The sequence below is a fragment of the Chlamydia felis Fe/C-56 genome, assembly GCF_000009945.1.
Lineage (GTDB): Bacteria > Chlamydiota > Chlamydiia > Chlamydiales > Chlamydiaceae > Chlamydia > Chlamydia felis.
In genome coordinates, this window is sequence record NC_007899.1 from 922,466 (window position 1) to 980,136 (window position 57,671).

Below are 57,671 nucleotides of genomic sequence, written 5' to 3' on the forward strand. Positions count from 1 at the left end.
AGCTGACGTGCTTGCGCAAGCTCTTTCGACACCTTAGTATCAAAAAGATGAATCTTAAACTGCTCTAAAATGTGCTTTGAAAAATCTAAGTCTTCTTCGAAAACAAAATGAAATTTATTATTACGCAACCACTCAATAATACGTATACGAGAACGCTCTACGTAAAACTGCTGCCACTTTTCTAATTCAGATTCATGATCATAGATAAATTCTAAAAATTGCTCCCGAGCATTTTTAGACTGTAGAATCTCAAGAAACTTTTCCTTGGTGTCAATGTCATAAATTTTTTCATTGATAAACGTTTCCATGATTTTTTTAACTTCATAGAACGTTAACTTAGGAATTAGACAATAGCGTTCTGCATTCACCTCTAATTCTTCATAAATCTTATCTAAGTCTTCTTGATCCTTATCTAAATCAATATAGAGGATAAATCCTTCAACACGGTCTAAATAAAAATCTCTCTCGTCATCAGACTTAGAGAAAGCATCCATAAGGCGCAGAGCGCGTAATAAAAGAGGATTCTGTGGTACAGGATACGTAGTCATAAATCAAGATTATAAAAGAATCAGAGTTAGAGGGCAAGAGATCTATCCTTAAGGAATAAATTCACAACATAGTATTCCGGATAGATATTTCTTTATTCAACTATTTTTGATTCCAAGCCCATTCGGATTCAATAGAAAAAATTAAAAACTTTCATCAAGGATATCTTGAGCTACTGGTCCCTCAAGATACACGCGATCACTATCTAAAGAGATTTTAATCAAAATACGATTCCATGTCCAAATATGTATTTTGGTATTGGATAAACCATAACGTTTAGCTAAAACAAGAGCTGCTGCTGTAGCTCCGGTACCACAAGCTAACGACTCTCTTTCTAATCCACGTTCGTAAGTGCGCATGTGAATTTCTCTGAAGTCCTGAGCCTGAACAAAATTCACATTCGTTCCTTGAGGCGCAAAATCCTCATGATAACGTAGAAAACTTCCCCACAGATTCACAGGTACAGAGGATAAATCCTCCACAAAAACAATCACATGAGGGACTCCTGTATCAATGCTGAACACTTCTTTAGGAAGATCAGAAAGAGTATGCGTAAGTTGATGAGAACGGTACTTCCAATTAGGAAGAGTCATATCTACAACAACACGATCCCAGGAATAAAACTTCCCAGAATATACCCCCGAATCAGTTTCTACAGAAATTTCCTCTTTTTCTAATACCGAAGATAAATAAGCTATCACACAACGAAGACCATTCCCACACATATTTGGTCGGGAGCCGTCGTCATTAAAGATAATCAGCTTGGCATCAGCTATGGATGAGGGAAGGACATGAAGAAATCCGTCTACCTGATGTTCCCTACACAGATTAGGGATCATTGTAATATCGGGGCAGGCCTCGCTAAGAATAAAGCGATTCCCTGCTCCCGAAAAGAAATAACGCTTACAGATCGTTGAACGAGAAAAGGATGCCATCGAGCAAACCAAAGTCTTTAGCTTCATCTGCAGTCATCCACATATCTCGATCGATAGCTTTTTCAATAACTTCTCTAGGTTGTCCTGTGGCTTCTACATAAACATCAACTATGCGTTTTTTTGTTTTTAAGATTTCACGAGCGTGAATGTCTAAATCTGTAGCTTGTCCTGTGATGGGACCGCCTATAGATGGCTGGTGAATCATAATACGCGAATGGGGAGTTGCAAAACGACGCCCAGGAGCTGCACACAAGCTTAATACTGATCCCATGGAAGCTGCTAATCCTGTAACTACAGTAGTCACCGGAGACGTCATCATTTTTATTTGATCCCAGACTGCAAAGCCTGCATCTACAGATCCTCCGGGACTATTAATCACGAATACTATAGGCTGACCTGGATTGGTAAGTTCTAAATACCAAAGCTTCTTAATAGCATCCGCTGCGCTCTTATCTGTTACAGGCTCAGAAAAAAATACCCGACGGGTATCTAGAATTTTTCTATCTATAACATCTTGTAACTTATTCTCTACTTCCCCATCAGGCATAGAACAATACATCTCCTAACTAAACTAAAGTTTCCAGATCGATTTCAGGATAAAGCGGGAACCGCGCCAATAAATCTGCGACTCGAGCCTTTGCTTCTTGAGCAATGTTTTCCGGAAGCTCTCCTTCACTTTTACTAAAATTATCATCAGCATTACGTCTCAAAGTAATATTTCGCAATACTTTCACAATAATATTCGCAACTTCTTCCATTTCATCGCTGCCCATACCCAAAGACGTTAAAGCAGGTGTCCCCAAACGTATTCCTGAGGTTCTCCACACGCCCTCAGAATCAGATGGTATAGTATTGCGATTCACAGCAATACCTACAGAACTTAAGATATCTTCAGCCACATTTCCAGGAATGCCTAAGGATGTCAAATCAATAATCAACATGTGGTTATCCGTTCCACCAGTCAGCAGGCGTAAACCGTGCTTCTGAAAATGTTCTGCTAACGTCCTAGCATTATCTACAACCTGATGAGCATACTTTTTGAAATCCACAGTTAAGGCTTCTTTCAACGCTATAGCTTTTGCTGCAATAACATGAGGTAGAGGTCCTCCCATCATTAAAGGACAAGCTCTATTAATCATACCTTCATATTCTTTAGTAGATAACATTAAACCTCCACGAGGTCCTCGCAGTGTTTTATGAGTTGTCGTAGTCACAATATCGGCAAAAGGAATCGGGTTTTCTTCTTCTACAAATACGCCACCAGCAACAAGGCCTGCAAAATGCGCCATATCCACCCACAAAACCGCGCCACAATCATCAGCAATTTGTTTTAGGATGGAAAAATTTAATCTTCGAGAATAAGAAGAATATCCAGCAATTAATACTGTAGGCTTATGTGTTCGTACTAAACGAGCTATCTCAGCATAATCAAAAAGCTCTGTCTTTTTACTCACTTCATAAGGCAAACAGCGCATTAATTTAGACATGACGTTTAAGCGTACATTTCCGTGTGTTAAATGCCCCCCAGAATTCAACGAAGGCCCTAGACACACATGAGAGCCTATCTCCGCTTTTAATTCTGCATATTCCTTATCCGTAAGATCATTAATCGTTTTATATCCCAAACGTTTAACTGCGGGGCCTTGGATTTTCTGAGTGATAATTGCCATGATTGCCAATAAATTAGCATCCGCACCTGAATGTGGTTGTACAAAAGCACTCTCTGCACCAAAGAGTTCTTTAGCGGTTTCTGCACATTCCCATTCGATAGCGTCCACATTCTCACAGCAAGAATAAAACCGCTTAAAAGGACTGCCTTCGCAATATTTATCCGTAAGCAAATTCCCCATGGCAAGCTGAACAGAAATAGAGGAATAATTTTCAGAAGCTATCATCTTTAAACGTGAACGCTGACTTTTTAGCTCATCAATGACGCTCTTCCCGATAGAAGGAAAGGAATGCAAAAGATGATCTAATGCAGCTAAATATGCGGTAGAAGCTAAATCCTGCCCCTTCTTCCCCGAAGCATTTTCTAAAAATTTATGCAACAATGACGCCATTGCCGAACCTCTATTAACAACTATCTACAAATGAAAAACTATAATATACAGCGAAGCTCTTCGCACCTAACCCAAGCAAGACTAAGAACTAGGGTATTTTTCCCTCAGAGAAAAAGCTAAGATCTAGAGAGACATCCTAGCTTTCGCATCGAAAAATGTCAATCGGCTCATCATGCGACCCGAACACCACTAAAAATAAGTAGACGCATGATGCTATCTCCGGATTTTTACTAAGACACATACAGGGAAACTCACTATTTTCTAGGTGCGAAACAATCTTCCACTCTTTACATTAGGCTCTTTGGATTCATTCTAGACTAAGATGATTCAATGACTGTATATCTAGGATTAAATCAACAAACGGCTAGGAAATACCGCGCTCTTTTTGCTCCGATTCTTGAAATTGTTCCCTTTGCAAGAAGTTCCCCCCAACTACGCCATGCTTATCTCTACTTAGAGAAGACTTCGCATATTTTACTTACTAGCCCCTCTTCAACCTCCCTGTTCTTCTCCAGAATGAAGAAAAAATTCTCTAGAAAAACTTTGAGAAACAAACACTATCTATGTTTAGGGAAAATCACAGCTCATCGTCTCGCACGTTGCCTGCCTAAAGCCCCCTACTCTCTAGCCGCTACTGAAACAGGAGAGGGTGTTCTCCCCATGATTTCCTCTCTACCCAAAGAAGCGCGCATCCTTTATCCGCATTCCGCTTTATCGCGCCCCATAATTAAAAATTTTTTAACACAAGAAAACCGATATTTTTTTGCTTATCCACACTACAGTATTCGAGAGCGCCGGTTAAGTCCGCAAATATTCGATCACTGTACTCGAGTAATTTTAACCAGCCCTTCAGGAGTCAGAGCTTACGCAAAACTCTTCCCTGTACTCCCGGACAGACAACATTTCTGCCAAGGCCCCATCACCCTTAAAGAATTTCAAAAAATTTATAATCATTCTGGAGATCTGCTTCCATAAGAAGAACTTCCGGAAAAGCTGATGACAAAAACAGTTTTTACGATTAAAATTCTTCTGCTCTTAAGCTTTTATTCGACAGTACTCTGTATGTCAGTTTCGGCAACAATCGCACAAAATCAAGAATATAAAGAACCTCTAAATCTTTTCCCTAAAGGGAGTGAGACTAGAAAGAGGCTTATTCACTTTATTGTACACTGCGTAATTCAAACTTTAATACTAGCGGCTCTTTTCACAGGAATCATCGCCTCGGGCTGTTGTTTACACCCCGTGTTCTTTGTATTCTTTCTTACCCTAATCCCTGTGTACCTATCCCTTAGGTATCTAGCCTCTGAAAGACTCCGGAATTTATACAGAGCTTTCGATGTTTATCCTTCTGAGGACGAAATCCATAGTATTATTTTTTCTAAGATAAAGGAATCGTAAAGAATAAAACCTTTGGTTAAAACAGTTTGGTTTTTATAAAATTAATTAATAAAACTAAACGTTATTATACTTTTTATATGCCAAGTATTAACTCAGGTAGTTCCCAAAACCAAGTCGGAAGACAAAATGTTCCAGACTTTACACCCGCACTCTCACCAAGAGAGATCTCCACTCAAAGAACGAACAAGGTATTGAAGATTACTTCTTTATCTATTCTCGGCGCATTAGCCGTGGGAACTGCTGTAGCCGGTATTACCCTAGCTATTGTATTGGGATCCCCAGCGCTCGCTGCTCTAGCTGTAGCCTCCGTACTATTTGCTGGAATAGCGGTTCTTGTTCACAAACACCTAACACAAAAAGCTGACGGAAACTGGTCTCAAGCCTTGGACATTAACTTCAGAGAGCTGCCTCCTCAATTCATAAACGCAAATTTCGTCGTTACTCCCGGAGCTACTTTCTCCTTCTATCAAAATAAGAAAAATCCCCAAGTTAAACTAGGCATACAAGAAGACTCTCTCTCTGGATTTTCTTTAAAATTCCTTGCTCTTCCCAGATCAAACACAGCAAGAACGGTGACAGGCCAAAAAGGAATCGCGTTCAACATTCTACTTCCTAGCCCACAGACTTCGATTTCACTAAATACGAATCAAGCTCACGCCTTTTTCTCTACTCTTACAAAGCATAATCAGCACCATCTATGGTCGGCCTCTCAATATCAAGGACAAACATCCATTAGACAGCCGTTTGCCCCAACAGAAGTCCGTTCCACAAAGTTAGATATAAAAAATAAAACCTCTATACCGCTTTCTGAAAAAGAAACCTACCCCGCATTCATAGGACACGCACGCGGACTTAAACTCGAAGAGTTCTCCGGAGAGAATGAACAGGTCATGAATAATTACTATAACCGTGCGCTTTTTACCTATGAGAACTGTTTAAAGGAAGCCATTGAAAAAGGCTGCTCTGTAGTCTCTGTTCCCCTATTCTCTTCTGTCTGCGAACTACATTTAAAAGACAAGCGCCCTAAACAAAATCATAATTACGAATGGCTTTTGGGATGCAACCATCTATGTAAAAAAGCTTTAATTGAAGCTGTGAATAATATAGCGCTTTCCAACCCCAACTCTTTAAAACTCCTTGTCCTCCTACAAGATCCGTTTGCTTCTCAACCCTAATTGCGTACTCAAGGAGAGCATTTGATAAAAATGCCCTCCTCGCGTTTTCAAATAAAAAATTCTCTAAAAAGAACCTTTTATTTTTTTCCTCACGCCATTACCCTATTTTTAGGTTTATAGGAGAAAAGCAATCCTATGAATTGCGTATTTAGGAAAGAACATTGAGGGAAAGCTTAAGAAGTTTCTTTAGGTTTGGCGGGCTGCCTTGCGGTCACATTGGGGAGCAAATTCTAATTATCTTTTAAACTCGTTCTCGAGTTGAATTTGGCAAAAATTAATTCGCTCACGAGTTAGGGTGATTAAACTTTTTGCTTTTCTTAAGTCGTTGTCTTTTAGGAATTTCTTTTGTTGAAAAAAACGTTCTTTACTTCTTGCTAAAAAAGCAGTAAACTTGCTTTCTTCTTCAGATGTATTCATTCCTAAATTTCATGATTTCGCATCCGTATTTAGGAACCACTAAGCCAAGCAAGGAATAGTTTTCATGCATGAAGCCCTCCAGAGCATTTTAGCCATTCAAGAGCTCGATATTAAAATGATTCGCTTGATGCGCGTCAAGAAAGAGCATCAGAAAGAGCTCGCTAAGGTCCAATCTCTTAAATCTGACATTCGTCGCAAAGTTCAGGAGAAAGAGTTGGAGATGGAAAACCTAAAGAATCAGATTAAAGAAGGCGAGAATCGGATTCAAGAGATTTCTGATCAAATTAACAAATTAGAAGGTCAACAAGCGGCTGTGAAAAAAATGGATGAGTTTAACGCTCTCACCCAAGAAATGACAGCTGCGAATAAAGAGCGCCGCGCGTTAGAACACCAACTGAGTGATCTCATGGACAAGCAGGCGGGAAGTGAAGATCTGATTGTTTCTTTAAAAGAAAGCCTCACGTCTACAGAAAATAGTAGTTTCGCTATTGAAAAAGAAATCTGCGAAAGCATTAAGAAGATTAATGAAGAAGGCAGGGCCCTACTACAACAACGTAGCGAACTCAAAGAGACCACAGATCCGGAAATGTTTCTTATTTATGAACGTCTATTAAACAACAAAAAAGATCGTGTTGTTGTGCCTATAGAGAACCGTGTTTGTAGTGGCTGCCATATAGTTTTAACCCCCCAGCATGAAAATCTTGTCCGTAAGAAAGACCGCCTGATTTTCTGCGAGCATTGTTCGAGAATTTTGTATTGGCGAGAACCCGACGCTCTTGCATCAGACAGTTCTGCTGCAAAACGTCGTCGAAGACGCTCTGCTGTATAATAAGTTTTGTCGGAAGAGAAAGGCAACCGCTTCCTGTATCTCTAGTAGATATGGTAAGAGGAAAGTCTGGACTTCATAAGAAGAGATACTGGAGAAACTCCAGGGGCCGTAAGGCTACGGAAAGTGCAACAGAAAACACTCCGCTATAATATAGACAGGCTGAAAATTCCTACTTTAAGAGTAGGAGCTATTAAGGTGACTTAATAGACGTGCAAACCCTATCTGAAGCAAGAGAAAAAGTTTTTGTTTCTGCATAATGAGGAGCTCTGTTCCTCATAAACTTTTTCACAATCGCTTGAGGGATATAGTAATATATCCCCTAGATGAATGGTTGCCCTCAAGATGGTCTTTGCCATCTTGTAGACAGAATCCGGCTTACTCTCTCTTCCGATATTTTTTACTTTTAGATAAGCCCTGCTTTTGCCAGGGTATGCATCTGAAGCAATCCCACAACATACCTTTGATCCTTAGCATCTACAACAGGTAAAATAGTAATAGGACTTCCTGTTTCCATCATTTGCAAGCCGAGAATCACATCAGCATCCTCTCGAATTACTCTAGGATTTGGCGTCATTACATTTTTAAGCTGCTGAGAAAGGATCTCCCCTCCATGACGAGATAACGCCCTACGCAAATCTCCATCTGTGAATACCCCAAGAATTTCGAATTTCTCATTCACTACGCAAACACATCCGCAGCCATAAGAAGAAAAAACATCTAGAGAATCTGCTATCGTATTTTCTGGAGAACAGAAAGGGACTTCTGTTTTGGGGAACATATAGTCTCGAATTTTCCCAATAACCTTTAACCCTATTTGTCCTCCAGGATGATTCTTTCCATAATCCGCTAGGGATATTCCTCGACTACGTAATAATGTAATGGAAAGAAGATCTCCGAAAAGCAACTGGCATGTTGTTGATGTTGTAGGGACAAGATTAAAAGGATCGAGCTCTTCAATCATAGGTAAAATCACCACATGATCACAAAGAATTGCTAAACTAGAATAAGCCGCAGAGGTAATCCCAACAATAAACACTCCACGTTCTTTTAGATAGGGAATCCATTCTAAAATCTCGCGAGTTTCCCCACTTTTAGAGAAAAGACAAACAATATCTCCGTGCTGAACAAGACCGAGATCCCCATGGAGGAGATCTCCAGAAGGAAGAAAAAGAGCACGCTCACCAAAGGATTGTAAAGTAGCGACTACTTTCCTTGCGATACAACCGCTTTTGCCCACGCCGGAAAAAAATACAGAACCCTGGTGATGCAATATTTTCTCAGCTAATAGCCAAGTACCCTCGCATCGAAAAGTTTCAAAAAAGCGTTCTAAAGATTCCTTTTGCTTAGCGACAATATCTTGGCATAAATCAACAGCTGTTGCGGGAGAGCTCATCCCTTCTAATCCTTGGAAAAAATCGTAGTATGTTAGCTCATCGTAACAGACTCTAATCGATTTTTCAATGAGGTTAAAAATTCACTACCGTAAATGCCGTCAAGAACTCTATGGTCAAACGTTAGGGTGACGTAGACCATTTTTCGGATAACCAAAGAGTCGTCATCACGAACAATAACACGTTTTTGTATTGTTCCTATTCCTAAAATAGCCACTTCAGGATAACGAATTATTGGCATGCCTATTAAAGCTCCAGTCATACCGAAATTGGTAACTGTGACACTACCATCTTGAGTTTCTGAGGGGTCCAGCTTATTTGCTCTCGCTCTTACAGATAAATCTGCAAGACTTTTTGCAATGCTGACCAAACCGCGATCCTGACAATTACGAATAACAGGAACAACAACGCCCTCTTTATTCAAATTAACAGCAACCCCCACATTGATGGATTTCTTCACAACGATAGTATCCCCGTCTAAAGATCCATTTAATAACGGGAACTGTTCCAAGGCTTTCGCCAAACATTGGATAATGAAACTCGTTATTGTCAGTTTCACACCGTGTGTTGCAAAAAATCTATCCTTCTCTTCGGAAATTAAATTCATTAAATCTGTGACATCAATATCCACAATAAGAGAAGCGTGAGGAACCTCATCTGAAGATTTAGACAAGGAAGAGGCTATCGCTCTACGCAGTGGAGACATAGGAATGCGATTTTCATTAGCATTCGAAATATTTGGACACGCGGGCTGACGTAATTCAGAAATGTAATTTTCTAAGTCTTTACGGGTTACACGCCCTTCACTTCCTGTTCCAGAAATTTGTTGTAGCTGCTGAATACTGACACCCTCTCGATGTGCCAAGCTAAGAACCGCTGGAGAAAACCACGTTGAATGATTTCCAGAGTCGTGAGAACAAGAAGATTCGGAAGAGGATTCCTGTGCAACCACCTCTTCCTGAGCTCCTGATCCGGTATCAATTATGGCTAAAACCTCTCCTGAGGCAACCTCATCACCTTCATTTACAAGACAACGCATTAATTTCCCAGCTTTAGGAGATGCTAACTCGGTAGCAATTTTATCCGTAGACACTTCAATTATTGGTTCGTCTTTTGCAACATACTCATCTACCTGCTTGAGCCAACGAACTACAAATCCTCCTGAAGCTGTCTCTCCTATTTTCGGAAATCGAAATTCAAACATGCGTTAATCTCCCTTATCCTGTTTCAACACTCTCATCTTTTAAAGCTACTATGGTCTCTTCTGGTGTGGATATCTCACCCTCTCCAGTAGCTACATAAACAGCGACTACAGCATCTCCAAGGATATTCATAGGGGTTCCAATAATGTCTCGTAACCTATCGATTCCCGCCAACACAGCAATTCCTTGAATCGGCAAACCAACAGAGGCTAGAACAGATCCTAGGGTGATCATTCCCCCGCCAGGAACTCCGGCGCTTCCTACTGCAGAAAAAGTTGCTGCCACAACGATTAACAACAAACTACTGAAAGACAAAGAACAATTATAGGCCTGTGCAATAAACACAGCCGCCATTCCTTGAAATATCGCCGTACCATTCATATTGACAGTAGCACCTAAAGGCAAAACAAAACCAGAAACTTCCGAAGAAACCCCAAGATTTTTAGACACACAACGCATGGTTACTGGCAACGTTGCTGAACTGCTTGAGGTGGATATCGCACAAGATATTGCATCCATCATAGCAGAAAGAAATTTCGAGAAGGACATCTTACATCCTGCGCGGATAATACCGCCGAAAACAATAACAGCATGAAATAGGCACGCAAGATAGTATGCAAGAACGAATTTCCCTAATTGCCAAAGAATAACCAAGCCGTGACTTCCGGAAATCCATGCCATACTTGCCCCCACACCATAGGGAGCAAAAGCCATGATCATATTGATCATGCGTAGCATGATCTCAGAAAAGCCTTCAATAAACTTAGCCACAGGGCGTCCCTGTTCTCCAGAAAGACGCATAGCTATTCCTAAGAAAATAGCAAAAACTATGATTTGTAAAATGTTTCCTTCAACAAATGAACGCACGGGGTTTGAGGGAAAAATTTGAGAAATCAAAGACAAGAAATAACCGCTATTTTTTTCAGGAGCGATGCTATGCGTTTCAACTACGCTTTGTGATAAATCACACCCTTCTCCAGGGCTAAAAAACTGAGCAAAGCATAGGCCAATAACAATGGCGACACACGTCGTTCCTAAATATAGGGCAACACTTTTCATGCCTATACGCCCTAATTTTCTCATATCACTAATAGAAGCGATGCCCAGAACCATGGAACAAAATACCAAGGGGTAAACAACCATGCTCAATAGGTTTAAAAAAATATCTCCTATCGGTTTAAAAAAGATTGCTTTATCTCCTAAAATTAAACCTAGGGTAACCCCAACAAATAATCCTATAAAGATTTTCATCCATAGTTTCATTAGTTACCTCTTACCATTATGTATTTGATCTATTCTATCCAGCAAAGAAGCGGTAGAACCTTCAAGATCTATAAAATCAAAATGCATTTGCACCATACCAATCGGTAGCATCCCCGGCTCATGAATCAAGTTGCCGAGATTCATGCTATCCTTTTCTGTGCACAATATCCCCTGCCCCTGACGCATAGCTATCTTTGAACAGAAGTAGTGCAGCTCTTTTTTCGTTATTCCCGCGTGATCAGGTAACAAATATGTTCCTAATATTTTCACTCCGGCACGTTTTAACATATCAAGAAATCCCTGTGGAAATCCCAGACCACAGAAAACTCCGGCGGCTAACCCTGAAAGGCTATCCAGAGAAAGTTGCTCCCCACTCGGTGCCCAAAGTATTTGAGAAATGCGAGGCTCAACAAAAATTTTTGGCGATGTACACCAAGTATTTAAACGTTTCTGGTTCTCAACACTACAAGAACCGTTAACTATTACCGCATCGGCCTCCCCCAATCTCTGAGGAAAATCCCGAAGACGCCCGCGAGGGAAGAAAGCTTCTCCTCCCAAAGGGTCCTGACCATTAACTACGACAATTTCCATGTCTTTGTGTAGTTTTTGATTTTGGAAACCGTCATCCAAAATCAAAATGTCAAAATTTCTAGAAGCTTCCTTAGCAGCAACCCTACGATCCTTATGCACAAAAACAGATCCCTTGGAGAGCTTCTTTGCCATAAGCAAAGGTTCATCTCCAACATAAGCTGCGTCATGCGTCTCTGGGTTCACTATAGTGAGCTTTCCCTGACGGCTGCATTTTCCCTTATAGCCACGAGAAAGAACAGCACAGGAATATCCTCGTGCCTTTAGAGCTTCAGCCAACCACAATACTGTGGGTGTTTTCCCCGCTCCCCCAAGAACAATATTTCCCACACTGATTACAGTAGAAGAGGAACGGTAGGGTGCTGAAAAAAGTAGCTTTCGTCGAAAGCTTGCGGTACGGGCAAATATCCAAGAAAGGACGCGACCCAAATACCCCCAACCTAGGATTTTCCCAAAACTAATAGCTACGGTTAGGCGGCGATACAAAATAAAAAAAGGCGAAGGAAGGCGTGTTTTCATCAATTTTCGTTGTAACTCACTGATCATCCATTCAGAAAATTGTGATTTTTTTAAAAATCACGATCTTAACCGCACCCTGGAAACGCCAAGCATCTCATAAAAAACATTAAAAATCAAGTTTACACAAGAAAGTCAAAAAAAGCTTATATAATAACTATTATAGTCTTTTTTTAATTAACTCCTTTTTGCGAGATAAATAATGTAAATTATTTTTAGATATTCTAAAAACACGCGGTCCACATTTGACGCCAAACTAGGAAACCCAACGCTGTCGAATTACTTCGTAAGCAACTGCGGATACGGCTGTAGATAAGTTTAAGGAATCTGCTTGACCCAGCATGGGTAAAGATATTTTAGAAAAATCCCCATTCAGCCAAGATGAGGTTAGCCCATCTTTTTCAGAGCCAAATACTAAGGCGAGTGGCTGATTATAATTTTCACAAAAATATAGAGAACTCGCTCTAGGAGTCGTTACAAAAACTTGCCATTTTTCCTCAGAAAGAGTTTGCAACACCTCTTCTAAGGTTGCAGACCAGATAGGAAGAGTGAATACCGTCCCTAACGAAGATCGAATTACATTGGGATTATACAAATCAACAATAGGATCGCATAAAACCACCCCATCGGCTCCCACGCCATCAGCAATTCTAAGTAAAGCGCCGACATTCCCAGGTTTTTCCACCTGCTCTATGATTAAATAAAATGGTAAGGGATTCTTTTTCTGGTTTAAAAATTCCTTTCGGGACCACCAACGTTTTTTCATCACCGCAATGAAATTATCATGATGCTCTTTATAAGAAAGTCTGGAAAGAGTTTCTTCTGAACAATATACTTTTTCCAGAGGCATTTTTTGAATGCGATTAAAAAAAGATCGTTCCTTTTCTGTAACATTAGTTCCATAAAAAATTCTTTCACATTCATATCCTGAAGATAGAGCTTTTTGAATTTCTCGAAATCCTTCCAAGAGGAACAATGGGCCTTTGCGAGAACGGTTAAGCTTTAAAGCCACCGCTTCTTTTACCTTGGGGTTATTTTTTCCTATAAACTCCATTTAGCAAATACTCCTGAAGGTAAAGCTTGATCTCCGGAACCGCAAAAACTTTCTCCAGAACTCCAAAACCGTTTATCTAAAGGTAAAGCTCTCATAGCTAAACTCTGTAAAAAGGCTGGTGTGTGTCCTGGGGTATGCGATGTGATCAGAATATACGAAGAAGAATCTGATAGTAGTTTAGAACACAAGTGAAGTAGCGAGAAGAAATCCTTATCTATTTTAAAAACCTCCCCATTAGGCCCACGACCATAGGTTGGAGGATCAAGGAGAATTACCTCGTATTTTTTCCCTCTCCGGATTTCTTTTTGCAAAAAAGAAAAGACATCTTCAATAACCCAGAAAATCTTTTTTTCAGACAAGACGTTGTTCTCAACATTCTTTTGTGCCCATTTCACTGCAGATTTTGAAGCATCGACGTGGCATACCTTTGCCCCACATTGTGCTGCAAAAATAGATGTAGAACCCGTATAAGCAAACAAATTTAAGACCCGACATTCTGCATGCCGTTCTATACTCTGCTTCAATTCTGGCCAAAACCCGCTATGCTCAGGGAAAATGCCTACATGTCCAAAAGGAGTGAGCTTTAGGGTGCAGTCAACTGTATCCAGGAGAATTCGCCACTCTTTGGGAACAGAAGATCTACAGTACCACTGTCCTTCCTCTCCGGACCTTTGATATTCAGCGCACGCCTTTTTCCATAGAGATGGCGAACTCTTCGGCCAAATAGCCGTGCAAGAAGGTCGAATAAGGGTTACTGGGCCAAAGCTTTCTAACTTTTTCCCATCACCACTATCCAATAATTTATAGTCCATATTATTTGTTTTGTTGTGGAGGATATAAACGTCTTAAAGTATCCACTTGTGTTTTTGTTGCCATGTCGGGCTCAATATTCACTTTTGCCCCTTCCCGTTTATATCCTAAAGTCGTTCGAGATAACGTCTCTGGAATTAAGCCTACTGAAAACACATCTTCCTCGACAGTGACAACCGTCAGACTAATTCCATCTACTGCAATAAATCCCTTCTCAAAAAGGTATATAGATAAGGAACTTGGCACACGAAAATAATACCGATTTTTCTCTATACGCACAATCTCTCCGACACCACAAACATGACCGGAGACCATATGGCCACCAATTTCATCGGAGGCTTTTAAAGAACGTTCAATATTTACACGATCGCCAACAATCCGTTCTCCTATTGTAGTACAAACAAGAGTTTCTGGAATAATGTCAAAAAACATTAAGCCCTCTTCCTCAAGTTTAACTAAGGTAAGACAAATACCATCGATAGCTACACTACAGCCGCTTTCCAATGTAGAAACACATGTGGAAGAGCACTTCACACCTATAGTTAAACCCTCATCTCTCGGTTGAATACTAAATATTTCACCGAGCTCCTGAACTATTCCAGAAAACATTTTAAATCCTAAGCATCTAGCATTTACAATAAAACACTCTTACGGTAAGGTGTTACTTTTTTCGTCAAAAAAGAGAAAACTTATCACGCAATCTGTTCCTGTCGCAAGCCCTATTTTCACAGATTGGAAAAAAAAATTTGCAACTTTAGTCGCATAGATTTATCCTGCGTTAAAATTATTACTTTCTTAGACTACCTTAACCTTAGGAGGTAGCTCACGTGCAGTGTCCTTTTTGCAATCATGGGGAACTAAAGGTTATAGATTCGAGAAATGCGCCAGAAGCAAATGCGATTAAACGCCGAAGAGAGTGTTTAAATTGCGGACAAAGGTTCACCACGTTTGAAACTGTTGAGCTAACTCTGCAAGTATTAAAGCGGGATGGTCGTTACGAAAACTTCCAAGAATCTAAGCTAATTAACGGATTGAATGCCGCTTCCAGTCACACACGTATAGGACAAGATCAAGTGCACGCGATAGCGTCTAACGTGAAATCAGAACTCCTTGGCAAACAAAATAGGGAAATCTCTACCAAAGAAATTGGCGAACTAGTAATGAAATATCTAAAAAAGGCAGACATGATTGCCTACATTAGATTTGCCTGCGTCTATAGAAGATTTAAAGATGTTGGCGAGTTAATGGAGGTTCTGCTATCTGCAACTCCGGATATGGAAAAATAGTGTATATTTTAAGGTTAAGGAGAAAACTATGCCGTTGTCTGAGGAAGAAATAGCCAATTTTAAACACAGACTTCTAGAAATGAAACATAAGTTGTCCCATACTCTGGAAGGCAATGCTCAAGAAGTCAAAAAACCTAACGAAGCCACTGGATATTCTCAGCATCAAGCTGATCAAGGTACAGACACTTTTGATAGAACAATCAGCTTAGAAGTGACAACAAAAGAATATGAGCTATTAAGACAAATTAATCGAGCTCTAGAAAAAATTGAAGAGTCTTCCTACGGCATCTGTGATGTAAGTGGAGAAGAAATCCCTCTAGCTCGTTTGATGGCGATCCCTTACGCCACGATGACGGTCAAAGCTCAATCGCAATTTGAGAAAGGGCTACTTTACGGAAACTAATCCCAATGTCCAACCGCTCCCGATCTACCCTCCTTACTATTTCCTTTTTCGTCCTTATTGATTGGGTGACCAAATTAGCCGTTTTGCTGTACCGTGGAAATCTGCCGAATGCTAACCCCATACTATACCAATATAGTTGGGGGAAGCTATTTTTCTGCATTTGCCCCACTTTTAATGAAGGCGCTGCTTTTGGATTATTTTCAAAATATAAATATTTCTTACTTCTTATACGTATAGTAATTATTTTAGGCATTCTTGCTTTCCTTTTCTTAAGAAAGAAAAAAACCTCTGCAACTACCCGTTTCTCGCTGATTCTCCTGTGTTCTGGAGCCATAGGCAACGTTGGAGATATTTTTTTCTACAATCATGTTATAGATTTTATTTCTATTGGTTATAATCGTTGGTCTTTCCCCACTTTTAATTTCGCCGATATTTTTATCTCCTTAGGAACTTTAATCTTCGTATATAAGCTTTATTTTCCTACTAAACAAAAGATAAAATAGGGATAATAAATACCCTATCTTTCTGAAGAATAACTGTTTTTACCCCAATAAAAAAAGTTTTACCATGAACGCAATCCTATCTTTGCTAGCAGCCTTTGACGACTTCTTTTGGTCCTACGTGGCTTTTTTCATGATCATAGTTCTAGGGCTAAGTTTCTCATGGAAATCGAGATTTTCCCAATTCACCAAGTTCCCACAATTTTGCAGACTTTTTTATCAGTACTCTAAGGAATCTTCCAATAGGACAGGTAAAGAAGGTGAAAGAGGGGTTCATCCGTTAAAAGTATTTTTTGCCTCTGCAAGTGGAAATATCGGTATTGGTAATGTTGTCGGGATTGTTACTGCGGCGTGTATTGGTGGTCCCGGAGCCCTCTTTTGGGTTTGGATTGCAGGAATTTTCGGCTCCATAGTTAAGTACGCTGAGGTTTACTTAGGGATTAAATTCCGCAAAGTGGATAACGACGGTGTTTATCAAGGTGGACCTATGTACTTCCTGAATAAGGCATACGGTACAAAACTCGTCCCTATTATTGTTGCTGTTTTGCTCTGTATTTATGGTGTGGAGATCTATCAGTTTTCTGTTATTGCTGACACGATTTCACACTGCTGGAGTATCCCAAAACTGTTCACAATTTTTGGTCTACTCTTTCTCATTCTCTATGCAGTTCGTGGAGGATTACAGAGAATTGGAAAAATCTGTGCTTTTGTACTCCCATTTTTCCTCACTATATACTGCGCACTATCTCTATACATACTTATAAGAGAGTTCCACCAGATTCCAGCCTTATTTTCTTCTGTATTTTCATCAGCCTTTACAGGGCATGGAGCTATCGGAGGATTTGCGGGGTGCACTTTAGCCACGACAATTCACCAAGGGATTTCTCGAGCTGCTTATTCTGGAGACATTGGCATTGGATTTGACTCTATTATTCAAAGTGAGAGTTCTGCTAAGAAACCAGAAACTCAAGCACAGTTAAGCATCATAGGCCTCGCCATAGACAACCTTATCTGCACGCTAAGCCTACTTACGGTTCTCGCTTCAGGATCCTGGTCTCTGGGACTTGACAACGCCTCCCAAGCTGTGGAACACGCTTTAGCAACTTACTTCCCGTTTGTGAAAATCTTACTCCCCACTTTCTTCTTTGTCACAGGTTATACGACTATCATTTCGTATTTCCTCGTTGGGAAAAAGTGTGCAAAGTTTCTTTACGGGAATACCGGGTCGAAAATCTATACTGTCTACGGAGCCACCATGCTACCCGCGTTTTGTTTCCTATCGCAAAACACTGCTTTGTTGATTATGTCCGTATCTGGAGCTCTTCTCTTATGCTTCAATCTATTCGGGGTCTTTCTCATGAGAAAGGAGATAGAATTCCCCAAATCTGACAAAGTTATAGAGATTCCCTCTGTGGCAGAATAAAAATTTTGGGGGCTTTTCCCTAATCCTATTGCATTCATTATCAGCTACATATCCCCAACGCCTGTTGGGGATTTTATTTTCTATATCCCTAACCTGCTTATTAAAAAGTAATTTCTTTAATTTTTTTAAAAATAAACCGAAAATAAAAAGTGAAAATAAATAATAAAAATAAAAATTGTTTGTTCACTTTATATGAATATTTACCTCACGGGAGCGATAATCGTCTGTTGTGTCTTGTTATCAACGTGCATGGTAACGATGTTCATTTTAACCATCAGTTTGTTATACAGGCTCAATAAGATAGTTAAAAACATCAGAAGGATTACAACAATTTTAAATTTTGAAGCCAAAATCTTAGCTCCTTTATTCCTGGGGAAAAAGCTGATTTTCAGCTGGTTACGCAAGAAAAACAAGCAATTTCCCAAGGAGATCGAAGACCTTCTTTGTGAAGGAAGTAAGAGCAATTGGATGGGGAAGATCTGCCGGGGAGCGAAGTGGGCAGCTGCAGCTTTGCTTGTGTGGTGTGTGTTACGCAAGAAGGATTAATCTATCGTAGGGGGAAAAAAAGTATGTTTAGGAATCAAAAAAACAATAAAAAAACTTGTAAGCGTTGGCGTTGGCTCAGAGGTGTATTGTTCGGGGGGTTTATCGCCACATTGCTTACGAGTCTATTCACTCCTAAAAGCGGCATTCAGTTGAGAAAGAAGATCTCAAGAGTGAAGACCTCGGGAACTAAAAAAGGAAAAACCCTATTTAAGCATTCTAAACAACATACGAAAGCTTTTGCTCAACACACAAAATCCCTAGCAAAAAATATATCCAAGGAAATCAAAGATTTCACAAAAGCCATGATTGAAGAAACCAAGGATTAATTTCCCCCCAGTTTCTTCCTTTTCCCTCTATAGCCTCTAAAGAGAAAGATATGCATTGTCTTTGGGGGCTAGATCTGTAACTAGTTAAAAAAATAGAATGGACTTTAACCATTCCGTTCTTATTAACATGCATTTAGATAAACTTTTTATTTCCATGTATTTATTTTATCCTTCTATGTAAGTTAGGTCTTTTATTCTCGACTGTGAAACGACTAGGATTCTGAAACATGAAGCAGATGTTTTTTTGGAAATTCGTAATTCTTTCTTCCCTCACACAATTAGCACGAGTTTCTTACTTATCAGGAGCAGAAATTATTCTTCCCCTATCAGGGATACACACCGGTGAAGATCCTGAGTTATTTACCATGTTAACAACATCTCCTTCAGGAACTAGCTACACCTTACGTGGTGAATTTACTCTTAAAGATTTTTCTGGTAATAGCATTCACAAATCCGGAGGAGCCTTTCGCAATTTAGAAGGGAATCTAACATTTATAGGGACTACTCCCCTAGCAACATTAAATTTCACGAATTTACAACTGGGAGCTCAAGGAGCTGGAGTTTTTTCTAAGTCGTTACTTACCTTTGAAAATCTCAAAGCCCTCAATGTAGAAAACAATCAAAGCGCTGGGGGAATTATTACCTCCAGTCAAGATATGTTTTTCACTAAAAATGTACATCTTCTCTTCCATAACAATATAAGTTGTGGCGCCGGAGGAGCTATTCTCCTTGCGGGAACACATCCAAATCGCATGGTTTTCAGAGAACAGCGTGGTATGATTTCTTTTATTAAGAATCATGCAAAAGTTGTAGAAAATATCACAAATTCTGGAAACGGTGGTGCTATCAGCAGCGAGGTTGCCGGATCTTCTATCCTCTTTGATGGAAATCAGGAAATTCTATTTCAAGAAAACCACGCACAATCTGGTGGAGGAATTCACAATGCCCAAGGCACTGTAGAATTCAGTAAGAATAGAAACACAATTACGTTTATCGAAAATAAAGCCTCAGAATCCGGAGGTGCTATTTACGCAAGTCTCTGCAATATAAATAAACAAGCAGCTCCTGTGGTCTTCTATAAAAATAGTGCTCGTCATCTCGGTGGTGCTGTGTACTCTCAGCAGATGATCTTAAAAAATAATGACGAATCTATTCTCTTTAGCCAAAACTTTGCAGAAGGCGGCGGTGCTATAGCTTCCACAAGTTGCAACCTTACTGCCTCCCATCCGATTACATTTTCTGAAAACACCTCGGGAAATTTAGGAGGTGGGGCTATTTACTTAAGTGGTCCAAAACCCAAACTATACCTACACGCACAGAATGCTGACATTGTATTTGTTGGGAACCTTGCCCATATCGTTACGAAGCACGTTTCAACTACAAATAATAATGCGATTACCATTAAAGGTGCTCCCGAACTCATTCGGCTTATAGCCAATGAAAACCATTCGATTATTTTTTATGACCCCGTTCTTGCAACGGCACAAAGTACCAACCCCATAAACATCAACTCTATTGATAATATTTTTCATTGTGGGTCGGTTATCTTCTCCGGAGAAAAAATTGAGATAAATCGCCAAGATAAAAGCAATATGACTTCTATCTGTAACCAACCCGTGTATCTAAACAACGGGACTCTTTCCATTACAAGTGGAGCCATTCTTGCCGTCCAAGAATTCCAACAATTAGGTGGTGTATTAAATCTTAGCCCAGGGTCTATGTTAACAAGTTATAACAGCACCGGCCAAGATATGATCATTTCTAATCTCAGCTTTGGTTTAGATGCCGCCCGCTCCCATCTACCTGCCGAGATATGTGCAACAGGGAATTCAGAAATCAAGTTATCAGGATCCCCGCAAATTCATGATCCCGATAACATATTCTATGATAATCATAATTTGGCATCCCAGCCCTATCGGATGGAAATCATTTTCAAGTCTGATAAAAATATTAACACTGAAGAATTTGTTCCTGAAGAGATTGCTGTACACCAAAATACCCACGGCTATCAAGGCGTGTGGAAATTTCACTGGTCTGGGGAAGAATCAAAAAAGCGTAAAGTATTAAGAGCTTTATGGATTCCTACGGGAACATTCATTTTAAATCCTGAGAAAGAAGGTCACTTAGTTCCATCTTCTGTCTGGACAACGTTTGCGGGAATGCGCTCTTCCAATGACGCTATTCTTGATAACTACTTAAATAACAACACACTGCTTCCTATAAAGCACATGTGTATTTTTGGTGGTGTCGTTTCTAGCGTTATGGAACAAACATCCGATAACCCCAACAATTTTTCTTCCACACAGGCGGGTCATAATCTTGGGATGAAACTTCCCCTCTCATCGAACACTGTTGTTTGTGCTACATTCACTCAACTTCATGGATCTAGCTCTCAGGATAATATTCCAGGGAAAAGCCATTCTCATATGCTGTTAGGAACCGTAGCTGCTTTTAAAAACTGGAGAGCTTTATCCCTTAGATCTTCTATAAGTTATGCTGAAGAATCTCATGTGATGAAACATCAGTTTTCTAAGAAGGACATCACTCGAGGATCTTGGAAAAACCAAGGATTCCGAAGTACTGTGGGATTATCGTATGCTTACCCCAAGGGAATTCGCTGTCTTAAAATTACTCCTTTTGTAGATCTTGAATATACCGTAGTTAACCAAAATCCTTTCATAGAAACAGGATATGATCCTCGGTATTTTGCTTCTTCGCGTTTAAGTAATCTCGCTCTTCCTACAGGAGTCTCCCTAGAACTGCGCTGCTTCGGAGCCAAATACTCCCTCTTCACGCAATTTAGCATGGCCTATATCAAGGACCTCCACAGGGAGAATCCTGAAACCACAGCTTCATTAATCCTAAATCAACATTCTTGGAAAGTTGCGGGAGTCTTTATGGGACAAGAAGCTATGAACTTAAAGTTCCGAGCAACTCTTAAATACAGATTAGCCACCGCCTATCTAGGAATCTCAACAATACAACGCGAAGGCAACAATCTTTCCGGAGATGCTTTTGGTGGTTTATCTCTGAGTTTCTAGCTTTTCCTTGACTGGGAAATTTGCCAACGATTATGGATAACTTTCGTTAAGATATTAGAGGTGGGTTCCCATCTCCCCAAAGCTCATCTCTAATATCTTGATCTTTCTTGCCTTCTTGTATTATCCCTTGCCTAATTTGCCTTTCTGATTTATCTAGCGCATATCTAGTCAGTGAATATTCGCAATAGGTTTTGTTCTATGAAGTGGCTATCAGCTACAGCTGTTTTTGCTGCCGTGCTCCCCTCGATTACAGTATTTTGTGACCCCCTTTCGAAAGAATTAAACTCTAACTACAGAGGATCGGGTTCAAGTACTGCGGATGCTCGTTTGACCAATTTTACTCAGCAAACGCAAGATGCAAGCGGAATAACCTATCTTGTTTCCGGGGATGTTTCCTTCTCAAACTTCACTAACATCCCAGATCCCAAACCTCAGCCACCATCCACAGAACCAGAAACTTCTCCTGAAACAAAAGATAGCGCTGCTAAAAGCAGCGAAAGCAGCAATCCAGCAAGCATAACCCAAAACATTGCGCATCTTCAAACACAGCTTTATCAATCGCTTTTCCAGAGTCTCGGCTCTTCCTCATTTGCACCGCATTTTTCAGATCGTGATCAAGGAAACTTAGATCTTAGCAATTATCTATTTTCAAATATCCACTCTCTAAGCTTTCCGTTCACCGCATCAGCAGGATCCACTACGACAACCACAACGACTCCTGAAGATCCTAAAGGCGGAGGAGCTTTTTACAACGATAAAGACGGTCCTTTATCATTCACTACCTATGCGGGCAATCCCGGATCTCTCTCTTGTTCTCTCATTAAAATGAAGGGAAAAGGTGGGGCTATCTATTCTAAAGGCCCGATATCTTTTGATGGACTAGAGAATCTTACATTTAAAGACAATCTATCCCAGCAATCTGGTGGTGCTTTATTTACCGACTCTACATTGACCATTAGAAATATCCTGAACTCTATTGAATTTACAACAAATGCAGCTAGAGTCCCTATTCCTCTTATTCCTATTCAACCAGCCCCAACAAATCCTCCTGCAGGGTCAGCTGTAACAGGAACACTTTTAGCATCAGATAGCTCCGAGAAAAAAGCCGCAAATACCTCTCCAACCCTTCCTGTTTACACTACAGAGACAGCAGGAAACGGTGGAGCTGCGTTTGCCACAGGCGCTATGCTCATTACCACCTACAAAGACATGACCTTCAGAAGGAACTCTGCTGAGTTCCCCGCAATAATTGATACAATCCAAGCAACGATCGATGCTAATAAAAATAAAGTAGTATCCGCAGTCCCCAAATCTTCCCAAATTATCTCTGCGGCTCAACCATCACAGGGATCAACAACTCCAGAGGTGATTAAGGGATCAGGAGGTGCACTGTTTGGTTTAGATACCATTACAGTCAGTGAGGGATCCGGAACAACCCTGTTCATCTTGAATACAGCTACAGGAAACGGTGGAGCTGTCTACGGGGACAAAGCAGTATCTTTCAATAACATTACTAGTTTAAAATTCCAAAGCAACTCTGCAGATAAACAAGGAGGCGCTATTTATTCCAAAGGGAATCTTACAATACAAGATTCCTCTCTCCTTACCATGTTTAACGGAAACAACGGTAAAACTGGCGGAGGTGCTATTTATAGCCTTGGAGACATAACCCTTTCCAACCTATCTCAAGTAAGTTTTGGAGCTAATAAGGCCGGAAATTACGATATTACCATAACGGTTAAAAACGATGAGGGAACGAATGCAATTGTTCCCTCTGTGCAGTCCAAAATTTCCTCTGCTCTACTAGCATCTCCCCCTGCTAATCTCAGCGCTAGCGCGTCTGCAGTAGATCCGGCACCCAACCCACCACTAGGGAAAGGTGGGGGTATTTATGTAGGCAACAATCTGAGTATCTCCAACATCACGTCCACTCTAGAATTCGTAAAAAACCAATCCACAGATTCTGGTGGAGGTGTCTACGTTAAAGGGACATTAACATGCCAAGATTCCCATAGATTACAATTTGTTTCCAATAGTTCAAAAAAATCTGGTGGTGGTCTGTATAGTGAAACCGATGTTACATTTACAAACCTTACAGGGAACACTCTCTTTCAAGGAAATACTGCCGAAGAAGACGGCGGGGGTATCTGTTTAGCCAATGAAAAGTCTCTCAATATGTCCAATTTAGAGAGCTTTTGTTTAATAGGTAATACCTCCACTAAAAAAAATGGTGGCGGTGCAAATATTCCCAAAGCCTTATCCCTTACTTTCTCTGCCCCCAACTCCTCTCCCGACGCAATTCTTTCTGAAACACCTGCTGTTATTCCTGTATTTGGAAGTGCTATTATTTCTGGAAACAAAGCTGTAGAGGGTAACGGTGGAGGCATTTACACGAAAAAAGCATCTTTCACTAATCTTGAATTGATCGACATCAATCAGAACTCTGCTAAAAATGGTGCTGGGCTTTGTACGCAAAACATATCCTCCTCCGCTGCTAGTGCTTCTGGAGTTGGAGGCTTAGGAGGTGTTGGAGGCTTCATCAAAACCTCAACCGGAATTTCTTCTCAGAAATCTGAAGTAGCTGCAGTAGTTTCCGGAGCCCCTGCAGCGACTCCAGACGATTTAGACTTCAAAGTTGACTATGTTGTTACAACAAACATTACTAAAAACGCTGCGACAGAAAACGGTGGTGGTGTTTACGGAAATAAAGGACAGATTTCTCGTCTTGATCTTCTAAATATCACAGAAAACTCCTCTGGAAAATGCGGTGGAGGCCTATATTTTCAAGAAACATTGACCCTTGAAGGCATAGAAGTCTCCAATATTTCGAATAACACAGCCAAAGAATCTGGTGGAGCTCTCTATGCAAAAACTCTTACCTGCAAAACTTTTACCGACGGGCTTACTGTAAGTAATAATAAAGCTGAGACAACTTCAACCGTATCGGGAACTAATGTTGTTAACGCCTCTGCAGCAGCGACTAATGGCGCTCTCCAAGCTGCAACTCTTACTGAAAAGTTTTCTACGGATAACAAAGCTGAGGCCCATGCCTCTGTAGCGCCGGCAGCCCAACAAGCTAGTGTCCCCACAGCAATTACTGGTGGAGCTCTCTATGCAGAAACACTCACCCTAGAAGGCCTACAAAGTACTTGTGCATTTTCTGGGAACCAAGCTATCGACAACAATGCCACTGACTCAACTGCCGATACACCCGCAGATCCTGATATTCAAGGTGGAGCTATTTATGCTAAGACTAAATTCACCTTACAAAACTGCTCCGGGAACTTAACCTTCAAAGATAACTCTGTACTCACGAAAAGATCTCAAACCACAGGGCAACTAGCTGGCGGAGCTATTTATGCTCCTACTGTTGAAATAAAAAATTGCTCCCAGGCTATCAATTTTTCTAATAACTCCGCCTCATGCACCCCAAAAACAGCAGGAGCCTCTGAAAAAGCGGGTGCAGGAATTACACCTAAAGAAAGTTTTGGTGGAGCTATTGCAGGAACGACTAGCATTACATTTACAGGAAACCAAGCTATCTTTTTCCAAAATAACTCCGCAGATATTGGGTCTGCAATTGGCTGCAAAAATGGTAATAACAATAACGGTACAGTGACATTTTCTGATTCCGGTTACTACTTATTTGAAGGGAATACAGCGAAAAACCGCGGAACCATTTATGCAACCACGTTATCTATTCCCAACGGATACCTAAACTTCTCTAACAATAGTTCTGCTAACGATGGTAGTGCTATTTACTTTACAAAACAGGCCGATATCACAGCAGGATCATCCGTACTGTTCCTAAACAACAAAGTTACCCTAGCACAAACTCCCACTTCTAAAAATGGAAAATCTGCAGTTAACAACCTAGGAGCCGCAATCTACGGAGAACCGACTAGCAGTAGCGATGATGCTAATCTTAACCTTACAGCCTTAGGTGGCAGTATCACATTCAAAAATAACGGATGCACAGCACCAACCAGACAAGACAACCAAGTAAAATCTTTCTGTAGTATAGCTGGTAAAGTTAAACTCACTCTTAATGCTGCGGAAAATCACTCTATCAACTTTTACGATGCCGTAAACATCACAACCCAAAAAACTAGTGATTATAACCCTCTAGATATCAATAAACCCAGCAATGGGAAAACCTCTCAACAGTATACAGGAACTGTATTATTCTCTGGAGAACTTCACGAGCATAAGTCTTTCATTCCACAAAAAGCTACCCTACATGCTGGGACTTTAGTCTTAGGGAAAAATGCAGAGTTAAGTCTTATTTCCTTTGAGCAAAAACCCGGATCTCTGCTTGTTATGGGGCCAGGCTCAGTATTGTCTACGCACAAACCAACAGCGTCAGGATCTGCCGCAAGTGGAGGTATTGTAATTAACAACATCACTATTGATTTTAGTGAGATTGTTTCAGACAACGGAGTCGCTTCCCCTCCAACTTTAAAATTAGGAGCCACCCCAACTCCAATAGCAGCAGGACCTGGGGCTCATAGAAGCAAACAAAGTGCGCTTCCACAAGCAAATAAACAAGCTCCAGACGTAGACCAAGAAAAAATCTACCTAACAGGGACGCTTACCCTTATCGATCCTTCAGGCGTCTTTTACCAAAATCCTTACTTAGGCCAAGACCGCGAAATCGAGTTACTCGCTCTACCACAGGATTCTAGTAAAGTAGACATTTCCGATCTTACTCTAGCAGGAGATACAAAACCTCTGAAAGGTTACATTGGAACTTGGGAACTCCAATCAACAGATCAAAATGGTAAGCTCCAAGCTAAATGGAAGTTTGAGGAATACCGTCGATGGATTTATATTCCTCGTGATAATTACTTCTATGTTAACTCTATCCTAGGTTCTCAGAACTCTCTGATTGCTGTGAAGCAGGGTGTTGTCAACAACATGCTTAACAACGCACGTTTTGATGATGCTGCTTACAATAACCTTTGGTTATCCGGAATTGGATCGTTCTTACAAAAAAGCCAAGGAGAAGAATCTAGAGAATTCACCTACCACGGTCGAGGGTACTCTCTTGCTATAGATGCTAAACCCCGTCCTGAACTTATTCTTGGAGCTGCATTTAGCCAAGTATTCGGACATGCAAAATCGGAAAAAACCGTAGACAACTACAAACATAAGGGTTCCGATCACTCCTTCCAAGGAACTTTATATGCCGGTAGAGCCTTCTATTTGCCTTATAAGCGCACGAAAGCTCCTCGCCCCATCCTTCTTCAGGGGGTAGTGACTTACGGCTATATGAAGCATGATACAACCACCTACTACCCATCCATTCAAGAGCGCAATCTTGGAAATTGGGAAGATCTGGGTTGGATGTTTGATGTGCGTATGATTATGGATTTAAAGGAGCCTTCTCAAAACTCCACAACACGATTCTCCTTCTATTCAGAAGCAGAATATACAGGAGTGCGTCAAAAGCAATTCACAGAGCTTGACTACGATCCTAGAACCTTTGATTCCTTTGCCTATAGAAATCTTGCCATTCCTTTAGGATTCGTCATGGAGGGTGCGCTAATGCAATACGATATTCTTATGTATAATAAGCTATCCCTCGCTTACGTACCTGTGATCTACAGAAACAAGCCTAAATGTAGCTATAGAGTTGACTCTACAGGACAAACTGGTGAAGTTTATGGTGTAATTCCTACAAGAAATGCAGCAAGAGCAGAGTACAGTACACAGCTATACCTAGGGCCATACTGGACGCTATACGGCACCTATACTGTGGAGGCAGGAATGTCTTCATTGGTGCAGATAGCCAACTGTGGCGCACGTATGATATTCTAAGAAGTCAATTTGTTTCAGGAAGTTTGTTTTGTAATTGAGCACCTGCATGCAGGTGCTCAATTACAAAGCTAAAGACAGAACTCAAAATTCACATTCAAGAAGAGATTGTTAAAAAGATATCTTTTATTGATTGTGGTAGCGGCGCATTCTATCAAAGTCTGCGGCATATAACTCATCAAGAAAATACGCTTTAAATAAACCAGGACCTTCGCAACGCTCACGAGCCAGCATTCCACAAAGAGAGAAATACTCAACTCCTAATCGTGTAGCTTCAAAAGAATCCTCTATTACTGATCTAAATGCAGCAAGCACTCCTGTTAGAGAACATCCCATTCCGGTAATGCGAGACATTAATGGGTCCCCAAGTTCCACAGTAGCGTGGCGCTTCCCATCAGTAATAAAATCCTCTGATCCGGTAACAGCAACAGCACAACCACAGAGACATTCACTAGCTAAGGCAACTGCGATATCCTTAGCATCATGGGTTGCGTTAGCAGAATCCATGCCGCGAGTTTTTGCAGGAACATCTCCGAAAGACAGAATCTCACTAGCATTTCCTCGAATAATCGTAGCATGAGACAATATATGGTGGGAAACTTCTGTTCTGATTTTTGTAGCTCCTGAACCTGCAGGATCAAAAATCACAGGTTTACTTTGTCTTACAGCAAGATCCACAGCTCTGTAAGCTCTTTGAATAAACAGATGATCTAGGGTACCAATATTAATATAAACGGCAGAGCTCAATCCTATTAATTCTTCTAACTCTAAATCAGAAACACTCATAACGGGTGAAGCGCCAAGAGCTAGAAAACAATTCGCAAGAAAATCCATAGAAACGTAGTTTGTAATATTTAAAACTACGGGTTGTTCCTGTCTTAAGCGCTGCAAAGCTTCATGCATTTGTTCTAGCATCTGAGCCCCCTATCAACAATTTCTCTTAGTGATTTCGTAACTAAACTAGGGTTATTTGCTGTATGAAATACTCCTATAGCAGCAATACCCGCAGCACCAGCTTCAATAACGTCTGACGCGTTACTTTCATCTATACCGCCGACAGCGACAATAGGATGCTCACAAAGAGACACGGCTTGTTCTAAGCCAGAGAAGCCCCAGAGATGAGCAGCTTCGGGTTTATTCTGAGTTTCAAACATCGCGCTTAATCCCAGATAATCAATAGGCAAAGTATTGGCAGTAAGAAGCTGTTCTAAGGTATTTACATTCCACCCTATAATTTTATCTGGGCCGATAAGCTCTCTAGCCTCGATAACGTCTCCATCTGTTTGTCCTAGATGAACGCCGGAAGCATCCAAATCCATACAGACGGCTACACTATCGCTAATAATTAAAGGGATTTCCAAGGGATCTAAGACGGATTTTAAAGCTTCTCCAAAACCTAGGATTTCCCTATGTGAAAGTTCCTTTTCGCGAAGTTGAACAGCGGTAACTCCTGAGTGTACACAAGCCACAACAAAATCGACATATTCATCTACTGGGATGTTTTTTCTATCGGTGATAAGAATAAGTTTGAAAAAGTCTTCTTCCAAAGGAGTCCCCCTACATATCACACGTTTACGCAAGAGAAGGGAAATTAAAATACTCTTAAAGAAACCCTTAAGAATAAAAACAACAGCCACTCTCTTCGCAAGTATTAACTCGAGCAGGTTCTAAGAACTTTTTTCATCTAAACAGCAAAGATTCACACGTTTAGAGGTTCTAGAAAATTAAAAATTAAAATAGGTTAAAACAAATATCCTTGTTGTACAAGAATAAAAAGTACACGGAGATATTTCTCAACTCTTATTTTTACTTAACAAACTGATAAAGTGGGGGACAATAGATTTGTAGAAAACTGACGGAGAGAGTGGGATTCGAACCCACGGTACGCGTTAACGCACACACGCTTTCCAAGCGTGCTCCTTAAGCCACTCGGACATCTCTCCATTAGCCGAAATAAGGATATTCTTTCGAAAAACTTGACCCGAAGATATCCCATCACCTCTATTTTTATCAAGATTCGTCTGAACACAAAGGATTTTAAAAAAAATCTACAAAGCAATTTTGAATTCACTCTTTATTAAAATTGCTGGTCAATAGGATAATAGCTGAGTTCATCAATCTACCTAGATCATGTTTAGAATATTCTTCATTTTTTCGTTCCTTTTTAGTTTCTCACATGTTTATGGGGACTCGCCGGAACAAAAACAAGTGCTTGTCAGTATAGTTCCTTATAAGTTTCTCGTTGAACAGATCACAGAAGGCACCTGCGAAGTATGTTCCATAGTTACTAATAACTATGACCCCCATACCTATGAGCTATCTCCCCGACACCTGGAAAAACTCCTCCGTGCTCAACTTTGGTTTCGTATGGGAGAAAACTTTGAAAAAGCCTGTGAAAAAAATGTTTCCTGCCCTCAGGTAAATCTTACGAAAAATGTAGACGTTATTCCTGGATATACAGGATGTGCAAAACATTTCCATAGCTTTGACACCCACACATGGTTAAGTCCTAAAAACTTGAAAATACAAGTAGCGACCATTGTGGAAGCTTTATGTTTACATTTCCCAGAGCATACGGCTCTGTATCAAAAAAATGGTGAAAAGCTAAGTAAAACTCTCGATACCTTAGATACGGAGATTCGAGAAATCACAGCCTCTGCTAAGCAGCGTCATATTTTAGTAGCCCACGGAGCTTTCGCCTATTTTTGTCGAGATTACAACTTTTTCCAACATGTTGTTGAAAAAAACAATCACACAGATCCTTCTCCCCAAGATGTTGTACGCGCAGCTCAAAGTATCCGCAAGCACGGAATTTCTTCTATGATTTTACTTCGTCATGCAGGCAAGCGCAGTAGCGCCATGCTTGCCGAGCGTTTTCACATGAATACGGTAAATTTAGATCCTTATGAAGAAAACGTGATAAATAATCTAAAAACCATAGCGACGACTCTTGCTAATTTATGACTTTACAAATACTTGTTAAGAATCTTTCCTTTCGGTATGCACCGAAAAGTTCTTGGATTATCAATAATGTCTCCTTCATGGTTCATGAAAGGGACTTTGTTGGCATTATAGGACCTAATGGCGGAGGGAAAACAACTCTAGTCAAGCTTATTCTAGGACTATTAAAACCAACTTTAGGGACCCTAGAAACTTACTCTACGTGTAAAAAAGATTCCGAATTAGCTATCGGTTGGGTTCCCCAACACTTTGCCTATGATTTTTCCTTCCCTATTTCTGTAAAAGATGTGGTTCTCTCCGGAAGGCTTTCTTTTTTACGTTGGCATGGAAAATACTCGAAACTTGATCATGAATCTGCCGAACAAGCCCTAGAAACCGTAGATCTTCTACATCACAGGGATACGTGCTTTTCTTGCCTATCCGGAGGACAAATCCAGAGGGTACTGCTCGCTAGAGCTTTAGCTTCTCATCCAAAACTCCTCATTCTTGATGAACCGACGGCAAATATTGATCCGGAAAATCAGCAGCGCATCTTACAGATTCTAACTAAGCTCAATGCCCGTTGTACAATTCTCATGATTACCCATGATTTACATCATACAACGAGTCATTTCAACAAACTATTTTATATGAGCAGAACTCTCACAACTTTGACGAATACCCCAACGATATCTCAGGAGTTCTGTTGTGATTCCTTCGAAAAAAAGGCTGGTCTATGATTTCTTTTTTTGGTCTTATGCTACCTGCTCTACTTTTTCCCTCCCTACTTGCAGCTTTAGGAGCATCTATAGCTGGAGGAGTCGTTGGGTCGTATATTGTGGTAAAACGTATTGTTTCTATTACTGGAAGTATTTCTCACTCTATTTTAGGGGGGATAGGTCTTACTCTATGGATGCAATACCAACTAAATCTTGAGTTCTCCCCAATGTATGGGGCTATAGTGGGCGCGGTAATTATTGCGATCTGTATTGGGAAAGTCCATCTCAAGTATCAAGAAAGAGAAGACGCTCTCATTGGGATGATTTGGTCTGTGGGCATGGCTATTGGGATTATTTTCATCTCCCAACTTCCGGCCTTTAATTCGGAATTAATCAATTTTCTTTTTGGAAATATTCTTTGGGTAACTACACACGACATTTATAGCCTGGGAGTCTTAGATGTTGTTGTTCTTACAACAGTAGTACTTTGTCATACTAGATTTCTTGCGTTATGCTTCGATGAGAAATACATGATGCTCAGTCGCTATTCTGTACAAACTTGGTATTTGCTTTTGCTAATCCTTACAGCAATCACCATCGTGATGTTGATTTATATCATGGGGGTAATTTTAACGCTAAGCATGCTAGTTTTGCCTATATCCATCGCTTGCAGGTTTTCCTATAGAATGGCCCACATCATGATCATTTCGGTGTTTCTGAACGTTCTATGTTCATGCTCGGGAATTGTTGTCGCCTATGCTTTAGATTTCCCAGCGGGACCAACGATTGCGATTTTGATGGGACTTGCTTATATGGCGAGTCTATTTGTGAAAAGACTATTCAGCAAATCGACGCCTTCTCCTGTCAATCCGGATAGCAACACAAACTTTTCTGAAGGGAACAGTCTTTGAAAACTTTCTAGGCGTTCCTGTCTTTCATCTGGAAGAAGATCATCGATCTTATTTAAAGCAATAATTCTACTCTTATCTGCGAGATTTTCCTTATAATGCAGAAGCTCGTCTATAAGGATACGTAGATCTTCTTCTGGAGACGATCTCTCACACCCACAAATATCGATAACAAACAATAACAATCTGGTGCGTTCAATGTGTTTTAGGAAATCCAATCCTAAGCCACGATTTTGATGGGCGCCTTCTATAATCCCCGGAATATCCGCTATAATCCAGGGTTTTTGATACAGCTTTTCCTGACAAGGAACCAGCCCTAATACAGGCTGAAGCGTAGTAAATGGATAAGCTCCTACCCTAACTTCTGTTCTAGCGAGAGTATTAAACAAGGTAGATTTTCCTGCATTTGGGAATCCTACGAGACCGATGTCGGCGATAAGTTTTAGTTCAAACTCTACTTGACGTACTTCCCCTGGTTTTCCTGGAGTAGCTTTCGTAGGAGCGCGGTTAGTAGACGTTTTAAAAAAGGTATTTCCCTTCCCCCCTTTGCCTCCGCGACAAATCACTAAACGTTCTCCATCTTTTGTAAAGTCGTATAGAATTTCTTGGGTTTCTACATCACGCAACAAGGTACCTTCAGGAACAACCAAAACAAGATCTTTCCCATTTCTTCCGGAACGGTTATTTGTTGCTCCAGCCTGACCGTCTTCGGCTTTTAAAAAGCGTATGTTTCTATAGGATTCAAAAGAGTATACGTGAGTAGCTGACTCAATAATGATAGATCCGCCGACACCACCGTTACCGCCGTAGGGGCCGCCCTTAGGAAGATATTTTTCTTTTCTCCAAGCTACAACACCGTTGCCGCCTTTCCCTGCACGCAACTCTATGGTAATCCGATCTAAAAACATTGTGTAATTATCCCTACACCATAAACGCTATTAAAAAAGAAAAGCCCTATTTCATGCGTGAGCAAAAAATAAAGCTTTCTTGACAAACTAGTTTTTGAAGAATCTTGTCTTTAAGACTTATTCTGGAAGAACAGAAACGTAAGTGCGATCTGTTTTTCTTAGGACAACGATACCGTTTACTAAAGCAAACAAAGTATCATCACGACCTCTACCTACATTCTTTGCAGGATGCCACTTAGTTCCTCTCTGTCTTACAAGAATACTTCCTGTGGTAACTCTTTGCCCTGCGCCCACTTTCATTCCGAGACGTTTTGACTCTGAATCGCGACCGTTACGGCTTGCTCCCTGACCTTTCTTATGTGCCATTTCAAAATCCTTTAGTTTTTCACCAATCGATTACATCACTAGATTACTAATCTTTACTCTAAGATAGTTCTGACGGTGACCAGTCTTGCGATGATAATTTTTACGTCTTTTGTATTTATAGGCGATGACTTTTTCTCCACGAACCCGAGACAACATCTCTCCCTTTACTACAGCATTACTTACTGTAGGAGTCCCTAAAGAAGCTTTAGATCCGTCAAAAGTGAACAATACTTGCTCGAAAACAACTTCTTGTCCTTCAGAGACACCGTCTAATAATTCGACGTCAATCACATCTCCTTCAGAAACTTGATATTGCTTGTTTCCGGTCTGAATTATCGCGTAGGGCTTCATTAATTCTTTCCTTATGATTCTTTATTCTGTGCTTAGGACTCAATACATTCGCCAAATACTTTAGCAAACGTTGAAATTATAAAAAACACAAAGTCATTGATTTTAGTTTTTCAAGAAAAACTAGACGCATTGAACGTTAACCGAGTATGGCCGGAGCCGGGATCGAACCGACGACACAAGGATCTTCAATCCTCTGCTCTACCAGCTGAGCTATCCAGCCATTTCAGATAGGTTATCATAAGGAAATATTCGCTTTAACGCAACGATATTTCTAAGAATAGGGACTCTATTATCAAAGAGCTTATGAAAAAAGCAGGCCTGCGGATCCGGAGGTTTGCGTTTGTTCTACCCTAGGGGTAACGTATTCTCTCTGATTTACACGGGGAACATCCTGGAACGCTGCGCAAATGACTCTTAAAAACAGATAGAGAATTTTTAACAGCAGCACCACGATACCCAACCCGTAAAATTCCAAGAACCCCGTGAATGTGTAAACCAATATTTTGGATATACTTTCATCTTGAAATTTCACTGACCACACACTGAAGAGTTTGATCAATCCCATGACGGAGCCGACGATAGGAATCGCTGCTAATAGGGAATTCTTTAGTGCTGCGGGCCTTGTTAAATCCCAGTCACAAGAAACCTCCCAGAGACCTTCATCATCTCTAGGAAATAACAAATAGAACCTTGGATGACATATCTGGCCTATTCTACTGTCAAATTCCTGAGTTGTTTGGAATCTAATCTGCATGGCACTAATTTAAACCCGTTTTGAATAAAAATCTCAACATTTTCTAATATTTTAGATTAAAACACAAACTATTTTAACAACACCTAATGATATAAAAATACTTTGCTCAACTAAACCAATAATTTTTCTTCGATTAAAAGTGTTCTTGAAGAATTTTTATATATGTATAGGTGCGTGAATTCTGATTATCTTGTATATTTTCCCCAGAGATTTTCAACTACAGGAAGTCCCTGGAGATTTGGGAATACGAAAACTTTCTCAAATAGCAGTAAATCTCGATAAAGGAATTTAAAGCGGTATAACAAATATGAACGCAGAAAAAGACTCTCCCTTGCCTAAACCACAATGGGTTTATCGTGTAGGAATCGGGCAAGACAGCCATCGTTTCCTCTCTGAAAGTTCTGCAAAACCCTGCATTTTAGCTGGGGTAATCTTTGAAAATAGTCCTGGTTTCCAAGCAAATTCCGATGGTGATATTGTTTTCCACGCTATTTGCAACGCCATCTCTTCCGTCACGCATAGAATCATACTAGGAGACGTTGCTGACGAGCTTTTCCACACGCGAGGCATTACTGACAGCAGCATATATTTATCTGAAGCTATAAAGTCATTAAAACCGAACCAATTGATTTCTCACGTAGCTATTACTATTGAGGGAAATCGTCCTAAATTTCTTCCCAAGCTATCTGCTATGCGGCAAAGCATAGCCTCAGCTTTAAATATATCTTTAGGATCCGTAGGCATTACTGCGACTTCTGGGGAAGGCTTGAGTGATTTTGGTTGTGGCGATGGCGTACAATGTTTTTGCGTACTTACAGTTATGGAGTATTGCGGTTAATAGACATCGACAACGTAACGACGCTCTTCCTTTAACTGGAAGAGCTGATTTTTCCCTAGGATATCTTCCAGGGTCTTTCTAACTTCTGTTCCTAGGACTTTACTTCCGCAAACAAAGAAATACGCCCCTTCTTCGCATGCTTTAACGATAAGTTCTCTTTGTTCTTTGACAAGATCTTGCACATAGATTTTCTGATCTCCATCACGAGAAAAGGCCAAGAAGAGTTGGAGTTGCTTATTGTCCACAGCATTTTTCCAAAAATCTTGGTAATAGAAATTTGCTTTTTCAAAGCGTTCTCCGAAAAAGAGAATATTCATTCCGGGATCATTATTATAAATACGCTGTTGCACAAAGCCTTTGTAGGGAGCGATTCCTGTTCCAGAGCCAATCATTACAATGGGCTTATTTTGTACATCATTTGCGATAGTAAAATGCTTTGTAGGCTGTACGAATACATGGCAGCCCTCTTCAAACTGTAGTTCCTTACATAAAAAGAAGGAGCATACGCCATAATGATTTTCATATTCCCCGGGATAACTTACGAGCCTGACCAGAAGCTCAATTTTCTCCTCTTTAGGAAGAGGTGCTGAAGCTATTGAATAAAATCTGGGCAATAGGGGCTGAACGCTTTCTACGAATAGGTCTACGGGAATACGGGGCTGATATTTTCGGATGGCATCATAAAAGGTTAAGGACTCATCTAAGTCTGGGAAAAAAGACTTAAGTCTTGATGGAAGCTTATTTACATTAGCCAGACGTCTCAGAAAGTCGTAGAGAGTTGTTTGAGAAGATTCTCGAGTTTGAATGAGTTGTGTTGGAGAATAGCCTAAGCACTCAAGGATCTTTTCAACAACATGTATGGGATTCTTTGGAAATATGCCTAGAGAATCCCCCACCTTATAAGATAAATTAGAGTCTGCTGTTTTGAAAAACAATTGATAAACATGGCCAGCATCAGAAGAAGCAACATTAGAATCGCAACAAGAAATGAGCTCTCGTGAGAGAAGAGATACTCTCTGAGCCTTAAATTTCTTTAACAAATGCATAGCCTGTCAGATTAATTTATGCAGCCTTGATCTTAATATCAACTCCTGCTGGAAGAGCTAACATTTTTAAGGCATCTATAGTTTTTCCTGTAGGATCCAGGATATCAATTAAACGCTTATGCGTCCGAATTTCAAACTGCTCCCTAGACTTCTTGTCCACATGAGGAGAACGCAATACAGTGTATACTTCTCTCTTTGTGGGCAAAGGAATAGGACCTGCTACACGAGCACCTGTTCTTTTAGCAGTCTCAACAATATCTGCAGTTGATCGATCCAGCTGTCCTTGATCGAATCCTTTCAGACGAATACGAATTTTCTGTTTTTGCTGCTTCATATATTCCTTACTTCTTAACAATCTCTTCTTGAATTTTTTGAGGAACCTTAGCAAAGAAGGCTGGTTCCATTGTTGATGTTGCTCTTCCGGAAGTCAGGGATCTCAAAGACGTTGTGTATCCAAACATTTCACTTAAAGGAACCTCGGCATTCACTTGTGCCATACCTCGCGAAGATTCCTGACCCAAGATTTTTCCACGACGACGATTTAAGTCTCCGATTACATCTCCTAAATGATCTTCGGGAGTGATTACTGCGATTTTCATAATAGGTTCTAAAATTATCGGAGCAGCTTTTCTACAGGCTTCTTTAACAGCCATCGAACCGCATATTTTAAATGCCATCTCGCTAGAATCCACTTCGTGATATGAACCGAATACGATGTTTACTTTCACATCAACTAAGCCGTAACCGGCAAGAACTCCTGAATTTAAGCCCTCTTCCACCCCTTTTATAACCGCAGGGATATACTCTTTAGGAATGACACCACCAACAATTTTGCTGACAACTTCATTACCTTTCCCTGGCTCATTAGGCTCAATCTCGAGGCAAACGTGAGCATATTGTCCACGACCACCAGATTGTTTTACATATTTTGTTTCGCTAGCGCCGTTTTTAGTAATTGTTTCCTTATAAGAAACTTGAGGCTTACCGACATTCGCTTCCACTTTAAATTCGCGGATCATACGATCGCGAAGAATATCTAAGTGTAATTCACCCATTCCAGAGATAATTGTTTGCCCAGTCTCTTCATTGGAAGTCACGCGGAACGTGGGATCTTCTTCAGAAAGAGCATTCAAAGCTTGGGCCAATTTCTCTCTATCGCCTTTAGATTTAGGCTCAATAGCCATATCAATCACAGGCTCAGGAATTTCTATTCTCTCAAGAACAATTTCCTGATTTTCATCACAGAGAGTATCTCCTGTTACTGAGAATTTCAAACCTACACAAGCACCGATATCCCCAACAGTGAACTCATCTCTATCCGTTCTTTCATTAGCGTGCATCTCCAACAGACGAGAGATTCGCTCTTTCTTATCTTTAGTAGAGTTGAGTATCGCCGAACCTTTTTTGAGAGTTCCGGAATAAATACGGATAAAGGTAATACGACCGACATAGGGGTCTGTCATAATTTTGAAAGCTAGAGCGGCCAAAGGCCCGTCTTTTCTAGGCTCTAGAGAAATCTCTGCGTTATTTTTTAAACTAATTCCATGAATCGTGCCACGATCTTTAGGTGATGGCAACCATTTTACAATAACGTTAAGGAGTTGTTGTACGCCCTTGTTTTTAAATGCGGTTCCGCACAATACGGGGTTGATTTTGTTCTCAATAACCCCTTTTCGCATAACCGCATGAATTTCATCTTCGGTAATAGAATCTGGGTCTTCTAGAACTTTCTCCATGAAAGCTTCGTTGCTTTCATCTATTGTAGCGAGTTCTTCAAGAAGAGCGTAACGAAGTTCTGCGCATTTCTCTTTTAGTTCCTCAGGAATTTCTCGCTCTTCCCATTTAGCTCCTAGAGTCTCATCTAGGAAATACAAAGCTTTTTGAGAGATTAGATCTACCATCCCAACAAATTGGCTTTCAGAACCAATAGGACAGTGTACAGCAACAGCGTTAGCACCGAGTTTTTCTTTCATGGATTCAACAGCTGCGAAGTAATCCGCACCCATACGGTCCATTTTATTGACAAAAGCAATTCGAGGAACACCGTATTTATTGGCCTGTCTCCAAACAGTTTCTGACTGGGGCTCGACTCCAGACACTGCATCAAATACGGCTACCGCGCCGTCCAGAACACGAAGAGATCGCTCAACTTCAATAGTAAAATCTACGTGACCAGGGGTGTCAATAATATTAATTTTACAATCCAGCCAGAAAACGGTCGTCGCAGCAGAGGTAATAGTAATACCTCTTTCTTGTTCCTGCTCCATCCAGTCCATGGTAGCTCCGCCTTCATGCACCTCACCAATTTTGTGAGTTCTTCCAGCGTAATAAAGAATTCTTTCTGTCGTTGTCGTTTTTCCCGCATCGATATGAGCCATGATACCGATGTTTCTAATTTTGCTTAAATCGAATTCCTGATCACTCATGAACTTGTTCTGCCTTTTCCAAACCGAGATTAAATACTATTTTACCACTTGTAATGAGCAAATGCTTTATTTGCTTCAGCCATACGATGAGTATCTTCACGCTTCTTGATTGTAGCTCCCTGCTTATTGAAACAGTCAACAAGCTCGGTTGCCAAACCTACTTCCATAGATTTCCCAGGCTTTGCCCTAGCGAATTTAATAATCCACTGCATAGCCAAACAATCCCTACGTCCTGCAGCAACTTCTACAGGCACTTGATATGTAGCACCCCCAACGCGACGGGAGCGAACTTCAAGCAAAGGCTTTGCGTTTTCTAGAGCTTCTTCAAAAGCTTCTAAAGCATTTTCAGCTCCCACTTTCTTAGCAAACCTTTCTAGAGCTGAGTAGACGATTTTTCTAGCGATGCTTTTCTTCCCGTGCATCATGACTTTATTAATAAATCTTTCCAAAGTCACACTTCCATATATAGGATCTGCTGGGACTACCTTCTTCTCAGCGGCATGTCGTCTTGACATATAAATTAACCTCTAACTTCTCTTTCCTAAATAAAGAACAGTCCTACTTAGGACGCTTTGCTCCGTATCGAGAACGGCTTTGTTTTCTATTTTTAACAGCAGCGCAATCTAAAGCTCCGCGAACGATATGATAACGAACACCGGGCAAATCTTTAACCCTACCACCTTGAACCAAAACGATGCTGTGCTCTTGCAAATTATGCCCTTCGCCACCAATGTAGGCGATTACCTCTTGGCCATTAGACAAGCGCACCCAGGCAACTTTACGTAAAGCTGAGTTCGGCTTTTTAGGAGTCTTTGTCTTCACTTGCAGGCACACACCACGTCTTTGTGGGCATTTCTGCAAGGCAGGAGATTTCTTTCTAGACGCGCTAGATTGACGCTTTTTACGTATTAATTGATTAATGGTTGGCATGTATCCTTCTCAATTCAACCTAACTACTACAAGGGGGAAAATATAGAGTAAGGATCCTTTGTTTGCAAGGGCTTATTTTCAGATAGGAACTGGAGTATAATCATCTGATATTCAAAAAAATCATTCCAGTATGAAAAACTTATTTTTCAGTTTTAGAATTGAAAAAACGGCTCTATAAATTCGTGAGAGAAAAAATTTAGAATTTCATGGAAAGACATCAAACGGGTGAACCTAATACATTATCATTCACGCAACCCAAAGAAGAACTATAGCACCTTGCTTTTATTCTATCCCGCTTGAAAATGCCACCTAAGGAATAAAACAAAGACACGAGGAACCTGCTTTCCCCAAAACAGGCCTCCTGTTATGCAACCGCGACTAGATTGATCTGCAGATCTTCCGTAAGACTAATCACCTCGTCCCCTGTCTTGAGGAATAGGAGTTTTTACGAAAATGTCTTTATATAAAATCATCTTTTTACGAGTGAAGCACGGATTTTTTACATTTTATATACTTTCAATAGGCAATTCTCGATAGCTTTCCTCGTTTTCAAGAATAGTTTTAATAATCACCCTCTTATGCTTTGAAAGAAATACGGATGTTAATTCAAGGAAATTTTCTAAGCACGGGCAAAAAACTCGGGGAAACAAGAAATTCTTTAAGCAGAATACCGAGATTGGAGCATAGCTCTATCTGTTTCAAAGCTTTATTTTAAGTGTTTTCTTATGTCATTTTTTTTATAATGTTTATTCTTTAAGTCGAAGGAAGCCTATGACTACGGAAATCCCCATTAATTTTTTACGTGCGGATTGTCAACAACAAGTATATGCTTCTTCGCGCAACATTGTCATGATTGCGATGGCAGTTGTATTCTTTATTCTCGCATTGATTTTATCTGGATTAAGTTTCATTCCGCAAGCAACCTTGCCTTTTTCAGGAGCTTACTTCGTTATAGGTTCTTTCTTAGTTTTCATTGCTGCCGGTATACTATTAATCAACATGCTTTACGATATGCACAATTCCCTGCGTTCCTGCATTTCGCAGACCTAAAAAGAATATTTTTTTACCAACCTATTTATTCTGAATAGTTTTTTCTTGAAGTCCAAAATCTTTGCTCAAGCCTGAGCGTTTTGTGCCGATGTTACGAGTATCCATGATCAACAAAGATACTTGTAATGATAAAAATACTACGTCTTTGCGCTCTTGTTCTAACATTCCTTCCTAGTTTCTCTTTTTCTTCTGAATTATTTCGTGAAGAGGACATAAGGAAAACTGTAGATAAACTCATTGAGTATCATATCGATATTCAGGATATCTCTTCAGACATTTTGATTCGCTCCTTAATAGGGTATTCTCAATCTTTTGATCCTCATAAAGCTTATCTTACAGAGCAAGAAGTCAGTAATTTTATCCAGTCTACGGATATCAAAAAACGTCTATTGAGAAATTACAAAACGAATAATTTTTCCGTTTATCAGAATTTAAATCATGTAGTTAAGGACAGTATTACTCGTGCGCGTCAATGGCGTTCGGAATGGTTATCTGATCCTGTGGCTTTAGTTAGAGAAGCTTCCACGCATACGCTTATAAAGAAGCCTGGTCAATGGGCACATTCTATTCAGGAGCTGAAGGAAAGACAGCGTTCTTTACTACTTTCCTATATTTCTGTGTATTTGTCAGATGGTTCTAAAGATAGATATTTAGGTAAAGAAGCTTCTTTAACACGACTTTGTGTACGTCAACTTGAGGCATATGAAAACCCTTATCTAGGGATTAATGACTATGGGAAACCGATGTCTCTGGAGGAGGAGTCTCACCACTTCCATGTGCGTGTTGTTAAAGCTATGGTGCACAGTTTAGATGCGCACACAACCTACTTTAGCAAAGATGAAGCCCTTGCTATGCGTATTCAATTAGAAAAGGGCATGTGTGGGATTGGAGTTATCTTAAAAGAAGATATCGATGGGGTTATTATAAAAGAGATTATTCCTGGAGGCCCTGCAGATAAAACTAGTGAATTGCATGTGGATGATGTGATTTATCGTGTGGACGGTAAAAGCATAGAAAATCTCCCATTTAAAGCTGTTTTAGATTGTCTTAGAGGCTCTCAAGGTTCTGAGGTGGTCTTAGATGTGCATAGTAAGGATCAAAACCGCACAGTTAAATTACGAAGAGAAAAGATTAGTTTGGATGATCGCCGTGTGGATGTCTCCTATGAGCCTTACGGAGATGGGATTATTGGCAAGATCACCTTGCACTCTTTCTATGAAGGAGAAAACCAGGTTTCTAGCGAACAAGATTTAAAGCGTGCTATTCAAAGTTTACAAGATAAGAATCTCCTAGGACTCGTTTTAGACATTCGAGAGAACACCGGAGGTTTTCTCTCACAAGCCATTAAAGTGTCTGGGTTATTTATGACCAATGGAGTCGTTGTTGTTTCGCGTTATGCGGACGGCAGTATTAAACGTTACCGCACAATATCTCCTAAAAAATTCTACGATGGGCCTCTAACTATTCTTGTTTCAAAAAGTTCTGCATCCGCGGCAGAAATTGTTGCTCAAACATTACAAGATTATGGCGTAGCTATAATCGTTGGTGATGAACAAACTTACGGGAAGGGGACAATCCAGCATCAAACAATTACAGCAGATTCTGATAAAGAAGGATTTTTTAAAGTTACTGTAGGAAAATACTACTCCCCTTCAGGAAAGTCAACCCAACTTCATGGAGTTCGTTCTGATATTCATATAGCTTCACGTTATTTGGAAGAACCCTTAGGAGAACGGTATTTAGAGCACCCCCTACCTTCGGATAATTGTGATAATGTCATGGATGACAATTTGGGGGATCTTGATTCTCATATGCGTCCGTGGTTTCAGAAATACTACCTTCCAAATCTACAGAAGGAAGAGACGGTGTGGAGAGAGATGCTTCCCCAGCTTTCAGCGAATAGTCAACAGCGATTAAATGAAAATAAAAACTACAAGATCTTTTTGGATGAATTAAAAGGTTCTTCGGATGAAATGCGTTCTTTTGGTAGCAACGATTTACAGATGGAAGAATCTGTGAATATTTTAAAAGACATGATTCTTCTAAGAGATCGTAAAGCTTCGGTTTCTTTAGGAGGCTAACTGCCTCCTAAAGTCTTTATAAAGTGAAATCCTCTATCCCAACTATGATTTAGAAGACTCCGGATCATTACTATTCATAGTAAAAATCGTATTCGACTGGTTAATCTTACCATCATCCAAAATATCTTCAGTTGTTGCTAAAAGACGTTTGCATAAGCGCCATTTTTCTGGCGTGCAAGGCTGTTCCATGAACACCGAGGTTGCAAGCAGTTTAACCAAACCGATAATCGCAGGGATTAAGAACAAGAAGGCATTTTTACCAATCTGCCCTTGCAAGACAAAGGTCAATGCCAAGCCCGCAACAAGTAAGATAATTCCGAGCACTACCATAGTAATTTGGAAAGCCCTCGACTGTACTATTTTTGATGTTCTTATGGGATCAATTATGTGTACTCTGCACCATGACAATACGGAATTAATTAAGGATACCTGTGCCGCATCATTTTGTATTACTTCTTCCAATCCTGGTTGGATTAGATCAACTAGAGGCTCACTAGTTGCATTACCTAATTTCATCTTAAGCTTCCTCACTAAACATATAAGACGAAAAAGTTTAACTCAGGCAAGCATTAATTAAAATTTTTAATTGAATATTTGTAAGCTTTTATTGGGATCTCTGGGAAAAAATCAGAATCTCTGGGAAGCTTTGAAAACACAAAAAAAGCCGCCCTAGACTATCTCTAAGGCGGCTTTTTCGTTTACCAACTTTTAAAAAGAATAAGATTAGTAAACGTGTGTGTTTTCCGTATCTGCGACAGGTACTGTTAAAGTATCCGAAGAAAGAATAGCTTCTCCGCGAGCATCCCCAGGAGCAACTCCTTTCAATGTTACAGAAAATTCTACAGATTCTTTAGAACCGAGTTTAGGTAATGCATCGAATACGACCGTATTACCTGTAATCGTTCCTTTTGTTGGTCCTGAAGAAGAAACGGGTTGTAATTCCTTAGAGAACTTAAGGATTAGCGAAACGTTAGTATCTTCAGCAGAACCACGGTTGGTTACACAAATGCGGTATACTGTATTTTCCCCTACGCAAATAGGATCATTAGTATCGATTACGCACATATGGGTAGCTGCTAGACCTTTCCAATGTGTTGTAACTTCTGCGCAAGATGTGCAGGTTCCACAATCTGAGTTAGTTTTTACAACAACTTGATTTGTGAATTTACCTGGGGTTTGAGCTTTAGCCACAACTTTGAATTGAAGAGTTTCTCCTGGGCACATTTCTTTAATGCACCATACAGCTTTGTTGCAGCAGATTTCTGCTCCCGCAGCTTCTAGAATTGAAGCTCCTGAAGGTGCGGTATCTTCTATAACAACATCGTAAAGTTTAAGATCTCCGGGATTAGATACAACAATAGTGTATTCTACAGGCTTACATACGTAAGACCAATCAGCTCCGGAGATATTGACTTGTACGCAAGGCTCATTGATTACAGTAGTTACGTTAGCGGAACATTTATGTCCTCCGCAGTAAGATACGGTAGCAACGTTAGTGACTTTTCCTCTTTTTTGAGGGCAAAACTCTACAGTGAAACACTTAGAATCCCCAGGACGCATATCTCCTAAATTGAAGGAAAGAACACGTTGTCCTGAAGCGTGAGTGTAACCGTCTGGTACAGGGTTATCGACAACAACACTGCGGGCTATGGCAGAACCGGTGTTGCAAACTTCGATTTTGTAACAAACTGGGCAACGTAAGCAAGCACACTCAGGGCCTTCTTGCTTAATGCAAATAGCAGGTTGTCCGCATTTGGTATAAGAGCGAAGCTCTGGGCAAGCACATACAGTAGCAGCTGTGAAGCAGCAACCTTCTTTAAGAGGTTTTACCCAAACGGTAATTTTGCATCTTTCACCTTGACCTAAGCGATCTATAGTCCAAATTAATTTGCTATCGGAGGTAGGTGTTGTCACAGGATCACTGCTGACAAATTCTACTTCGCAAGGAAGCTGTTGAGTGATAACGACATTAACGCAATCTTTTTTACCTACTGCAAGAATTTCAATAGGATAAGGAGATCCTACTGTTGCATATTCAGGTACAGCTTGGCTAATTTCAACGTTACAATCATCGTTAACACGAACACTATACATTTTGCCGTAGCAAGATTCTTGTCTAGTGTCTACGGATGATTGGCATTGACCGCCTTCGCAAGGATAAAATTCTTTATCACAGAAAGCGTTATTATTTTTTTGCTCAGGTTTTTGATTTTTATTACGGCCGAATCTAATTTTCTTGGCTGTTGTCTGCAAGATATTGCTATCAGAAGCTTCGGCACTGGCAATAAATCTTGTAACAAGAGACTCTGCAGCAGCTACCTCTGTCTTCCCGCTGGCAAATGAACTCGCCATACTAGTTAGCGCGAGGACCGTAACTACTCGTCTGATGAGTTTGGACATAGGGATCTCCTATCGCGTGTGTTGTTTTTTCTTCTGCCATCGGGTAGAAAGTTATGAACTCTTACCCTCAACATTTAAGTTTATTTTTATAAAGGCAGTTAGCAGGGAAATACTTTACCTCCTAACTACCCGATCAATTTAAGTAAACAGATAAGAACTGTTGCCTATTGTTTGCATCTGCCGTCTGGAGATGTACAACCTTTAACTTGAGGTCCTTGAGCTCCCGAATTGCACTCACCGCCGCAAGGCTTGGAGCAAGAAGGTGTGTAAGTTCCACAGGGGTTGCATCCGCTATCTTTCTTGTTGAAAGCGTTGCAAGGGTTGCAGGATTTAGGCGCACAAGGATCTTCAAAACAGCAATCTACAATACGGCAGCAGCTACTTAAGCCAAAAACACCACAACATACTGCAGCTAGTAAAACAGCTTTCTTCATAAATTTATAACTCCTTTCTAATTAGAAAACTTAACGCGCTTGATTTCTTATTAAAAACCCTTTCAGTTTTTAATAATTAATAAAGCTTATTCCCATGAACAATATTACAATAGAAAATAAAAATTTTATCAATTCTTTTTTCTACTTATATTTTTCTTAAACTAAATCTTTTTCTCTTAGAAAAAAATAAAACTAGATCTCTAATTACAAAACTCTGGATAAATAGAACTTTGTTCTAGAAAAGGTTGGAAGGAAGTTATTACAAACAACTTAGGCTAAATTTATTGATAAGAGGGAGAGTTATTGTTCTCCCTAAACTCCTGAATATCAGGGCGCTGTGTTTTTATTACAACAACAACACTTTTAATTAAATAGATATTAAAACAAATATTGTTCTAACATTTAAACAAATAAGGAGATGGGAAATGAGAATGTTTTCTTTTTTATACGTTTTTTTCTGCACATCTCTTCTCATTTCCAGCTGTTCCTACGCCCCCCCTCCTCGCAGCTATATTCTCGCGCAAAGAGATATTCCTCTAACTAAACAGGCAAATTCTTTAAAATTTTCCCTAGCTAAGTCAGTTTTCCTAGCATCCTATCGGTAAAACGTGGAATTCTGTCTTGCAAGATACAGGTGAGTAGTGTGCAAACTAGGAAACCCTAGAATTCTAGAGTCTTACTCTCAAAATCCTCTTCTTTGAGAACCTTATCGATAACAGCTTGTACCTTTTTAGGCACTCCTCCAAGGAGATTTTGAGCGTGAACAATACGCATGCGAGTACGAGGCTTTCCTAATAACTCCATAGAGTCAAATAAGGGCAGTCCTTGCTTTTTCCCGGTAATTGCCACATAGAGCAAAGGTATAACTACCTTTTTATGATGCACTTGAAAAGCTTCTGAGAGCCATTTAGATCCTTGATAAAACTGATCTTTAACCCATAGATCGGCTTTTTCTAAGTATTTTACATAGCTATAAAGAAGAATCGCGGCTTTCTCTGCAGAAATCGCTGCAGGCAAGAGCTCTTCCTTTGTGTACTCAGGAAGAACAGAAAAGAAAAATCCTGTGAATCCTATAAACTCTGCTAGGGTTGTAATCCGAGATTGGCAGAGGGGAAGAATTTTCAAGAAAAACTCATCGTTGATCAACCAGTCTTTCAGCCTAGATAATAGATGTTCTGGGGATCCATCGTGAGTAAGGTAATGCTTATTCATCCAGTCCAGTTTGCGGGTATCGAAAACTGCGCCAGACTTTCCAATACGTTTAGGATCAAAATTCTCGATAAGTTTCTCCAAAGAATATACCTCTTCGTCTCCCTCCATACTATAGCCCATAAGGGTGAGGAAATTTACGAAGGCTTCTTTGACATAACCGGAGTCACGATAATAGAAAATAGAAGTTGGATTCTTTCTTTTAGAGAGTTTTGTCCCATCCGGATTAAGGAGCAGAGGCATGTGAAGAAATGTGGGAGCTTTCCAACCAAAAGCTTCGTAGAGCAGCAGGTGTTTAGGTGTAGAGCTCAACCATTCTTCTCCACGAAGAACGTGAGTAATACCCATAAGATGGTCGTCTACGACATTAGCGAAATGGTATGTTGGAAAACCGTCAGATTTGATCAATACCTGATCATCGACATCTGCCCAGGGGAAAACAACTCTACCCTTGCAGTAATCTTCGAGAACACATTCGCCAGTAAGAGGAACTTTTAACCGAATGGTATAGGGTTGCCCCTCTAGAGTACGTGCTTCTATCTCCTCCGGGGAAAGATAGCGGTATCTTCGATCGTATCCCCCGCGATACCCCAGAGTCGTGGCCACGGCTCGCATTTCCTCAAGTTCTTTGGGTGTAGCAAAGCACTTGTAAGCGTAATCCGTTTTTAACAGGAGCTCGGCATACTTTTTATAGATTTCGGTACGTTCTGACTGTCTGTAGGGACCGCAGGGGCCTCCTACATCGGGTCCTTCGTCCCACTGAATACCGCACCATTGAAGGGCGGAAAAAATATTCTTCTCGTAATCATCTCGGCTGCGTGTTCGATCCGTATCCTCGATTCTCAGGATCATCTTCCCTTTGAACCGTTTTGCAAAGATTTCGTTAAACAAAGCCATATAGGCTGTCCCTACATGGGGATCCCCTGTAGGCGACGGCGCGACTCTAACACGTACGTTTTCCCAAGCCATTCTTTTTTAATCCTAAGACGAAAGAGACTTGATACCTCGAACCTAGTTATTTCTTCAAGAGAAATCCTCTCTAAGAGTCTCCAAGCCACATTAGAAAAAAACCAAAAAAATAAAAACTCTGCACCTCTTATAAAGCTACAGAGTTTCTATGCAAGTTTACATACAGACCTAATCTATATGTATTCAAACAGAAAACAAAAATACGAGATCTTAGAAAGGCGAAAGAGGCAAAAACGGTAGCTAGGAGCGGAAGGAGGTAAGTATGAACTAATTGTTCTCAAACAAGAGGGTTCCAGAAGAAACAGTATCTTCTAGATTAGCTGTAGTAGATTCAACAACCTCAGTATCCTTCATTTTCTTTGCTGTTTGCTTGCTTAAATACTCTCTCTTATATCTTTCTATCTCTGATTGATTGACAACCCAAGCAGCGCCTTTGCGTTCTCCTCGCATAGTTCCTGTACGCGTAGCATAGTAAACTTTTTGCACCGGAATTCCTAAAATATCAGCCACTTGATTTACAGAATAGTATCCCTTTTCGTTATCAAAGAGCAGCTCTCCTTGATAAAGAGATTTCTTCCTCGAATAACGGTTACGTCTGTAGTCTTCCAAATCCTTAAGATCTATTTCCCATCGAGTTGTTTTAGAAGCCTTTAGTTTCTTTTGTTTGATCGCCACATAAATCGCTTGACGTGTCACATTGTGCAATTTTGCAGCTTGCGTGATAGAAACCATTTCGGTTCCCTCTTGTGCTTCCACTGGCTGTGCATCTTCTCTGTCGTCTAAATCGAAACAGCTTTCATGTTGTATGCATTCCATACGTTAGCAAACCTCCCCCCTCAACATATTCTAGAATTAAAACAACCTTAATAGTTAGTAGTTCTTCCTTAATTTTTAGAAATTTTTAAATAAGTATTTTCCTAAGAAAAGCTTTATTAATCAAGCTTTTTGTTAATACAAAGTTGATGTTTTTAGTTTAAATCTTAATAAAACTAAAACTCCCCATCATTTATTAATATTTCTTAACATTAAAAATGCAGACGAGAACAGTAAAACAAGTGCCTTCGAGCGTAAATCATTCTCCCCTAATGCTTTTAAGATTGGGAATGTTTTTAGGAAATGTTCATATTGAATCTTAATCTTCCTGATTCAACAGTCTTTACCTAGGCGTTTAGAAATACCTACCTATACCTCTCCGAACATGAAATAGACGGGCAAAAAACAGATTGTATTATCATAGCGTTCATTTTTCTCCGTTAAGCCGTCCATCTATTTAAATAATCTATTCAACTGTAATTAAAGTATTTTGAATCGTACTTTTATAGCCTCAGCCACTTTATACGAATAATTAATCACCTTAATTTTGAAAACAAATCTAAGGCAAAGACAACAGTGCCATAGAGGATCTTTTACGTAAAAGATTCTCTACCCAGGTAAATATACATGTTCGTTAGGTTAAAGTTGTTCCCCATTAACGGATGTTCCATTCGAGTCTCCCGTCTCAAAGTGATCCAAGATGTGTGCAACTATCTCTTGTACAGTTTCCTCTTGAAGAATTCCCTGGTGCACCAGGTTCTGCTCTCCTACCGGGATTTTCTTCCCAGGAAGATTAGAGGTATTAGAACTTAAAAACGGTGCCGCAAAACAATTATTCTTGCTGAATAAACCGTCTCCTATTAATCGTGAGTGGCCATCCACTCCGTGTATAAATAATTCTGGGCAAGTCAGGGAACGGCTTAATTTTTCCGAGTTTATCTCCCACCCCAACAATTTGATCGTTAGTTCACCTATTTTGCCCAACCACTGTGAGGCAACTGCTGAGACCGCCTTTGGTCCACGGTCTTTAATCACAAACCACCGTACGCCATCGCTACCATCTGTAATCTCTTCATTTAATCCCAACGCCTGTACGAGAGTTCCCAAAGAATATCCATAAGCAATAATTTGTTTTGCTTGCGGACCCTTAGGACAGTCTCGAAGATAACGCACACAAGCTTGGTAAGCTTTCCTTAGCGATTCGCGTGAGATAGGGCCTTTGCTATGCATAACCCCAGGATAGTTAAATACTAACACATTGGAGTCAGACTGCCTTGCAACATTGAGTATCCAATCATCACCGTGGCGAAGAATGGCCCTATTTTCAAAACATTCACTATTCCCTAGGGAAACGAGCATCCAGCGATCTTTTCTCGCTTTTGGGAATGTAATACTTAAAGTATCGATAAATAGATCATCACTTTGAATAGGCACTCGATTTACAGAGCTTGCATACCCCTCATCCACCCAATGTTTTATGCGAGCATGAAAAGCTTCTTGTAGCAATTTTCTAACAAAACACAACCGCCCTGAAACAGCTCCCCCGGCAGCTGGAAGCAATGCATTCTGACAAATTTTCCCCAAAACCCACAGTAACCCCAGGGGGATGAACAAAATTATTCGAATAATTAACTTAATTATGCTGTGGATAACATCAAGTAATTTGTACAACACCGGATAGCGAGTCCTTCTCTCATATGCCTGAAGAGCTGCTTTTGAGGAGAACATCAAAATTTCGGGGTGGGGTTTTAAGGTACACAATGAATTGCCTGTAACAGATGATTGAGTAACTGAAAACATATCTGCTGACGAGTATGGGTGTTAAAGGCGACCATTTTAAAAAAAAATATGGAATAAAACAAAGAAAATGTTTTTATTCGTCTATTTAAATTAAACTCTTCTTATTACTAAGAAAAAGTTCAAAATAAAATTCATGAAGAAATTCATTGTTAATCATTCTTCCATAAATAACCTGGGGGAGAATTGCTTAAAAAAACTTTTTACAACTGGTTTAAGTCCCCAGACTACTTAATCTTTTTTTGAGGAAGCGTACTGTACGAAAAGATAACTAATCTTGGATTATACCTAGGGTTTCTGTCGTTAGCCAAAATGTCGTGAGGAAATGAGCTCAGGAAAGCATCCAGGCGGCAATAAAACTGGGTGAATAATTTAAAACGAGCTCGTAGAAAAACTCAAGAAAAAAGCGTTAGGAAAATAATCATCAGGAATAATATTTTCACGCTCAAAGAATTAAAACTTTGCTACGGTATCTTTATCTAGTGGAAGAATACGGAAATCTCGCACCAACAAATGGATGACTCCTCCATTAGAAGATTTGGATAAACGTGGGGTATAGGCTAGTTCTAACGGTTTATTCCAATTAGCTTTTAGGGCATCTATCCGATCTCCCAATCCAAAAGCTATGCCCTCTAGATTCCTTTCTCCATGGTTAATATAGAGTTTAAGGTGGTTTCCTGGTAATAGCTTCGGATAGCGTACCTGACGCACTACAGTATAAAATATAGGTACAGGATTGCCCTTCCCAAAAGGCTCGAAAAGGTCTATAGAGGACAACAAATCATGATCTATCTCGTCAAATTCGGCTCGGGCATCTAGAGAGAGTGTGATAACAGCCTTGTCCTTTTTTAATGACGAATTGACAAGATGGATAAACTTCTTTCTAAAAGGTTCTATTTGGTCTTCATTAATGATAATTCCCGCGGCAAAGTCATGTCCACCGTAGGATACAAATAGCGAGGAGCATTTCTGTAATATCCCGAGAAGAGGGAAAGAACCTATGGTTCTTAATGATCCCTTACCCACCCCTCCCTGATTAGAAATAATAGCTACAGGCTTATTATAGGCCTTAGCTAGGCGTGCAGAAATAATCGGGATAACTCTAGAGTGCCATTCCTTAGACGACAATACAATAGCCGCTTGTTTCACAATACTGGGATTACTTTTTAGAATTTTTTGCACATCGTGAAAAACATCAGCTTCTATCTTTTGTCGTTCCTTATTTATTTTATCGAGATACTGAATGATATCATTAGCAACTTCTGGATCCTCTGTGAGCAATAATTCCACCCCCTTAGAAGCATCTGCAAGTCTTCCTAAGCTATTAAGCTTCGGAGCTATTTTTAAAACAATATCAGTAGAGGTAACTTCAGATGGTTTGACTCCCGAAAAAACGCATAACTTGTGTAGTCCTAATCGCGATCCTTTGGATATTTCTTTGATACCATGACGCACCATAGTGCGATTTTCTCCCAAAAGGGTTCCCACATCAGTTACAGTTCCCAAGGTGACTAAATCCAACAGGCGTTTTAGATCAACTTTTATTGAGGGATTCTTTTTCTCTAACGCATTAAGAACACCGCGAGCAAGCTTAAAAGCAACACCCACACCGGTTAACTCTTTATTCGGATAGGCGCGATCTTTTAACTTAGGATTTAACGTTGCTATGCAATGAGGAATTTTGCCCGTAGGCATGTGGTGGTCTGTAATAATTACATCTATGCCCTGTTTATTGATGTCGCTGACTTCTTTCCCCGCGGTAATACCACAATCTACTGTGATTAGGAGAGAAATCCCTTCTTCTTTCATCTTAGCAATTAATGAAGAGGGCTCCCCAGAATGCTTTAATAAGGCCCCTAAAAAGCAATAGCTGACTCTTACATCTATAGATTTTAAAAACTCTACAAGAAGAGCAACTCCTGATATTCCATCAACATCACTATCCCCATACACCATAATATGCTCATTGCGCTCTTTAGCAAGAAGCAAGCGCTCTATGGCTTTAGACATATCAAGTAGGAGTTCTGGATCGTGAAGGTTAGATAGATGCACGTAGAGAAAGTCACGGACTTCGTCTACAGTTTGAAATCCTCGAGAGACAAAGATTTGTGCAGCTATTGGATGCAGATGCAATTCCTTTATAATTACAGAAAGCAATATAGGATTCTGCTTGGGGTATACCCAGATGGGACTGGGTATGGAAGAATTAACTTTACTTGCCATAGATTTTCGCGCCGTAAACTCTTTAGAAATCTAGTTGTCTAAAGAGCATTTTCTCATCCTTCCGTACCCAAACGGCGATAACCTAAAGTTATAGCCGTTGTCTTTCCTCTTTACGAACCATAAATAGAAGAAGAGGCGGTGCTATGTATAGAGATGATAGTGTACCTAAGAGAATACCTATTGTCATGATGAAAGCAAAGTTAAAGATTGAGCCTCCACCGACAAACAGTAAAATCAACAAGACCGATAGTGTTGTTGCTGTGGTCATTACTGTTCTTCCCAAGGTTTTTTGTAGTGCATCGTTAATTAAAATCGGCATGGGTGTAAATAATTTTTCCTGACGATCTTCACGAATACGATCGAATATAATGAGAGTATTATTTAACGAATACCCTAAAACGGTCATCAAAGCTCCAACTGCTTGTAAATCAATTTGGATCTTTTTTAAGAAGAAATGCGTAGCGACTAATACAGCACAAGTAGCCACAAGATCATGAATCAATGCACAAATAGCACTGAATGCATAACGCCACTCAAAACGCAAGCTCACATAAAGCAAGATAATGAACAAGGCTCCCATCAAGGCTATGAAAGCTTGTTTACGCATTTTATTAGAGAACTGGCTGCTAACTTTAAACCAGAAATTTTGTGTATCTTTAAAGCTATCAGAAGATATATCTATCCCTGTATCGGAAAGTATACCCATAACTACAGATAAATGAGGATCAAAAGCCTCGGTTACTTTTATCTCTGGGGCCTGTACTCTTGCTAATGCATTCTGGCTAAAATAGATCTTGATCTTTTCAGAGGAATCAAAAGTGGTGATTTTAAAGTCTCTTGAAGATAAGCCCACTTGCTTGAATTTATCCCCTAATGTATGACGAAATTGCGTAACATCTACAGATTTCTGTTCAGCCATGTTTAGGGTAAGAGCATAACCTCCTTTAAAATCCATTCCCAAAACGGAATGCCAAGCTCCAAAACCTAGAGCAACACATCCTAAAGAAATAACGCTTCCGGATACCATCCAAAGTCTTTTACACTCTCTTAAGAAATCGTGCTTGATACCGATAAACTTGTTCATCATGTGCAGCTGAGTTTCTTGAGTTTTATTCATCCAAACCATGAAGAAAAACTTCGTCATGAATAGGGCAGTAAACATCGAAGAAAAAATCCCAATGATAAGAGTCAGAGCAAATCCTTTAATAGGTCCTGTATCTAAAATTAAAAGAAGAAGCGAAGCCAAGACCGTTGTAAGGTTAGAGTCGAAAATAGCGCCGAAAGCTTTTTTATACCCAGCTTCTACAGATTGCGAAAGGCTGCGAGATAATACATATTCCTCTCGGATTCTCTCGAAAACAAGCACGTTAGCGTCTACAGCCATGCCCATAGCAAGCACGATTCCTGCCAATCCTGTAAGGGTTAGCGGTGCATCAAGATATTGTAGAGCAGCCCAAATTAATAAAAGATTAAGGATAACAGCACCCGAGGCGATAACCCCGCCGAATTTATAATAGACGCTCATTAAAATGATCAAAACAGCCAAGCCTAGGAGTATAGAAATAATCCCTTGAGTCCGCTGTTGTTTCCCTAATTCGGGGGAGATAACTTCTTCGATTAAAACTTCGGGGACAAACGACATGGATCCCGATTTTAAATCAGTAGCCAAACGATTAACTTCACGATGAGAAAATTTCCCAGAAACGCTGGCGTGATCTTTTAATGGAGCATTTAATACTGGGTCACTGACTACATACCCATCAAGAACCACGGCCATTCTCCAGCCTCTTCCCGAGGAATATTGACTATTAGTCGTACCGTTTATCCCCTCTTGACAATAGGCAGCAGTCCATGCATGGAAACTCTCAGTAGGAGAGACGTTATGAGCTTTTTGAGCTATTGTAGAATCCTTTACTGAGAAATTTAAAATGTAACCTTCGCTTATAGCAAATTCTGGACGAATATTTTTTAAAGAAGCGCCATCTAAAGCATAGTTGCGAAAAACAATCATCAAAGGATTCGCTTTATCTTCTCTATCCTTTTTAATAGCAATCATTGAATACGTAGTATCCAAATGAGAAGAGGGAGCATCGCTGCCAACTTCTGGGAAAGCAAGACCTTCTTGTTGTAACTTGGTTATGGCATCTCTAACACTCGTAGGCAACCGAATTTCTTGATTATTAAAGATATAACTAGCCAACTTATTGATAGCTTCTGGAGACGTAGCTTCTTGACTTTGCGCTGTAAACCATAGGTAATCCAAAAATCTTTGAACTTCATATCGAAGAGCAGAGTAATAAGAAAACTTCTCATTGACTACGTGGAAAGTCATTTGTGAGGTGCCTAAAATTTCCTCAGACGAAATTTTCTCGGATCCGGGCACGCTTAAATATACATTATCCCCTTCTCTACGTATTTCAACTTCTGCAACACCTAATTTATTCAAACGAGCATAGAGTTCGTCGGAAACTTTAAGTATATCCTCTTTATCGGCAATGGGCTTTCCTTGATGGTCTTTGAAAGCTAAACGAATTTGTTTTCCGCCGATGAAATCAATCCCCAAGCGAAGAACACTATCTCCACGAGAGTACTTTCGTATATTTAGCTTGAGATTTTCTAAAAAAGCATTTCGATGTGGTACAGCAGCGCGTATACGAAGTTGTGGATCTATCGAACAACTGGATTGTCGGTATTGTTCATGCCAGCGGACCAACTCTTCTTGACGATGCTTTTCGATACAATTTAGGGTTTCTAAACGATCGCGAACATCGCGAACTTCAAGACTTGCGGTTTTCCCTTCACTATCAACAACAAAATTCTCTCCCCAAACATCGAAAAATCTCTGTAGAGGTTCTTTAATTTCTAAAACCTCATCGTCTCCGATGCTCCATGGGGTCACATCTGTGTGAGCAAAACAATTATATAAATTTTGTAAGTCCTGATCAAAAATTTTTGCTTCTTCTTCCGTCCCCTTCTCGTATTTGGCTGCGACAGAACGTAATCCTTTAAGAACGACGTAAACAGAACCTTGAGAAAAATGCGCGCAACTTTTCTCTGGAGAAAAAATAAAACATCCGAAGGAATCACTTTCTTTAGGTAGACGACAATATATGGGGAAATGTTCTCGAATAAGATCGCACGACTGTGCTGGAGGTCTATTTAAAGCTAATGTAGCTAGATGTTCGACAGTTCCCTGATAGATGCGCTGTCCATGCAAAACAATTTTTCCGCTCGTATCTTTATCACTTAGGTTAAAAGCAAATTCTTGTGAAGATTCTTGAGCCGACTTTTGCAGTCTATGAGCTAATCTTTGCTTTTCTCTACCTAACCAGGAATCAAAATCTAGTCGTTGTTCTGCAGACAACTCATCACGTTTAGCTAGCACACGAGGGTCAAGACGAAAGACTAGCTTTCTTTCCTTAGCGAAAAATTCTATGGAAGAGAAAAAAGGTGATACCGCACTACAATTCAAAGAGTTATCTACAAGACTCATGGTAGATTTTTTCCATCTTTGAACTCTTGCCTTCAAGTGTTGAAACTCGTCTCGCAAAACAGATTGCTGTTGCTCAGATAGAGTAGAATCAGAGGACAAATTTTCTAATCGTGTTAAAAACGCGGAATAATCTTTCTCAGAAGAGAAAAAATAATTAAGTAAAGCTGAGGTCTTGGATGCGGGAAAAATGTCCAAACCAGATGCTAGGTTGTTTGCTAATTGTACAACCTTCTCTATAGATGCCGTATTCCAAATTGATGTGTAGCCGCAAGAACATGCTCCAGAAGGAGCCAAGGTGATTAAAGCTGCAGCAGTATTTAAAATCTCTCTTCCAGATTCAGTATCTTCTCTGTTGTAAGAAACAAAAGAGAAATCTTTTTCAGTTAATGCTGTAGTTAACGATCCAGTAACTTGAACAACGTTTCCATCCTTCTTGTCGTACCCTAGAACATATAAACGCGAAGATTTTATAGGAACAGTAGGTTCGCCATAAACCATATTTTCAAGAAAGGTATACGCATCTGCTCTGTCTTTAAAATGTACATTCACCACACCGGGAATGCTGGGGTGTTGTGTAATGTGTCCTCTTAATTTCAAAGCAGACAGCACTGAAGAGACTCTGGGAATAATATCACTACGCGCTTCAGCAACTTGTTTTGTTAATCTACGAACAATTTGTTGCGCTTCTTTCTCATCGATTTTTTTATTTAATGGTCGAGAGTAGTAAAGACATGTGGGCAACACATAGTACAGAGCCAATCCAAAAACACAAATAATTATACTTAAATTACGCCCGAATCTCTGTTTCATTGTGTAGCTCTTTTAAATTAGCGAATATTTTGAATAGAAATACTAATGAACTAAAATAGCAATTGAAAATAAAATCGTCAAATGAAGACCGATTTAGGAATTTAAACAAGTAATTTATTTCAAAGCTGTCTCTATAATCCCAAGCCACATCTCTACGTCAGGATCATATCTTGTTTAATTGTGATTTGCATTTTATCAAAAATCTATCTTCCCCGAGGATTATCTCTGGGGAAGATCAAATCACGCGGCACCACGAAGAATCTGAAGGGACAAAGTCGGAGAAGGATAAACTTTCTCGACTTGAAAACATGACATTAGTATCCACTGATCTCAATGGAGCCACGCTGTCGGGATCAACAAGAACTATAGTGATAGGAAGCTTGGATTTATTTTCAGGAAGTACGGCTTCCATTGCCAAAGATTCCACAGCTTGTAGAAAAGCTGTTTTAGAAAGTATTTTTACAGCATGCAGCGCTTCGTCACTTAACCCTTTTACAACTCCTAAAGGAGAAACTAAAAGACAAATCCCTTCTTTATTTACAATGCGGGAAACAACAACTCTCTCGATAGAAGCCTTGAAAGCTTGAATATAGGCTTCTGTGTATATTGAAAGTAGGGAAACATCCATTGGCGATTTTTCTTGGCGCACTCCAGGAATATGTGTGTAAATGACTTCTTGA

48 protein-coding genes, 2 tRNA genes and 1 other RNA gene (2 of these 51 running past the window's edge) are annotated in these 57,671 nt (G+C 40.1%); 18 read left to right on the top strand and 33 right to left on the bottom strand.

Annotation, left to right across the window (positions count from 1 at the left end; genetic code table 11):
- The 4 genes from CF_RS03895 to CF_RS03910 all read right to left on the bottom strand — a co-directional run.
- A protein-coding gene (locus tag CF_RS03895; RefSeq protein WP_011458329.1) for a UPF0158 family protein crosses the window boundary here: on the bottom strand, window positions 1-548 show its 5' portion. The gene continues 442 nt to the left of window position 1, outside the view; 548 of the gene's 990 nt are visible here — the first part of the coding sequence; it begins with the start codon at window positions 546-548; its stop codon lies off the left edge, out of view.
- Between the two features lie 141 nt (window positions 549-689).
- Window positions 690-1,481, bottom strand: a complete 792-nt coding sequence (gene dapF, locus CF_RS03900) for a bifunctional diaminopimelate epimerase/glutamate racemase (protein WP_041468008.1) — start codon at window positions 1,479-1,481, stop codon at window positions 690-692.
- On the bottom strand, window positions 1,450-2,028 hold the full coding sequence (locus CF_RS03905) for an ATP-dependent Clp protease proteolytic subunit (protein ID WP_041468010.1): 579 nt from the start codon (window positions 2,026-2,028) through the stop codon (window positions 1,450-1,452). The genes dapF and CF_RS03905 overlap by 32 nt, the downstream gene beginning before the upstream one ends.
- A 19-nt stretch (window positions 2,029-2,047) precedes the next feature.
- Entirely contained in the window at window positions 2,048-3,541 is a 1,494-nt protein-coding gene (locus CF_RS03910; protein WP_011458332.1) for a glycine hydroxymethyltransferase, read from the bottom strand.
- A gap of 330 nt (window positions 3,542-3,871) precedes the next feature.
- Between CF_RS03910 and CF_RS03915 the strand changes: the two genes are divergently transcribed.
- The 4 genes from CF_RS03915 (at window position 3,872) to rnpB (ending at window position 7,754) form a co-directional block, all read left to right on the top strand.
- Window positions 3,872-4,516 carry a uroporphyrinogen-III synthase gene (locus CF_RS03915; RefSeq protein WP_011458333.1) on the top strand — a complete coding sequence of 215 codons (645 nt, stop codon included), beginning with the start codon at window positions 3,872-3,874 and terminating at the stop codon, window positions 4,514-4,516.
- A 500-nt stretch (window positions 4,517-5,016) separates the two neighbouring features.
- Complete coding sequence (locus CF_RS03925; RefSeq protein ID WP_011458335.1) at window positions 5,017-6,114, top strand: membrane protein; 1,098 nt, start codon at window positions 5,017-5,019, stop codon at window positions 6,112-6,114.
- Between the two features lie 481 nt (window positions 6,115-6,595).
- Complete coding sequence (gene cdsZ, locus CF_RS03935; RefSeq protein WP_011458337.1) at window positions 6,596-7,360, top strand: zinc ribbon domain regulatory protein CdsZ; 765 nt, start codon at window positions 6,596-6,598, stop codon at window positions 7,358-7,360.
- A gap of 10 nt (window positions 7,361-7,370) precedes the next feature.
- Window positions 7,371-7,754, top strand: an RNA gene (rnpB, locus tag CF_RS05145) — RNase P RNA component class A.
- A gap of 9 nt (window positions 7,755-7,763) precedes the next feature.
- Here rnpB and CF_RS03940 read toward each other — a convergent pair.
- The 7 genes from CF_RS03940 to CF_RS03970 form a co-directional block, all read right to left on the bottom strand.
- On the bottom strand, window positions 7,764-8,753 hold the full coding sequence (locus CF_RS03940) for a KpsF/GutQ family sugar-phosphate isomerase (protein WP_011458338.1): 990 nt from the start codon (window positions 8,751-8,753) through the stop codon (window positions 7,764-7,766).
- 32 nt (window positions 8,754-8,785) lie between these two features.
- Window positions 8,786-9,955, bottom strand: a complete 1,170-nt coding sequence (locus CF_RS03945) for a dihydrolipoamide acetyltransferase family protein (protein ID WP_011458339.1) — start codon at window positions 9,953-9,955, stop codon at window positions 8,786-8,788.
- Between the two features lie 13 nt (window positions 9,956-9,968).
- A complete protein-coding gene (locus tag CF_RS03950; protein ID WP_011458340.1) occupies window positions 9,969-11,216 on the bottom strand; it encodes a dicarboxylate/amino acid:cation symporter in 1,248 nt (415 codons plus the stop codon).
- Between the two features lie 3 nt (window positions 11,217-11,219).
- On the bottom strand, window positions 11,220-12,323 hold the full coding sequence (gene lpxK, locus CF_RS03955) for a tetraacyldisaccharide 4'-kinase (RefSeq protein ID WP_041468013.1): 1,104 nt from the start codon (window positions 12,321-12,323) through the stop codon (window positions 11,220-11,222).
- Window positions 12,324-12,576: 253 nt separating this feature from the next.
- Complete coding sequence (locus CF_RS03960; RefSeq protein ID WP_011458342.1) at window positions 12,577-13,374, bottom strand: RNA methyltransferase; 798 nt, start codon at window positions 13,372-13,374, stop codon at window positions 12,577-12,579.
- Window positions 13,362-14,186 carry a class I SAM-dependent methyltransferase gene (locus tag CF_RS03965; RefSeq protein ID WP_011458343.1) on the bottom strand — a complete coding sequence of 275 codons (825 nt, stop codon included), beginning with the start codon at window positions 14,184-14,186 and terminating at the stop codon, window positions 13,362-13,364. The genes CF_RS03960 and CF_RS03965 overlap by 13 nt, the downstream gene beginning before the upstream one ends.
- 1 nt (window position 14,187) lies before the next feature.
- Window positions 14,188-14,793: a riboflavin synthase gene (locus CF_RS03970; RefSeq protein ID WP_011458344.1), complete on the bottom strand. Its 606-nt coding sequence runs from the start codon at window positions 14,791-14,793 to the stop codon at window positions 14,188-14,190.
- 218 nt (window positions 14,794-15,011) lie between these two features.
- Here CF_RS03970 and nrdR point away from each other — a divergent pair, with 218 nt between their 5' ends.
- From nrdR to CF_RS04010, 8 genes are all read left to right on the top strand, one after another.
- Complete coding sequence (gene nrdR, locus CF_RS03975; protein WP_006342890.1) at window positions 15,012-15,470, top strand: transcriptional regulator NrdR; 459 nt, start codon at window positions 15,012-15,014, stop codon at window positions 15,468-15,470.
- Between the two features lie 28 nt (window positions 15,471-15,498).
- Window positions 15,499-15,873, top strand: coding sequence for a TraR/DksA family transcriptional regulator (locus CF_RS03980; protein ID WP_011458345.1), 375 nt, complete (start codon window positions 15,499-15,501; stop codon window positions 15,871-15,873).
- Window positions 15,874-15,878: 5 nt separating this feature from the next.
- Window positions 15,879-16,376: a signal peptidase II gene (gene lspA, locus CF_RS03985; protein ID WP_011458346.1), complete on the top strand. Its 498-nt coding sequence runs from the start codon at window positions 15,879-15,881 to the stop codon at window positions 16,374-16,376.
- A gap of 64 nt (window positions 16,377-16,440) precedes the next feature.
- Window positions 16,441-17,796 (top strand): amino acid carrier protein, encoded by a 1,356-nt coding sequence (locus CF_RS03990; protein WP_011458347.1) that lies wholly within the window; start codon window positions 16,441-16,443, stop codon window positions 17,794-17,796.
- A gap of 192 nt (window positions 17,797-17,988) precedes the next feature.
- Window positions 17,989-18,342 carry a hypothetical protein gene (locus tag CF_RS03995; RefSeq protein ID WP_011458348.1) on the top strand — a complete coding sequence of 118 codons (354 nt, stop codon included), beginning with the start codon at window positions 17,989-17,991 and terminating at the stop codon, window positions 18,340-18,342.
- A gap of 23 nt (window positions 18,343-18,365) precedes the next feature.
- Complete coding sequence (locus CF_RS04000; RefSeq protein ID WP_011458349.1) at window positions 18,366-18,668, top strand: YtxH domain-containing protein; 303 nt, start codon at window positions 18,366-18,368, stop codon at window positions 18,666-18,668.
- A 227-nt stretch (window positions 18,669-18,895) separates the two neighbouring features.
- On the top strand, window positions 18,896-21,709 hold the full coding sequence (locus CF_RS04005; RefSeq protein WP_011458350.1) for a polymorphic outer membrane protein middle domain-containing protein: 2,814 nt from the start codon (window positions 18,896-18,898) through the stop codon (window positions 21,707-21,709).
- A gap of 198 nt (window positions 21,710-21,907) precedes the next feature.
- Window positions 21,908-27,529 (top strand): polymorphic outer membrane protein middle domain-containing protein, encoded by a 5,622-nt coding sequence (locus tag CF_RS04010; RefSeq protein ID WP_011458351.1) that lies wholly within the window; start codon window positions 21,908-21,910, stop codon window positions 27,527-27,529.
- A 123-nt stretch (window positions 27,530-27,652) separates the two neighbouring features.
- On the opposite strand, the gene thiM is transcribed toward CF_RS04010, so the two are convergent.
- The 3 genes from thiM to CF_RS04025 form a co-directional block, all read right to left on the bottom strand.
- Window positions 27,653-28,441, bottom strand: a complete 789-nt coding sequence (gene thiM / locus CF_RS04015) for a hydroxyethylthiazole kinase (RefSeq protein ID WP_011458352.1) — start codon at window positions 28,439-28,441, stop codon at window positions 27,653-27,655.
- The gene (gene thiE, locus CF_RS04020) at window positions 28,435-29,073 is read right to left on the bottom strand and encodes a thiamine phosphate synthase (RefSeq protein WP_041468107.1); all 639 of its coding nucleotides are present in this window, start codon (window positions 29,071-29,073) and stop codon (window positions 28,435-28,437) included. Before thiE ends, thiM begins: the two co-directional genes overlap by 7 nt.
- Before the next feature lie 309 nt (window positions 29,074-29,382).
- A tRNA-Ser gene (locus CF_RS04025) sits at window positions 29,383-29,469 on the bottom strand.
- A 187-nt stretch (window positions 29,470-29,656) separates the two neighbouring features.
- Between CF_RS04025 and CF_RS04030 the strand changes: the two genes are divergently transcribed.
- The 3 genes from CF_RS04030 to CF_RS04040 are packed head-to-tail and all read left to right on the top strand — an operon-like array spanning window position 29,657 to window position 32,096.
- The gene (locus tag CF_RS04030) at window positions 29,657-30,490 is read left to right on the top strand and encodes a metal ABC transporter solute-binding protein, Zn/Mn family (RefSeq protein ID WP_011458354.1); all 834 of its coding nucleotides are present in this window, start codon (window positions 29,657-29,659) and stop codon (window positions 30,488-30,490) included.
- Window positions 30,487-31,206, top strand: coding sequence for a metal ABC transporter ATP-binding protein (locus CF_RS04035; RefSeq protein WP_011458355.1), 720 nt, complete (start codon window positions 30,487-30,489; stop codon window positions 31,204-31,206). Before CF_RS04030 ends, CF_RS04035 begins: the two co-directional genes overlap by 4 nt.
- The gene (locus CF_RS04040) at window positions 31,203-32,096 is read left to right on the top strand and encodes a metal ABC transporter permease (RefSeq protein WP_011458356.1); all 894 of its coding nucleotides are present in this window, start codon (window positions 31,203-31,205) and stop codon (window positions 32,094-32,096) included. The genes CF_RS04035 and CF_RS04040 overlap by 4 nt, the downstream gene beginning before the upstream one ends.
- Here CF_RS04040 and cgtA read toward each other — a convergent pair.
- The 5 genes from cgtA to CF_RS04065 form a co-directional block, all read right to left on the bottom strand.
- Entirely contained in the window at window positions 31,994-33,001 is a 1,008-nt protein-coding gene (gene cgtA, locus CF_RS04045) for an Obg family GTPase CgtA (protein ID WP_011458357.1), read from the bottom strand. The two genes, CF_RS04040 and cgtA, sit on opposite strands and share 103 nt — an antisense overlap.
- A 117-nt stretch (window positions 33,002-33,118) precedes the next feature.
- Window positions 33,119-33,367 carry a 50S ribosomal protein L27 gene (rpmA, locus tag CF_RS04050; protein ID WP_011458358.1) on the bottom strand — a complete coding sequence of 83 codons (249 nt, stop codon included), beginning with the start codon at window positions 33,365-33,367 and terminating at the stop codon, window positions 33,119-33,121.
- A gap of 30 nt (window positions 33,368-33,397) precedes the next feature.
- Window positions 33,398-33,718, bottom strand: a complete 321-nt coding sequence (gene rplU, locus CF_RS04055) for a 50S ribosomal protein L21 (protein WP_011458359.1) — start codon at window positions 33,716-33,718, stop codon at window positions 33,398-33,400.
- 147 nt (window positions 33,719-33,865) lie between these two features.
- A tRNA-Phe gene (locus tag CF_RS04060) sits at window positions 33,866-33,938 on the bottom strand.
- Between the two features lie 81 nt (window positions 33,939-34,019).
- Window positions 34,020-34,400 carry a hypothetical protein gene (locus CF_RS04065; protein ID WP_232500664.1) on the bottom strand — a complete coding sequence of 127 codons (381 nt, stop codon included), beginning with the start codon at window positions 34,398-34,400 and terminating at the stop codon, window positions 34,020-34,022.
- Window positions 34,401-34,779: 379 nt separating this feature from the next.
- Between CF_RS04065 and ispF the strand changes: the two genes are divergently transcribed.
- Window positions 34,780-35,310 carry a 2-C-methyl-D-erythritol 2,4-cyclodiphosphate synthase gene (ispF, locus tag CF_RS04070; protein ID WP_011458361.1) on the top strand — a complete coding sequence of 177 codons (531 nt, stop codon included), beginning with the start codon at window positions 34,780-34,782 and terminating at the stop codon, window positions 35,308-35,310.
- Here ispF and CF_RS04075 read toward each other — a convergent pair.
- Genes CF_RS04075 through rpsL form a run of 5 tightly spaced genes read right to left on the bottom strand, consistent with a single transcriptional unit; the run spans window position 35,307 to window position 39,712 of the window.
- Window positions 35,307-36,356 (bottom strand): sulfite reductase flavoprotein subunit alpha, encoded by a 1,050-nt coding sequence (locus tag CF_RS04075; RefSeq protein ID WP_011458362.1) that lies wholly within the window; start codon window positions 36,354-36,356, stop codon window positions 35,307-35,309. The genes ispF and CF_RS04075 overlap by 4 nt on opposite strands.
- Window positions 36,357-36,372: 16 nt before the next feature.
- Window positions 36,373-36,690: a 30S ribosomal protein S10 gene (gene rpsJ / locus CF_RS04080; protein ID WP_006342871.1), complete on the bottom strand. Its 318-nt coding sequence runs from the start codon at window positions 36,688-36,690 to the stop codon at window positions 36,373-36,375.
- 7 nt (window positions 36,691-36,697) lie between these two features.
- Complete coding sequence (gene fusA, locus CF_RS04085; RefSeq protein ID WP_011458363.1) at window positions 36,698-38,782, bottom strand: elongation factor G; 2,085 nt, start codon at window positions 38,780-38,782, stop codon at window positions 36,698-36,700.
- Window positions 38,783-38,823: 41 nt separating this feature from the next.
- On the bottom strand, window positions 38,824-39,297 hold the full coding sequence (gene rpsG, locus CF_RS04090; RefSeq protein WP_011458364.1) for a 30S ribosomal protein S7: 474 nt from the start codon (window positions 39,295-39,297) through the stop codon (window positions 38,824-38,826).
- A 43-nt stretch (window positions 39,298-39,340) separates the two neighbouring features.
- On the bottom strand, window positions 39,341-39,712 hold the full coding sequence (rpsL, locus tag CF_RS04095) for a 30S ribosomal protein S12 (RefSeq protein WP_006342868.1): 372 nt from the start codon (window positions 39,710-39,712) through the stop codon (window positions 39,341-39,343).
- Between the two features lie 771 nt (window positions 39,713-40,483).
- On the opposite strand from rpsL, the gene CF_RS04100 reads away from it, so the two are divergent.
- A complete protein-coding gene (locus CF_RS04100; protein WP_011458365.1) occupies window positions 40,484-40,762 on the top strand; it encodes a hypothetical protein in 279 nt (92 codons plus the stop codon).
- A gap of 125 nt (window positions 40,763-40,887) precedes the next feature.
- Window positions 40,888-42,843, top strand: a complete 1,956-nt coding sequence (locus CF_RS04105) for a S41 family peptidase (protein WP_011458366.1) — start codon at window positions 40,888-40,890, stop codon at window positions 42,841-42,843.
- A 42-nt stretch (window positions 42,844-42,885) separates the two neighbouring features.
- On the opposite strand, the gene CF_RS05140 is transcribed toward CF_RS04105, so the two are convergent.
- The 9 genes from CF_RS05140 to CF_RS04155 form a co-directional block, all read right to left on the bottom strand.
- Window positions 42,886-43,359, bottom strand: a complete 474-nt coding sequence (locus CF_RS05140; protein ID WP_050711614.1) for a cysteine-rich outer membrane protein — start codon at window positions 43,357-43,359, stop codon at window positions 42,886-42,888.
- Between the two features lie 207 nt (window positions 43,360-43,566).
- Window positions 43,567-45,243: an outer membrane complex protein OmcB gene (gene omcB, locus CF_RS04115; RefSeq protein ID WP_011458368.1), complete on the bottom strand. Its 1,677-nt coding sequence runs from the start codon at window positions 45,241-45,243 to the stop codon at window positions 43,567-43,569.
- 164 nt (window positions 45,244-45,407) lie between these two features.
- Window positions 45,408-45,677 carry a small cysteine-rich outer membrane protein gene (locus CF_RS04120; protein ID WP_011458369.1) on the bottom strand — a complete coding sequence of 90 codons (270 nt, stop codon included), beginning with the start codon at window positions 45,675-45,677 and terminating at the stop codon, window positions 45,408-45,410.
- Between the two features lie 660 nt (window positions 45,678-46,337).
- Entirely contained in the window at window positions 46,338-47,855 is a 1,518-nt protein-coding gene (gene gltX / locus CF_RS04130) for a glutamate--tRNA ligase (RefSeq protein WP_011458371.1), read from the bottom strand.
- Between the two features lie 267 nt (window positions 47,856-48,122).
- Window positions 48,123-48,671 (bottom strand): helix-turn-helix domain-containing protein, encoded by a 549-nt coding sequence (locus tag CF_RS04135; protein WP_011458372.1) that lies wholly within the window; start codon window positions 48,669-48,671, stop codon window positions 48,123-48,125.
- 636 nt (window positions 48,672-49,307) lie between these two features.
- Window positions 49,308-50,468, bottom strand: coding sequence for a CPn0927/CPn0928 family alpha/beta hydrolase fold protein (locus tag CF_RS04140; RefSeq protein WP_011458373.1), 1,161 nt, complete (start codon window positions 50,466-50,468; stop codon window positions 49,308-49,310).
- A 450-nt stretch (window positions 50,469-50,918) separates the two neighbouring features.
- On the bottom strand, window positions 50,919-52,688 hold the full coding sequence (recJ, locus tag CF_RS04145; protein ID WP_011458374.1) for a single-stranded-DNA-specific exonuclease RecJ: 1,770 nt from the start codon (window positions 52,686-52,688) through the stop codon (window positions 50,919-50,921).
- A gap of 88 nt (window positions 52,689-52,776) precedes the next feature.
- A complete protein-coding gene (locus CF_RS04150; RefSeq protein ID WP_011458375.1) occupies window positions 52,777-56,991 on the bottom strand; it encodes a protein translocase subunit SecDF in 4,215 nt (1,404 codons plus the stop codon).
- A 235-nt stretch (window positions 56,992-57,226) separates the two neighbouring features.
- Window positions 57,227-57,671: the 3' portion of a hypothetical protein gene (locus CF_RS04155; protein ID WP_011458377.1), read on the bottom strand. It continues 665 nt past the right edge of the window; only the last 445 of its 1,110 coding nucleotides appear in the window; its start codon lies off the right edge, out of view — the gene reads right to left on this strand; the stop codon is at window positions 57,227-57,229.

What these genes read in the sequence shown, in the direction of transcription:
- dapF (WP_041468008.1), bottom strand. Translation starts at nt 1,481, where the DNA reads ATGGCATCCTTTTCTCGTTCAACGATCTGTAAGCGTTATTTCTTTTCG.
- CF_RS03905 (WP_041468010.1), bottom strand. Translation starts at nt 2,028, where the DNA reads ATGCCTGATGGGGAAGTAGAGAATAAGTTACAAGATGTTATAGATAGA.
- CF_RS03910 (WP_011458332.1), bottom strand. Translation starts at nt 3,541, where the DNA reads ATGGCGTCATTGTTGCATAAATTTTTAGAAAATGCTTCGGGGAAGAAG.
- CF_RS03915 (WP_011458333.1), top strand. Translation starts at nt 3,872, where the DNA reads ATGACTGTATATCTAGGATTAAATCAACAAACGGCTAGGAAATACCGC.
- CF_RS03925 (WP_011458335.1), top strand. Translation starts at nt 5,017, where the DNA reads ATGCCAAGTATTAACTCAGGTAGTTCCCAAAACCAAGTCGGAAGACAA.
- cdsZ (WP_011458337.1), top strand. Translation starts at nt 6,596, where the DNA reads ATGCATGAAGCCCTCCAGAGCATTTTAGCCATTCAAGAGCTCGATATT.
- CF_RS03940 (WP_011458338.1), bottom strand. Translation starts at nt 8,753, where the DNA reads ATGAGCTCTCCCGCAACAGCTGTTGATTTATGCCAAGATATTGTCGCT.
- CF_RS03945 (WP_011458339.1), bottom strand. Translation starts at nt 9,955, where the DNA reads ATGTTTGAATTTCGATTTCCGAAAATAGGAGAGACAGCTTCAGGAGGA.
- CF_RS03950 (WP_011458340.1), bottom strand. Translation starts at nt 11,216, where the DNA reads ATGAAACTATGGATGAAAATCTTTATAGGATTATTTGTTGGGGTTACC.
- lpxK (WP_041468013.1), bottom strand. Translation starts at nt 12,323, where the DNA reads ATGAAAACACGCCTTCCTTCGCCTTTTTTTATTTTGTATCGCCGCCTA.
- CF_RS03960 (WP_011458342.1), bottom strand. Translation starts at nt 13,374, where the DNA reads ATGGAGTTTATAGGAAAAAATAACCCCAAGGTAAAAGAAGCGGTGGCT.
- CF_RS03965 (WP_011458343.1), bottom strand. Translation starts at nt 14,186, where the DNA reads ATGGACTATAAATTATTGGATAGTGGTGATGGGAAAAAGTTAGAAAGC.
- CF_RS03970 (WP_011458344.1), bottom strand. Translation starts at nt 14,793, where the DNA reads ATGTTTTCTGGAATAGTTCAGGAGCTCGGTGAAATATTTAGTATTCAA.
- CF_RS03980 (WP_011458345.1), top strand. Translation starts at nt 15,499, where the DNA reads ATGCCGTTGTCTGAGGAAGAAATAGCCAATTTTAAACACAGACTTCTA.
- lspA (WP_011458346.1), top strand. Translation starts at nt 15,879, where the DNA reads ATGTCCAACCGCTCCCGATCTACCCTCCTTACTATTTCCTTTTTCGTC.
- CF_RS03990 (WP_011458347.1), top strand. Translation starts at nt 16,441, where the DNA reads ATGAACGCAATCCTATCTTTGCTAGCAGCCTTTGACGACTTCTTTTGG.
- CF_RS03995 (WP_011458348.1), top strand. Translation starts at nt 17,989, where the DNA reads ATGAATATTTACCTCACGGGAGCGATAATCGTCTGTTGTGTCTTGTTA.
- CF_RS04000 (WP_011458349.1), top strand. Translation starts at nt 18,366, where the DNA reads ATGTTTAGGAATCAAAAAAACAATAAAAAAACTTGTAAGCGTTGGCGT.
- CF_RS04005 (WP_011458350.1), top strand. Translation starts at nt 18,896, where the DNA reads ATGAAGCAGATGTTTTTTTGGAAATTCGTAATTCTTTCTTCCCTCACA.
- CF_RS04010 (WP_011458351.1), top strand. Translation starts at nt 21,908, where the DNA reads ATGAAGTGGCTATCAGCTACAGCTGTTTTTGCTGCCGTGCTCCCCTCG.
- thiM (WP_011458352.1), bottom strand. Translation starts at nt 28,441, where the DNA reads ATGCTAGAACAAATGCATGAAGCTTTGCAGCGCTTAAGACAGGAACAA.
- CF_RS04030 (WP_011458354.1), top strand. Translation starts at nt 29,657, where the DNA reads ATGTTTAGAATATTCTTCATTTTTTCGTTCCTTTTTAGTTTCTCACAT.
- CF_RS04035 (WP_011458355.1), top strand. Translation starts at nt 30,487, where the DNA reads ATGACTTTACAAATACTTGTTAAGAATCTTTCCTTTCGGTATGCACCG.
- CF_RS04040 (WP_011458356.1), top strand. Translation starts at nt 31,203, where the DNA reads ATGATTTCTTTTTTTGGTCTTATGCTACCTGCTCTACTTTTTCCCTCC.
- cgtA (WP_011458357.1), bottom strand. Translation starts at nt 33,001, where the DNA reads ATGTTTTTAGATCGGATTACCATAGAGTTGCGTGCAGGGAAAGGCGGC.
- rpmA (WP_011458358.1), bottom strand. Translation starts at nt 33,367, where the DNA reads ATGGCACATAAGAAAGGTCAGGGAGCAAGCCGTAACGGTCGCGATTCA.
- rplU (WP_011458359.1), bottom strand. Translation starts at nt 33,718, where the DNA reads ATGAAGCCCTACGCGATAATTCAGACCGGAAACAAGCAATATCAAGTT.
- ispF (WP_011458361.1), top strand. Translation starts at nt 34,780, where the DNA reads ATGAACGCAGAAAAAGACTCTCCCTTGCCTAAACCACAATGGGTTTAT.
- CF_RS04075 (WP_011458362.1), bottom strand. Translation starts at nt 36,356, where the DNA reads ATGCATTTGTTAAAGAAATTTAAGGCTCAGAGAGTATCTCTTCTCTCA.
- rpsJ (WP_006342871.1), bottom strand. Translation starts at nt 36,690, where the DNA reads ATGAAGCAGCAAAAACAGAAAATTCGTATTCGTCTGAAAGGATTCGAT.
- fusA (WP_011458363.1), bottom strand. Translation starts at nt 38,782, where the DNA reads ATGAGTGATCAGGAATTCGATTTAAGCAAAATTAGAAACATCGGTATC.
- rpsG (WP_011458364.1), bottom strand. Translation starts at nt 39,297, where the DNA reads ATGTCAAGACGACATGCCGCTGAGAAGAAGGTAGTCCCAGCAGATCCT.
- rpsL (WP_006342868.1), bottom strand. Translation starts at nt 39,712, where the DNA reads ATGCCAACCATTAATCAATTAATACGTAAAAAGCGTCAATCTAGCGCG.
- CF_RS04100 (WP_011458365.1), top strand. Translation starts at nt 40,484, where the DNA reads ATGACTACGGAAATCCCCATTAATTTTTTACGTGCGGATTGTCAACAA.
- CF_RS04105 (WP_011458366.1), top strand. Translation starts at nt 40,888, where the DNA reads ATGATAAAAATACTACGTCTTTGCGCTCTTGTTCTAACATTCCTTCCT.
- CF_RS05140 (WP_050711614.1), bottom strand. Translation starts at nt 43,359, where the DNA reads ATGAAATTAGGTAATGCAACTAGTGAGCCTCTAGTTGATCTAATCCAA.
- omcB (WP_011458368.1), bottom strand. Translation starts at nt 45,243, where the DNA reads ATGTCCAAACTCATCAGACGAGTAGTTACGGTCCTCGCGCTAACTAGT.
- CF_RS04120 (WP_011458369.1), bottom strand. Translation starts at nt 45,677, where the DNA reads ATGAAGAAAGCTGTTTTACTAGCTGCAGTATGTTGTGGTGTTTTTGGC.
- gltX (WP_011458371.1), bottom strand. Translation starts at nt 47,855, where the DNA reads ATGGCTTGGGAAAACGTACGTGTTAGAGTCGCGCCGTCGCCTACAGGG.
- CF_RS04135 (WP_011458372.1), bottom strand. Translation starts at nt 48,671, where the DNA reads ATGGAATGCATACAACATGAAAGCTGTTTCGATTTAGACGACAGAGAA.
- CF_RS04140 (WP_011458373.1), bottom strand. Translation starts at nt 50,468, where the DNA reads ATGTTTTCAGTTACTCAATCATCTGTTACAGGCAATTCATTGTGTACC.
- recJ (WP_011458374.1), bottom strand. Translation starts at nt 52,688, where the DNA reads ATGGCAAGTAAAGTTAATTCTTCCATACCCAGTCCCATCTGGGTATAC.
- CF_RS04150 (WP_011458375.1), bottom strand. Translation starts at nt 56,991, where the DNA reads ATGAAACAGAGATTCGGGCGTAATTTAAGTATAATTATTTGTGTTTTT.